This is a genomic window from Brevundimonas diminuta 3F5N, assembly GCF_900163625.1.
Taxonomy (GTDB): Bacteria; Pseudomonadota; Alphaproteobacteria; order Caulobacterales; family Caulobacteraceae; genus Brevundimonas; species Brevundimonas diminuta_A.
Genome location: NZ_FUIE01000010.1, coordinates 1 through 54,975, shown reverse-complemented (window position 1 = coordinate 54,975; position 54,975 = coordinate 1). Strand labels below are relative to the sequence as shown.

At 65.6% G+C, this 54,975-nt stretch carries 58 protein-coding genes and 4 tRNA genes (1 of these 62 only partly in view); 29 read left to right on the top strand and 33 right to left on the bottom strand.

Features of this window, described 5'->3' with window-relative positions; translation table 11 throughout:
* The 3 genes from FM111_RS01185 to FM111_RS01175 form a co-directional block, all read left to right on the top strand.
* A protein-coding gene (locus FM111_RS01185) for an endo-1,4-beta-xylanase (RefSeq protein WP_087138908.1) crosses the window boundary here: on the top strand, positions 1-689 show its 3' portion. It extends 442 nt beyond the left edge of the window; only the last 689 of its 1,131 coding nucleotides appear in the window; its start codon lies beyond the left edge, outside the window; its stop codon occupies positions 687-689.
* A 93-nt stretch (positions 690-782) separates the two neighbouring features.
* Positions 783-2,288 carry an HWE histidine kinase domain-containing protein gene (locus tag FM111_RS01180; RefSeq protein WP_256968039.1) on the top strand — a complete coding sequence of 502 codons (1,506 nt, stop codon included), beginning with the start codon at positions 783-785 and terminating at the stop codon, positions 2,286-2,288.
* Positions 2,285-2,662: a response regulator gene (locus FM111_RS01175; protein ID WP_087138906.1), complete on the top strand. Its 378-nt coding sequence runs from the start codon at positions 2,285-2,287 to the stop codon at positions 2,660-2,662. The genes FM111_RS01180 and FM111_RS01175 overlap by 4 nt, the downstream gene beginning before the upstream one ends.
* Before the next feature lie 21 nt (positions 2,663-2,683).
* Here the strand turns inward: FM111_RS01175 and FM111_RS01170 are convergent, their stop codons facing one another.
* From FM111_RS01170 to kdsA, 4 genes are read right to left on the bottom strand one after another with little or no spacing between them, the layout of a single operon-like run.
* Positions 2,684-3,793 (bottom strand): DUF3089 domain-containing protein, encoded by a 1,110-nt coding sequence (locus FM111_RS01170; RefSeq protein ID WP_087138905.1) that lies wholly within the window; start codon positions 3,791-3,793, stop codon positions 2,684-2,686.
* A complete protein-coding gene (gene rfaD / locus FM111_RS01165; protein ID WP_256968038.1) occupies positions 3,793-4,794 on the bottom strand; it encodes an ADP-glyceromanno-heptose 6-epimerase in 1,002 nt (333 codons plus the stop codon). Before rfaD ends, FM111_RS01170 begins: the two co-directional genes overlap by 1 nt.
* Entirely contained in the window at positions 4,791-6,251 is a 1,461-nt protein-coding gene (gene rfaE2, locus FM111_RS01160) for a D-glycero-beta-D-manno-heptose 1-phosphate adenylyltransferase (protein ID WP_087138903.1), read from the bottom strand. Before rfaE2 ends, rfaD begins: the two co-directional genes overlap by 4 nt.
* 18 nt (positions 6,252-6,269) lie before the next feature.
* Complete coding sequence (gene kdsA / locus FM111_RS01155; protein WP_373407948.1) at positions 6,270-7,172, bottom strand: 3-deoxy-8-phosphooctulonate synthase; 903 nt, start codon at positions 7,170-7,172, stop codon at positions 6,270-6,272.
* A gap of 141 nt (positions 7,173-7,313) precedes the next feature.
* Here kdsA and sseA point away from each other — a divergent pair, with 141 nt between their 5' ends.
* The gene (gene sseA, locus FM111_RS01150) at positions 7,314-8,156 is read left to right on the top strand and encodes a 3-mercaptopyruvate sulfurtransferase (protein ID WP_087138902.1); all 843 of its coding nucleotides are present in this window, start codon (positions 7,314-7,316) and stop codon (positions 8,154-8,156) included.
* Here sseA and FM111_RS01145 read toward each other — a convergent pair whose 3' ends face one another.
* The gene (locus FM111_RS01145) at positions 8,157-9,041 is read right to left on the bottom strand and encodes a DMT family transporter (RefSeq protein WP_087138901.1); all 885 of its coding nucleotides are present in this window, start codon (positions 9,039-9,041) and stop codon (positions 8,157-8,159) included.
* A gap of 191 nt (positions 9,042-9,232) precedes the next feature.
* Between FM111_RS01145 and FM111_RS01140 the strand changes: the two genes are divergently transcribed.
* Genes FM111_RS01140 through FM111_RS01130 form a run of 3 tightly spaced genes read left to right on the top strand, consistent with a single transcriptional unit; the run spans position 9,233 to position 10,617 of the window.
* On the top strand, positions 9,233-9,649 hold the full coding sequence (locus FM111_RS01140) for a YbaY family lipoprotein (protein WP_087138900.1): 417 nt from the start codon (positions 9,233-9,235) through the stop codon (positions 9,647-9,649).
* 3 nt (positions 9,650-9,652) lie between these two features.
* Positions 9,653-9,895 carry a ribbon-helix-helix domain-containing protein gene (locus FM111_RS01135; protein ID WP_087138899.1) on the top strand — a complete coding sequence of 81 codons (243 nt, stop codon included), beginning with the start codon at positions 9,653-9,655 and terminating at the stop codon, positions 9,893-9,895.
* Positions 9,892-10,617 carry an SIMPL domain-containing protein gene (locus FM111_RS01130; protein WP_087138898.1) on the top strand — a complete coding sequence of 242 codons (726 nt, stop codon included), beginning with the start codon at positions 9,892-9,894 and terminating at the stop codon, positions 10,615-10,617. Before FM111_RS01135 ends, FM111_RS01130 begins: the two co-directional genes overlap by 4 nt.
* 47 nt (positions 10,618-10,664) lie before the next feature.
* On the opposite strand, the gene FM111_RS01125 is transcribed toward FM111_RS01130, so the two are convergent.
* Together FM111_RS01125 and FM111_RS01120 are read right to left on the bottom strand one after the other, a co-directional pair.
* Positions 10,665-11,012: a DUF488 domain-containing protein gene (locus FM111_RS01125; RefSeq protein ID WP_179204976.1), complete on the bottom strand. Its 348-nt coding sequence runs from the start codon at positions 11,010-11,012 to the stop codon at positions 10,665-10,667.
* A 4-nt stretch (positions 11,013-11,016) separates the two neighbouring features.
* Positions 11,017-11,271 carry a hypothetical protein gene (locus FM111_RS01120; protein ID WP_087138896.1) on the bottom strand — a complete coding sequence of 85 codons (255 nt, stop codon included), beginning with the start codon at positions 11,269-11,271 and terminating at the stop codon, positions 11,017-11,019.
* 175 nt (positions 11,272-11,446) lie between these two features.
* On the opposite strand from FM111_RS01120, the gene FM111_RS01115 reads away from it, so the two are divergent.
* Entirely contained in the window at positions 11,447-13,786 is a 2,340-nt protein-coding gene (locus FM111_RS01115) for an ATP-dependent helicase (RefSeq protein ID WP_087138895.1), read from the top strand.
* Here the strand turns inward: FM111_RS01115 and FM111_RS01110 are convergent.
* Positions 13,783-14,943, bottom strand: a complete 1,161-nt coding sequence (locus FM111_RS01110) for a low temperature requirement protein A (RefSeq protein ID WP_218779150.1) — start codon at positions 14,941-14,943, stop codon at positions 13,783-13,785. The genes FM111_RS01115 and FM111_RS01110 overlap by 4 nt on opposite strands.
* On the opposite strand from FM111_RS01110, the gene FM111_RS01105 reads away from it, so the two are divergent.
* Both FM111_RS01105 and FM111_RS01100 read left to right on the top strand, forming a co-directional pair.
* A complete protein-coding gene (locus FM111_RS01105) occupies positions 14,942-16,228 on the top strand; it encodes an O-antigen ligase family protein (RefSeq protein WP_087138894.1) in 1,287 nt (428 codons plus the stop codon). The two genes, FM111_RS01110 and FM111_RS01105, sit on opposite strands and share 2 nt — an antisense overlap.
* Before the next feature lie 68 nt (positions 16,229-16,296).
* Positions 16,297-18,393: a DNA topoisomerase IV subunit B gene (locus tag FM111_RS01100; RefSeq protein ID WP_087138893.1), complete on the top strand. Its 2,097-nt coding sequence runs from the start codon at positions 16,297-16,299 to the stop codon at positions 18,391-18,393.
* Between the two features lie 62 nt (positions 18,394-18,455).
* On the opposite strand, the gene FM111_RS01095 is transcribed toward FM111_RS01100, so the two are convergent.
* The 5 genes from FM111_RS01095 to tig all read right to left on the bottom strand — a co-directional run bounded on the left by FM111_RS01095 (position 18,456) and on the right by tig (position 23,288).
* The gene (locus tag FM111_RS01095; RefSeq protein ID WP_256968037.1) at positions 18,456-18,992 is read right to left on the bottom strand and encodes a cytochrome b; all 537 of its coding nucleotides are present in this window, start codon (positions 18,990-18,992) and stop codon (positions 18,456-18,458) included.
* A gap of 111 nt (positions 18,993-19,103) precedes the next feature.
* Entirely contained in the window at positions 19,104-19,745 is a 642-nt protein-coding gene (locus tag FM111_RS01090) for an ATP-dependent Clp protease proteolytic subunit (protein WP_003165321.1), read from the bottom strand.
* A 104-nt stretch (positions 19,746-19,849) separates the two neighbouring features.
* On the bottom strand, positions 19,850-20,809 hold the full coding sequence (locus FM111_RS01085) for a hypothetical protein (RefSeq protein WP_087138891.1): 960 nt from the start codon (positions 20,807-20,809) through the stop codon (positions 19,850-19,852).
* Positions 20,810-20,936: 127 nt separating this feature from the next.
* Entirely contained in the window at positions 20,937-21,842 is a 906-nt protein-coding gene (locus tag FM111_RS01080) for a hypothetical protein (protein WP_087138890.1), read from the bottom strand.
* Between the two features lie 102 nt (positions 21,843-21,944).
* Positions 21,945-23,288: a trigger factor gene (tig, locus tag FM111_RS01075; RefSeq protein WP_087138889.1), complete on the bottom strand. Its 1,344-nt coding sequence runs from the start codon at positions 23,286-23,288 to the stop codon at positions 21,945-21,947.
* Positions 23,289-23,460: 172 nt separating this feature from the next.
* Here tig and FM111_RS01070 point away from each other — a divergent pair, with 172 nt between their 5' ends.
* Positions 23,461-24,162 carry an MBL fold metallo-hydrolase gene (locus tag FM111_RS01070; protein ID WP_087138888.1) on the top strand — a complete coding sequence of 234 codons (702 nt, stop codon included), beginning with the start codon at positions 23,461-23,463 and terminating at the stop codon, positions 24,160-24,162.
* Between the two features lie 61 nt (positions 24,163-24,223).
* On the opposite strand, the gene FM111_RS01065 is transcribed toward FM111_RS01070, so the two are convergent.
* The gene (locus FM111_RS01065) at positions 24,224-24,520 is read right to left on the bottom strand and encodes a hypothetical protein (RefSeq protein ID WP_087138887.1); all 297 of its coding nucleotides are present in this window, start codon (positions 24,518-24,520) and stop codon (positions 24,224-24,226) included.
* A 185-nt stretch (positions 24,521-24,705) separates the two neighbouring features.
* Here FM111_RS01065 and FM111_RS01060 point away from each other — a divergent pair, with 185 nt between their 5' ends.
* Complete coding sequence (locus tag FM111_RS01060; RefSeq protein ID WP_087138886.1) at positions 24,706-24,939, top strand: general stress protein; 234 nt, start codon at positions 24,706-24,708, stop codon at positions 24,937-24,939.
* Between the two features lie 80 nt (positions 24,940-25,019).
* Here the strand turns inward: FM111_RS01060 and egtB are convergent, their stop codons facing one another.
* Positions 25,020-27,185 (bottom strand): ergothioneine biosynthesis protein EgtB, encoded by a 2,166-nt coding sequence (gene egtB, locus FM111_RS01055; protein ID WP_087138885.1) that lies wholly within the window; start codon positions 27,183-27,185, stop codon positions 25,020-25,022.
* Positions 27,186-27,382: 197 nt separating this feature from the next.
* Here egtB and FM111_RS01050 point away from each other — a divergent pair, with 197 nt between their 5' ends.
* On the top strand, positions 27,383-27,994 hold the full coding sequence (locus FM111_RS01050; RefSeq protein ID WP_256968036.1) for a sigma-70 family RNA polymerase sigma factor: 612 nt from the start codon (positions 27,383-27,385) through the stop codon (positions 27,992-27,994).
* Between the two features lie 59 nt (positions 27,995-28,053).
* Complete coding sequence (locus tag FM111_RS01045) at positions 28,054-28,254, top strand: hypothetical protein (RefSeq protein ID WP_087138884.1); 201 nt, start codon at positions 28,054-28,056, stop codon at positions 28,252-28,254.
* Positions 28,255-28,267: 13 nt separating this feature from the next.
* Here FM111_RS01045 and FM111_RS01040 read toward each other — a convergent pair whose 3' ends face one another.
* Together FM111_RS01040 and FM111_RS01035 are read right to left on the bottom strand one after the other, a co-directional pair.
* The gene (locus FM111_RS01040) at positions 28,268-29,470 is read right to left on the bottom strand and encodes an acyl-CoA dehydrogenase family protein (protein ID WP_087138883.1); all 1,203 of its coding nucleotides are present in this window, start codon (positions 29,468-29,470) and stop codon (positions 28,268-28,270) included.
* Between the two features lie 75 nt (positions 29,471-29,545).
* On the bottom strand, positions 29,546-29,851 hold the full coding sequence (locus tag FM111_RS01035; RefSeq protein ID WP_024354161.1) for an SCP2 sterol-binding domain-containing protein: 306 nt from the start codon (positions 29,849-29,851) through the stop codon (positions 29,546-29,548).
* 200 nt (positions 29,852-30,051) lie between these two features.
* Here FM111_RS01035 and FM111_RS01030 point away from each other — a divergent pair, with 200 nt between their 5' ends.
* From FM111_RS01030 to FM111_RS01000, 7 genes are all read left to right on the top strand, one after another.
* A complete protein-coding gene (locus FM111_RS01030; RefSeq protein ID WP_087138882.1) occupies positions 30,052-30,234 on the top strand; it encodes a hypothetical protein in 183 nt (60 codons plus the stop codon).
* Positions 30,235-30,438: 204 nt separating this feature from the next.
* Positions 30,439-31,641: a tyrosine-type recombinase/integrase gene (locus FM111_RS01025; RefSeq protein ID WP_256968034.1), complete on the top strand. Its 1,203-nt coding sequence runs from the start codon at positions 30,439-30,441 to the stop codon at positions 31,639-31,641.
* A 148-nt stretch (positions 31,642-31,789) separates the two neighbouring features.
* Positions 31,790-32,539, top strand: a complete 750-nt coding sequence (locus tag FM111_RS16100; protein ID WP_143276015.1) for a hypothetical protein — start codon at positions 31,790-31,792, stop codon at positions 32,537-32,539.
* Positions 32,540-32,607: 68 nt separating this feature from the next.
* Positions 32,608-32,799, top strand: a complete 192-nt coding sequence (locus FM111_RS01015; protein WP_087138879.1) for a helix-turn-helix domain-containing protein — start codon at positions 32,608-32,610, stop codon at positions 32,797-32,799.
* A 2-nt stretch (positions 32,800-32,801) separates the two neighbouring features.
* Positions 32,802-33,182: a winged helix domain-containing protein gene (locus FM111_RS01010; RefSeq protein WP_087138878.1), complete on the top strand. Its 381-nt coding sequence runs from the start codon at positions 32,802-32,804 to the stop codon at positions 33,180-33,182.
* Entirely contained in the window at positions 33,179-34,153 is a 975-nt protein-coding gene (locus FM111_RS01005) for a DUF7146 domain-containing protein (protein WP_087138877.1), read from the top strand. The genes FM111_RS01010 and FM111_RS01005 overlap by 4 nt, the downstream gene beginning before the upstream one ends.
* Positions 34,150-35,667, top strand: coding sequence for a DUF3987 domain-containing protein (locus FM111_RS01000; protein ID WP_087138876.1), 1,518 nt, complete (start codon positions 34,150-34,152; stop codon positions 35,665-35,667). The genes FM111_RS01005 and FM111_RS01000 overlap by 4 nt, the downstream gene beginning before the upstream one ends.
* 60 nt (positions 35,668-35,727) lie before the next feature.
* Here FM111_RS01000 and FM111_RS16095 read toward each other — a convergent pair whose 3' ends face one another.
* Together FM111_RS16095 and FM111_RS00995 are read right to left on the bottom strand one after the other, a co-directional pair.
* Positions 35,728-36,273: a hypothetical protein gene (locus FM111_RS16095; RefSeq protein WP_143276014.1), complete on the bottom strand. Its 546-nt coding sequence runs from the start codon at positions 36,271-36,273 to the stop codon at positions 35,728-35,730.
* Positions 36,274-37,044: 771 nt separating this feature from the next.
* Positions 37,045-37,136 (bottom strand) — tRNA-Ser (locus tag FM111_RS00995).
* 132 nt (positions 37,137-37,268) lie between these two features.
* Between FM111_RS00995 and FM111_RS00990 the strand changes: the two genes are divergently transcribed.
* From FM111_RS00990 to FM111_RS00975, 4 genes are read left to right on the top strand one after another with little or no spacing between them, the layout of a single operon-like run.
* The gene (locus FM111_RS00990) at positions 37,269-38,828 is read left to right on the top strand and encodes an exopolysaccharide biosynthesis polyprenyl glycosylphosphotransferase (RefSeq protein ID WP_256968033.1); all 1,560 of its coding nucleotides are present in this window, start codon (positions 37,269-37,271) and stop codon (positions 38,826-38,828) included.
* Positions 38,828-40,279, top strand: coding sequence for a lipopolysaccharide biosynthesis protein (locus FM111_RS00985; RefSeq protein ID WP_087138874.1), 1,452 nt, complete (start codon positions 38,828-38,830; stop codon positions 40,277-40,279). The genes FM111_RS00990 and FM111_RS00985 overlap by 1 nt, the downstream gene beginning before the upstream one ends.
* Entirely contained in the window at positions 40,276-41,211 is a 936-nt protein-coding gene (locus FM111_RS00980; protein ID WP_087138873.1) for a glycosyltransferase family 2 protein, read from the top strand. Before FM111_RS00985 ends, FM111_RS00980 begins: the two co-directional genes overlap by 4 nt.
* Positions 41,208-42,161 carry a glycosyltransferase family 2 protein gene (locus tag FM111_RS00975; RefSeq protein ID WP_087138872.1) on the top strand — a complete coding sequence of 318 codons (954 nt, stop codon included), beginning with the start codon at positions 41,208-41,210 and terminating at the stop codon, positions 42,159-42,161. Before FM111_RS00980 ends, FM111_RS00975 begins: the two co-directional genes overlap by 4 nt.
* On the opposite strand, the gene FM111_RS00970 is transcribed toward FM111_RS00975, so the two are convergent.
* Positions 42,158-42,859: a hfsB gene (locus FM111_RS00970; protein WP_087138871.1), complete on the bottom strand. Its 702-nt coding sequence runs from the start codon at positions 42,857-42,859 to the stop codon at positions 42,158-42,160. The genes FM111_RS00975 and FM111_RS00970 overlap by 4 nt on opposite strands.
* Before the next feature lie 47 nt (positions 42,860-42,906).
* Positions 42,907-44,349 carry a GumC family protein gene (locus tag FM111_RS00965; RefSeq protein WP_087138870.1) on the bottom strand — a complete coding sequence of 481 codons (1,443 nt, stop codon included), beginning with the start codon at positions 44,347-44,349 and terminating at the stop codon, positions 42,907-42,909.
* 126 nt (positions 44,350-44,475) lie between these two features.
* On the opposite strand from FM111_RS00965, the gene FM111_RS00960 reads away from it, so the two are divergent.
* Both FM111_RS00960 and FM111_RS00955 read left to right on the top strand, forming a co-directional pair.
* A complete protein-coding gene (locus tag FM111_RS00960) occupies positions 44,476-45,198 on the top strand; it encodes a polysaccharide biosynthesis/export family protein (RefSeq protein ID WP_087138869.1) in 723 nt (240 codons plus the stop codon).
* A gap of 44 nt (positions 45,199-45,242) precedes the next feature.
* Entirely contained in the window at positions 45,243-45,461 is a 219-nt protein-coding gene (locus FM111_RS00955) for a hypothetical protein (RefSeq protein ID WP_087138868.1), read from the top strand.
* 87 nt (positions 45,462-45,548) lie between these two features.
* On the opposite strand, the gene FM111_RS00950 is transcribed toward FM111_RS00955, so the two are convergent.
* From FM111_RS00950 to FM111_RS00920, 7 genes are all read right to left on the bottom strand, one after another.
* Positions 45,549-45,625, bottom strand: a tRNA-Pro gene (locus FM111_RS00950).
* Between the two features lie 67 nt (positions 45,626-45,692).
* Positions 45,693-46,169, bottom strand: coding sequence for a DUF192 domain-containing protein (locus tag FM111_RS00945; protein ID WP_087138867.1), 477 nt, complete (start codon positions 46,167-46,169; stop codon positions 45,693-45,695).
* 26 nt (positions 46,170-46,195) lie between these two features.
* Entirely contained in the window at positions 46,196-46,717 is a 522-nt protein-coding gene (locus tag FM111_RS00940) for a cold-shock protein (RefSeq protein ID WP_087138866.1), read from the bottom strand.
* Positions 46,718-46,919: 202 nt separating this feature from the next.
* Positions 46,920-46,994 (bottom strand) — tRNA-Glu (locus tag FM111_RS00935).
* 181 nt (positions 46,995-47,175) lie between these two features.
* Positions 47,176-47,250: transfer RNA gene (locus FM111_RS00930), tRNA-Glu, on the bottom strand.
* A gap of 115 nt (positions 47,251-47,365) precedes the next feature.
* Positions 47,366-49,168, bottom strand: a complete 1,803-nt coding sequence (gene recJ / locus FM111_RS00925) for a single-stranded-DNA-specific exonuclease RecJ (RefSeq protein WP_087138865.1) — start codon at positions 49,166-49,168, stop codon at positions 47,366-47,368.
* 180 nt (positions 49,169-49,348) lie between these two features.
* Positions 49,349-49,810, bottom strand: a complete 462-nt coding sequence (locus FM111_RS00920; protein ID WP_256968032.1) for a hypothetical protein — start codon at positions 49,808-49,810, stop codon at positions 49,349-49,351.
* 76 nt (positions 49,811-49,886) lie between these two features.
* Here FM111_RS00920 and phaC point away from each other — a divergent pair, with 76 nt between their 5' ends.
* Positions 49,887-51,866 (top strand): class I poly(R)-hydroxyalkanoic acid synthase, encoded by a 1,980-nt coding sequence (gene phaC / locus FM111_RS00915; RefSeq protein ID WP_087138863.1) that lies wholly within the window; start codon positions 49,887-49,889, stop codon positions 51,864-51,866.
* The gene (locus FM111_RS00910) at positions 51,863-52,240 is read left to right on the top strand and encodes a hypothetical protein (protein ID WP_087138862.1); all 378 of its coding nucleotides are present in this window, start codon (positions 51,863-51,865) and stop codon (positions 52,238-52,240) included. The genes phaC and FM111_RS00910 overlap by 4 nt, the downstream gene beginning before the upstream one ends.
* Before the next feature lie 19 nt (positions 52,241-52,259).
* Here the strand turns inward: FM111_RS00910 and argC are convergent, their stop codons facing one another.
* The 5 genes from argC to FM111_RS16440 form a co-directional block, all read right to left on the bottom strand.
* Positions 52,260-53,195 (bottom strand): N-acetyl-gamma-glutamyl-phosphate reductase, encoded by a 936-nt coding sequence (gene argC, locus FM111_RS00905; protein ID WP_087138924.1) that lies wholly within the window; start codon positions 53,193-53,195, stop codon positions 52,260-52,262.
* A 121-nt stretch (positions 53,196-53,316) separates the two neighbouring features.
* Complete coding sequence (locus FM111_RS16090) at positions 53,317-53,598, bottom strand: hypothetical protein (RefSeq protein WP_143276013.1); 282 nt, start codon at positions 53,596-53,598, stop codon at positions 53,317-53,319.
* A 73-nt stretch (positions 53,599-53,671) separates the two neighbouring features.
* Positions 53,672-54,160 carry a 30S ribosomal protein S9 gene (gene rpsI, locus FM111_RS00900; protein ID WP_087138861.1) on the bottom strand — a complete coding sequence of 163 codons (489 nt, stop codon included), beginning with the start codon at positions 54,158-54,160 and terminating at the stop codon, positions 53,672-53,674.
* Positions 54,161-54,162: 2 nt separating this feature from the next.
* A complete protein-coding gene (gene rplM, locus FM111_RS00895) occupies positions 54,163-54,636 on the bottom strand; it encodes a 50S ribosomal protein L13 (protein WP_172575532.1) in 474 nt (157 codons plus the stop codon).
* 156 nt (positions 54,637-54,792) lie between these two features.
* A partial coding sequence (locus FM111_RS16440) for a hypothetical protein (RefSeq protein WP_218779149.1) occupies positions 54,793-54,975 on the bottom strand: 183 nt, incomplete at its 5' end.

The window sequence follows — 54,975 nt, the reverse complement described above, 5'->3', positions numbered from 1 at the left end:
CCGGCCATCTGGAGCGGGTGCTCAAGCGATATGGCGACCGCATCGCCGACTGGGACGTCATCAACGAACCGATCGACACCCAGGGCGGCGCCGGCGGCCTGAAACGCAACGTCTTCCATCGCGCCTTCGGCCCGACCTACATCGAGCGCGTGCTGGAAGAGGCGCGCGCTCTCGCACCCAAGGCCCATCTGGTCGTCAACGACTACGGCTTTGAATACGACAACCCCGTGGACCAGGCCCGGCGCAAGGCCATCGTCGCCCTGGCGCGACGGCTGCGGGCCTCGGGCACGCCGCTGGACGGCATCGGCGTTCAGGCGCACCTGGACCTGTCCAAGGGCCCCCTGGCGGCCGAGGGTCTGCGCGACATGACGCAGCAGTTGGTGGATCTGGGGCTGGAGATCACCGTGACTGAACTGGACGTCAAGGAATCCAGCTTCCACGGCACGGCGGCCGCGCGCGATCAGAAGGTGGCCGATGAGACGCGTCGCTATCTAGAGACCATGCTGGCCTTCCCCCAGGTGCGCGGCGTCGTCACCTGGGGCCTGAGCGACCGCCACTCCTGGCTGTCCGAGCCGCCGCAACGTCAGTATGCGGACGCTCCGCCCAACCGCGGCCTGCCTTATGACGTCGATTACCGGCCCAAGCCGATGTACCACGCCCTATCTGATGCGCTGCGCCTGAGCGCCTAGCCCTCAACCTTTACTTTTGCTGCATTTTCAGGCCAGGAAACAGGCACCCTTTCCGCTCATCCTGCGTTAGGGACGCAGTAAGAGGGGTTGGATTTGCGGAAGCTCGCCAAAACAATCGATCTGGTGGCGGCGTTCGACTCCTCTCCCAATCCCTATATGCTGCTGGATCGCGACCTGCGCTTCGCCGGCATGAACCAGGCCTACCTCGACGTCACCCATCGCCAGCGCGAGGCGTTGATCGGCCATCACGTCATGGAAATGTTCGCGCCGGGCGACGCCCCCGACAGCGAAGAGGAAGGCCGTCGCCTCCGCGCTTCCTTCGAAAAGGTGCTGGCCACGGGCGAGCCAGATCATCTGGCGGTCCTGCACTACCCCGTTCTGACGCCTGGCCCCGACGGAGAGCCCGTCTTCGATGATCGGTTCTGGAGCTGCACCCATACACCGATCAAGAATGAGAACGGCCAGGTCACCCACATCCTTCAGCACACCAGCGATGTGACCGACCTATTGCGTCTGCGCCAAAAGACCATCGGCCAGACGGGCCAGTCGTCCGCTCTGGACGCCATGGTGGGCGGCGAAGTGTTCCGACGGGCCGTAAAGATCGAGGCCAACAACCAGCGCCTCGAGGCCGAACGCAAGCAGCTCACCGACATGCTGATGAATGCGCCGGGCTTTGTCGCCGTGCTGAACGGCCCCGACCACATGATCCAGTTCTGCAATGACGCCTGCTATCGCCTGGTCAGCCATCGCGACATTCTGGGTCAGCCGGTGCGCGACGCCCTGCCCGAACTGAGCGACCAGGGCCACCTGGACTTCCTGAACGATGTCTATGAGACGGGCGAACCGGTCTATGGCCGCCAGCGCGCCTTCGCCTTGCGACACGCGCAGGATGGTCCGCTGGACCACCGTTACATCGACTTCGCCTATCAACCCATTCGCGACGATGTAGGCCAGATCGTCGGCATCTTCGTCCAAGGGCATGACGTGACCGACGTGGTGCTGGCCGCAGAGCGCCAGAAGCTGATGATCGACGAGCTGAACCACCGGGTGAAGAACACCCTGGCCACGGTCCAGTCGATCGCCATGCAGACTGCGCGCACGCACCAGGATCCCGGCTCCTTCGCCGCCGCCTTCCAGTCGCGCATCCTGGCCCTGTCGCATACCCACGACCTGCTGACCCGCAGCCACTGGGAAGGCGCCGACCTGCGCGCCGTGCTGGAGCATGAGACCCAGGCCCACGGCATCGGGCGATTGACGATGAACGGGCCGCACGTCGCCCTGTCGCCGGCGCGCGCGGTGTCCCTGGGCATGGTTTTCCACGAACTGGCCACCAACGCCGCCAAATACGGCGCCCTGGCCAGCGGCGACGGCCGCGTCATGGTCGACTGGCGCCTGATCGATCAGAAGTCGCCCTATCTCGAGATCACCTGGCGCGAGGCGGGCGGCGAGCCTATCCCCGAGCCGGAACGGCGTGGCTTCGGCACCCGCCTGATCGAGCGCAATGTGCGCCACGATCTGCACGGGACGGTGCAGCTCTCCTACCCGCCCGAAGGCTTCTGCGCCGAGATCAGCCTGCCCCTGGAAACGGAAACCCTATGACCGACGTGCTTGCAGGCCGCCGCGTGCTGATCGTGGAGGACGAGTCCCTGGTCGCGATGCTGCTGGAGACCATTCTCAGCGACATGGGATGCACCGTCATCGGCCCGGAATCGAACGTCGGCGATGGCCTGCGCGTCGTGACCAGCGAGACGGATCTCGACGCCGCCCTGCTGGACGTCAATGTGGCGGGCCAGGAGGTGTTTCCCATCGCCGAAGCTCTGAAGGCGCGGGGCGTCCCCTTCGTCTTCTCGACCGGTTACGGCGAAAGCGGCCTGCCCGAGCACTGGCGCGGCAATCCCACGGTGCAGAAGCCTTTCACCGACGCCGCCATTCGCGACGCCCTGATGGTCGCGCTGAACGTGAGCATGGTCTGACGGCGGCCGCCTGCTGTTCCCTCAGGCGGCTGCGGCCGGCCGCGCCTCTTCCCAGGCCTTGAGGCGGCGCAGAACGTCCGCCTCAATGTCGGCGTAGAAGAGGTTGTAGGCGGGAATCCGGCGCTGATCGGCCCAGGACACCGGCGTCCGGAAGGACTCCGAACTCAGGCGCGAGCGCCACAGGATGCCTTCGCGGCACTCGGCCGCGACCAGGCGACGCTGAAGCGCGGGTCGCGCGCCCCATTCCAGATTGGTGGCGTTGGTGGCGCCTCGGCTCTCGCGCGCTTCGGACACGGGTGCAGCGACCGATCCCGTCACCGGGTTGACGCAGGCGATAGGCGCGCCCTCCGCCTCTATCAGAGCCCCGCGATTGTCCCAGGTCAGGGCGCGGCGGATGACGCGCTTGGCCTCGCCCTCGCCATTCTCCTCGACCGCCCGCCAGGACAGGGCGCAGCCGACTTCATCGTCCGCGCGGCACAGGGGCGTGTGGGTGAAGCGGCTGACCGGCGTCACGCCTTCGACCAGATAGGCGGCGACCAGACGCGCCTTGAGCGAAGCGTCCCTGGCCACGCGGTCATGCAGCAGGCGGTCGACCAGATCAGCGCCCTGCTCCACGCCGACCAGGACGATCGGGCCGTCTGGACGCTGCGCCAGCCAATGATCAAAGGCGGTCTCGATGTCGCCATAGGCGAAGGCCCGCGCCTCTCGCGCGTCCTCGCGCAGCGTCAGGCGGCTGTAGAGGCTGGCCTGGCGATACAAGGGCGCGCTGACGTCGCCGGCCGAGGCGAACGGCCCGGCGTAGTTGGGCAGGACGACGGTCCGCAGCTTGGTCAAGGCCCGGCGGTCGTCAATGGCCCCGTTCCAGTCGCTGCCGCCGTCATAGGTGGTGGAGTGGACGAAGAAGACATGGGCCGGCCCAGCGCCCGGCGCGCGGGCGTTCAGCAGCGCCCAGGCGCTCTGGGCCCCGTAGTCGGGCGCCGCCGGGGGCTTGTAGGTTTGGAACGGGATCTGCGGGTCCAGGCCAGCGCGCAGGATGTCCCCGCGCCAGACGGCGACCGCCGCCGTCAGCACAAGAACGAGCGCAAAGCCCGTGTAGCCGACCCACTGGCGAAAGGTCAGCTGCGGCCGCATCAGCGGTACGGGTCCGACTGGGCCAGGAAGTCCTGGACGTAGCGGCGCACGCCTTCTTCCAGCGGCGTCGATTGACCGCCGTAGCCGAGCGCGCGGATGCGATCCATGCTGGCCTCGGTGAAGTACTGATAGCGGTCGCGGATCGCCTCAGGCATGTTGATATAGGCGATGGACGGCTCCTTGCCCGCCGCCGCGAAGGTGGCGCGCGCCAGGTCGGCGAAGGAACGCGCCTGGCCCGATCCCGCGTTGAACACGCCCGAGATATCCTCGCGCTCCAGCAACCACAGGATGATGTTCACCACGTCGTCGACGAAGACGAAGTCGCGCAACTGGCCGCCGTCGGGATAGTTCGGGTTGTGCGAGCGGAACAGGCTGACCGTCTCGCCTGCCTGCACCTTGGGCCAGATCTGGGCGACGACCGACTTCATGCCGCCCTTGTGGCCCTCGTTCGGGCCATAGACGTTGAAGAACTTCAGCCCAGCCCACTGAGGCGGCGCCTCGTCACGATCAGCCTGGCGCACGGCATACTGGTCGAACAGATATTTTGAGAAGCCATAGGCGTTTAGCGGACGCAATGCATTCAGGCTCTCAGGATCGTCGCGATCCTCGAACCCGGCCTCGCCGTCGCCATAGGTGGCGGCCGAGGAGGCGTAGATCATCCGCACATTGCGCACCGCGCACCAGTCCCAGATGTCGCGCGACAGGCTGAAGTTGGTGCGCAGGATCAGGTCGGCGTCCGGCTCAGTCGTCGAGGAGATGGCGCCCATGTGGATCACCGTCTCGATGCGATCGGCGTGGCGTTCCAGCTGATCGAAAAGTTCTTCGGGCGCCCACAGGTCAGCGATGGGGTGTTTGGCGATGTTTTTCCACTTGGCGAGGTCGGCCGTCTCCAGCCGGTCGCAGACGACCACGTCCCAGGCGCCGCTCTCGCACAGGCGGGCGACGATGTTGGAGCCGATGAAGCCCGCGCCGCCCGTGACGACGATCATTCGCGGGGTCATGCTTTGTCTCCAGTCATCTTCTCGATGGTTTTCGTCGTGGAATAGCCGTTGGCGAAGTCGGCCAGACGGACTTCACCGCCCCAGCTTTCGACCTCGGCGGCGCCGACGACCTTGTCCTTGGTGTAGTCCGAGCCCTTGATCAGCACGTCGGGCTTCAGCCGCTCGATCAGGGCGATGGGCGTCGGGTCGTCGAAGGCCGTCACACGATCCACGCTGGCCAGACCGCCGATGACGGCGGCGCGGCTGTCCAGATCATTGACCGGGCGGCCTTCGCCCTTCAGGCGCCGCACTGAGGCGTCGGTGTTCAGCGCCACCACCAGCCGGTCGCACCAACCGCGCGCCTGGGCCAGATAGGCGACATGACCGCGGTGCAGGATGTCGAAGCAGCCGTTGGTGAAGCCGACCTTCAGGCCCTGACGCTTCCACGCCTCGACCTGATCGGCCAGTTCGTCCAGCGGCGTGACCTTGGACTGGGCCAGGGCCGCGTGCTGGCTCATCTCGGCCTCGATCAGTTCGGCGGGCGTGACGACGGCGGTGCCGCTCTTGCCCACGACCACGCCGGACGCCAGGATGGCGAACTGCACCGCCTGTTCCAGCGTCGCGCCCGCGCCCAGAGCGAGGCCCAGCGCGGCGAGGCAGGTGTCGCCCGCGCCCGAGACGTCGAACACCTCGCGCGCCCGGCCGGGGAAGTGGGTGACGCCGCCGCCCCGTTTCGCCAGCGTCATGCCCTTGCCCGCGCGAGTAACGATGACGGCCTTGGCCGTGGTGGCGGACAACAGGGCGGCCAGCGCTGCCTCGACCTGTTCGTCGGTCTCGGTCGGCAGGCCGGTGGCGCCCGCCAGTTCGCTGGCGTTCGGCTTGATGACGTCGACCGCGCCATAACGAGCGAAGTCGCGGCCCTTGGGGTCGACGATGACCGGCGCGCCGTATTCGGCCCCGGCCCACAGCGCCGCCTGGATGGCGCCGTCGTCCACCACGCCCTTGGCGTAGTCGGACAGCAGGATGGCGCCCGCGCCCTGAAACACCGCCTTGTCCGCATAGCCGGAATGGAATGCGGCCTCGTCGTCCAGACGCAGCAGTTGCTGGCCGGCGGCGACGAAGCGCGTCTTGACGATGGTGGCGGCGCCTTCGGGACGGATTAGGGCGTCCTCGATCCGATCCTCGGCGACGATCAGCTCGGCCAGTTCGGCGCCCGCCGCATCATCGCCCGCCACGGCGCCCAGACGGGCCTGACCGCCCAGGGCCGCGACGTTGCGGGCGACGTTGCCCACGCCGCCGGGCATGGCCACGGTGCGGCGCGCGCGCAGGACGGGGATCGGCGCCTCGGGCGAGATGCGACTGACCTCGCCATAGACATAGCGATCCAGCATCAGATCGCCGACGCAGGCGACCTTCAGGTCGCGCACGCGCTCCAGCAGGGACTGCAGGGCGCCGAGATCAAGAGAACGTTCAGCCATAACGCCGAACTAGCGGATTCACGCCGTCTTCGCCATCGGCCCCTTGTGGCCGAGCTTGATGGCCAGGTCGTCGAAGGCGATCAGTTCGGCGGCCAGGGCTTCGAACTGGCTCAGCGGCACCATGTTCGGGCCGTCCGACGGGGCGTTGTCCGGATCTTCGTGCGTCTCCATGAAGACGGCGTCGACGCCGACCGAGACAGCCGCGCGGGCCAGCACAGGCACAAACTCGCGCTGGCCGCCCGAGGACGTGCCCTGCCCGCCCGGCTGCTGGACGCTGTGGGTCGCGTCGAACACGACCGGGCAGCCGATCTCGCGCAGCACCGGCAGGGCGCGCATGTCGCTGACCAGGGTGTTGTAGCCAAAGCTGGCGCCCCGTTCGCAGGCCATGACGTTAGGATTGCCCGCGCCCGTGACCTTGGCGATGACGTTCCTCATGTCCCAGGGAGCCAAGAACTGACCCTTCTTGATGTTTATCGCCTTGCCCGTGGCGGCGGCGGCCAGCAGCAAGTCGGTCTGGCGCGACAGGAAGGCCGGGATCTGCAGCACGTCCACGACCTCGCCGACCGGGCCGCACTGGGCCTCGGAGTGGACGTCGGTCAGGGTCGGCAGGCCGGTGACTTCACGGATTTCAGCAAAGATCGGCAGGGCGTCCTTCAGGCCGATGCCGCGCGCGGCGCTGGCGCTGGTGCGGTTCGCCTTGTCGAAGCTGGTCTTGTAGATGATGCCGAGGTTCAGCCGCTCGCCGATCTCCTTCAGTTGATGGGCCGTCTCCAGCGCATGCTGGCGGCTTTCCATCTGACACGGGCCAGCGATGAAGACGATGCGGGCGCCGCCGCCGATGACGACGGGGGTCTTGAGGCCTTCGGACAGGGTGATGACGGCGTTCGGAGAGGTCACGGCGGCGCTTTCGACTTGTTTCAACGGCGGTTCGCGAGCCTATGCCGCGACTTTGAGTCGGACAGGTGGCGTCGAACCCTCGGCTTCGCAACCTACAAGGCGACTCAGCGCCTGACCACAGGGGCTACAGGCCCTGATATTCGCGCATTGTGGTAGCATGATCATATGACCGCTTATCCCCCGCTGATCTCTACTGCTGACCTCGAATCCCGGCTCGAGGATCCGAAGCTGCGCATCGTGGACGGCAGTTGGCATCTCGACGGACGGGACGGACGGCCTGATTTCGAAGCCCAGCGCCTGCCGGGAGCAGTCTTCTTCGATCTGGAAGCCAGTTCTGAGCAGAACTCTCATCTTCCCCACATGATGCCCTCTGCCGAGGCGTTCGCCGCCCGAATGGCCGCCTTGGGACTGAGCGAGACCAACCACATCGTGGTCTACGACACCGTAGGAATCCGTTCTGCACCAAGGGTGTGGTGGATGCTGCGGACAATGGGCGCGCATCAGGTCCAGGTCCTCGATGGAGGGCTGCCCAAATGGCGTTCCGAAGGGCGTCACCTGGTTCAGACCCCCTCCACGGCGCTTGCACCTGTCTGCTTCCTGCCCCGTCCCGACGTCGCAGCGACTGCGGACCTGGATCAGGTGCGGGCCGCCCTGAGCGGGAGCTCGCAGATCCTCGACGCGCGCGCCGCTGCGCGTTTTCGCGGAGAAGCGCCCGAACCGCGCGCCGGCCTGCGCTCCGGCCACATGCCGGGCGCGCTCAACCTTCCCTTCCCCAACCTGCTGAACGCGGATGGGACGCTGAAGCAGGGCGCGGCGCTGGAAGAGGCCTTCCACGCGGCGGGCGTGGATCTGGACCAGCCCGTTATCACCAGTTGCGGTTCGGGCGTGACGGCGGCGATCCTGACCCTTGGTCTGGCCGTTCTGGGGCGGCCGTCTCGGCTCTATGACGGTTCATGGGCCGAATGGGGCGCGCGGGCCGATACGCCGGTCGTGACCGGCGCCGCCTGATCAGGCGGCCGAGCGTTTCGGCGCGCGGATCAGGAACAACTGCCCGGCCAGCACCAGGGCCAGGCCGGCCAGGGCCAGGACGCCGAAGCGCGCGCCCTCGAACATCACAGACACCAGCATGGCGATCGGCGGCGTCAGGGCCGAGATATAGCTGGCGGTCGCATATCCCCTCGCGCGGGCGATGGTGAAATACAGGCCGAAGGCGATGACCGAGCCGAACACCGCCAGATACAGCAAGGAAATGACATAGGCCGGGCTCCACGCCACCGACCAGGACACGCCCGTGATCAAGGCGTACAGTGTCAGCGTCCCCGTGCCGTAGGCCATGGCCCAGGCGGTCGACGGCAGCACCTGCGAGCCGGCCTGCTGTCCGCGCCAGGCGAACCAGTTGCCGAAGGCCGAGGCGACGACGGCGATCACGGCGAAGCTGACGCCCGCGACCGCATGGGCGCCCAGGCCTGCGCCCATCACCTCGCCCGCAGACAGGACGCCGACCCCGACCACGCCCAGCCCTGCGCCCAGCCAGGCGGCGCCGGCGGCTTTCTGACCCGAGGCGACGCGGAACAGGATCAGGTTCAGGAAGGCCAGGGCGGCGAAGATCACCGCCACAACGGCCGAGGCGATCTTTTCCTCCGAGGCATAGACGAAGGCGTAGCTGACGGCGAAGGAGAACAGCCCTTGCCCCAGCGCCGCCAGATGCTGGCTGCGCGTCAGGGCCAGCCGCCCGCCTGTCGCCTTGACGATCAGCGCCAGCAGGGCCGAGGCGATGCCGAACCGCATCACCACAGAAATCACCGGATCGACGGCGCCGAGCTGGAAGGTGATGGCGTACCAGGTCGTGCCCCAGATCAGGGCGCAGATTCCGACCCCGCCGAAGGCCAGCATGGCAGGCGACGAAAACCGTGACGACGCGGTTTCGGAGTGAGGAGATTCAGACTGTGACACGCCGGCGACTCGGTCGAAACGAAACAGGAACTTTCGATAGCACCGCTTTATGCCCGGCGTCTCTCAACTGTTGCAGCCTTATGTGACGTTGGCGCGTTCTGCTAAGCTAGCCGCTCATGAAGGATACGCTGATGCGCCTGCTCCTCGCTCCCCTCGTTCTGGCCCCGGCCCTGATGGCCGCCGCCTGCTCCACCCTGCCGGAGGCTTCCGACAACATGACTGAAGTTCAGGTCAGCGCCCTGTATCGCGAGCGCATCATGCTGCCGCCGGGCCACGTTCTGACCGTCCGGGTCGAAGACGTCAGCCGCATGGACGCCCCTGCCCGCGTCGTCGCCGAGACCACTCAACGCCTGGACGGTCGCGGCCCGCCCTACGCCGTCACCCTGTCAGTGCCGAACAACAAGATCGACAGCCGCATGGAATACGCCGCCCGAGCCGAAATCCGCGATCCGTCCGGCGCCCTGCGCTTCACCACGGACACGCGCCATTCGGTACTGACGCGCGGCGCGCCGAACAGCGTCGAGATCGTCATGGTAGGCGTGCGCTAAGCCTTGAGCGGCCTCGCCAAGCGATCGGTGCTGCTGTCCGGCCACGCCACCTCGGTGGCGCTGGAGCCTGAGTTCTGGGCCGTGCTGGACGCCATCGCTGCCGAACTGGCGCTCAGCCGGTCCGGCCTGCTGATCCGCATCGACGACTGGCGGGGCCGTCGTCCCCTGGCCTCCGCCTGCCGCATCCTGGCCCTGCAATGGACTGGCGGCGACCGCAGCTTCGCAGAAGAAGAGACGACGTCATGAGCGATACGAACGCCAACCGCCTGATCCCCGCCGCCGTCTTCGGCGGACTGGTGGCCGTGGGCCTGATCGGCGGCGGCGCCCTGATCGGTCAGGGCGTGGTCAACGCCCGCGCGGGCGACCGCTCCGTCACCGTGCGCGGCCTAGCGGAAAAGGACGTGAAGGCCGATCTGGCCGTCCTGCCGGTCCGCTTCACCGCCTCGGGCGACGTGCTGTCGGAGGTGCAGGCGCGCATCGACGGCGATCTGGCCATCGTGCGCCAGTTCCTGAAGGCCCAGGGCTATCCAGACGACGCAGTGGACCTGGGCCAGTTGGGCGTGGCCGACACGCGCTCTCGCGAATACGCCAGCCAGACCGGCGGGCCGCGCTTCATCCTGACCCAGACCGTGATCGTGCGCACCACGGACGTGGATCGGGTGCAGACCACGACCCGCAACCTGAACGATCTGGTGCGGCAGGGCGTGGTGCTGCAGGACTTCAACGGCCCATCCTACATCTTCACCAAGCTGAACGACGTGCGCCCCGCCATGATCGCCGAGGCCACCGCCGCCGCCCGCAGCGGCGCCGAACAGTTCGCCAAGGACTCCGGCGCGCCTCTGGGGCCGATCAAGACGGCGGGTCAGGGTTCGTTCGAGATCCTGTCGCGCGACGGCACGGGCGATGAAGCCAGCAGCCCGAACAAGAAGGTGCGGGTCGTCACGACGATCAGCTATCGGCTGAAGTAATCACACCCCGCTCATCCCGGCGAAGGCCGGGATGAGCGGTTAAAGGGTCAAGATGCGGACAGATAGGCCGCCAGCACGACGGCGTCGTTATGCGCCTCATCCCTGGCGCCATAGACCAGGGTCGCCGGGCCGCTGACGAGCGCAGCCCTCAACTCGGACACAGCCGCCTCGTTGACCTCCAGCTCCGCCCGATACCGCCGCTGGAACTCATCCCATTTCGCTGGATCGTGGGCGAACCACTGCCGCAACGCCGTCGTCGGCGCGATCTCCTTCAACCACAGATCGACGCGGGCCCTGTCCTTGCTCAGTCCGCGCGGCCACAGGCGATCCACCAGGACGCGCGTCCCGTCCGTATCCGACGGCGGCTCATAGACCCGCTTCAAGGCGACCTTCACGACCTCATGCCTTGGGCTCGGGCGCGGCCACCTGCGGCGGTTCGGTCGGGCTGGGCAGTTTGGGCGGCGCGGGACGGTCCGGCGCCTCGGGCAGACGCGGCGCCGGTACATTGATGTCCACGTTCAGGTTGGGCGTTTCCGGGCGCATCGGCCCGCCTCGCCCGAGCAGAAACCACGCCAGAACAGCGACAACCACCACCAAGGCGCCCACGATGAAGGCGAGGCCGACGTTCGCGCCGCCGCTGGAACTGTTCGCCATCAGACGCTCCTCCCTTGCTTGCCCTGTCAGCCGCAAAACGGCGCTCGCTGTTCACGGTTCCAACCACAGATCGTGCGAATGGGACTGACTTTGGCCGCTGTGCTGCTTATGTTCTCCCTTTGAGATTCCGGCGGCTCGCCCGCCCGTCCCCGTCGCCGCCCGAGTATCCGCCCCTGTGACCGACCTGCCCGCTCCCCGCATTTCCGACCTCGCCCGCGCTCAGGCACCGCAAGGTGCGGCGCCCGACTATCTGTCGGGCCTGAACCCCGAACAGCGCGAGGCGGTGGAGACGACCGAGGGGCCGGTGCTGGTGCTCGCCGGCGCGGGCACGGGCAAGACGCGCGTCCTGACCACCCGTCTGGCGCATATTCTGGCGACCGGACGGGCCAAGCCGTGGGAACTGCTGGTCGTCACCTTCACCAACAAGGCCGCGCGCGAGATGCGCGAGCGCATAGGGCACCTGATCGGTCCCTCGTCCGAGGGGCTGCGCTGGCTGGGCACTTTCCACTCGGTCGCGGCGCAGATCCTGCGGCGCCATGCGGAGCTGGTCGGGCTGAAGTCCAGCTTCACCATTCTGGACACCGACGATCAGGAGCGGCTGCTGAAGCAGCTTCTAGAAGCCGCCAATATCGACACCAAGCGGTTCACGCCCAAGTCGCTGGCCCATATGATCGACCACTGGAAGAACCGCGGCTGGACGCCCGACAAGCTGCCGCCTGGCGAGGATTTCGCCAACGGAAAAGGCCCGGCGCTGTACGCCGCCTATCAGGCGCGGCTGGCGACGCTGAACGCCTGCGACTTCGGCGACCTTCTGCTGCATAACATCACCATTCTGTCGAAACATGCTGATCTGGCGGAGGAATATCGCCGCCGGTTCCGCTATATTCTGGTGGACGAGTATCAGGACACCAACGTCGCCCAGTATCTGTGGCTGCGGCTGCTGACGTCCTCGACCGGCAATGTCTGCTGCGTCGGCGACGACGATCAGTCGATCTACGGCTGGCGCGGCGCCGAGGTGGACAACATCCTGCGCTTCGAGCGCGACTTCCCCGGCGCCAAGGTCATCCGGCTGGAGCGCAACTACCGCTCGACCAAGCACATTCTCGGCGCCGCCTCGGCCCTGATCGCGGCCAATCAGGACCGGCTGGGCAAGACCCTGTGGACCGAGGACGACAGCGGCGACAAGGTGCGCGTGCGCGGCGTCTGGGACGGCGAGGCCGAGGCCCGCCTGATCGCCGACGAGATCGAGACTGCGCGCAAGCAGGACATGAATTACAAGGACATGGCCGTTCTTGTTCGCGCGTCATTCCAGATGCGTGCGTTTGAAGAACGCTTCCTGATGCTGGCCATTCCCTATGTCGTCATCGGCGGGCCGCGCTTCTTCGAGCGGGCGGAAATCCGCGACGCCCACGCCTATCTGCGGCTGATCCAGTCCGAGGACGACGATCTGGCCTTCGAGCGCATTGTCAACGTCCCCAAGCGCGGCATCGGCGACACCTCGGTCCAGAAGATCCTTCACATCGCGCGCGAGAATGGCGTCTCGGCCATGCAGGCGGTGCGCCATCTGATCACCACGGACGAGCTTCAGGCCCGCACCCGCACGCCGCTAGCCAACTTCGTGCGTGATCTGGACCGCTGGCGCGACCTGATGGCCATGGGCACGCCGCACTGGCAGGTGACGGAGACCCTGCTGGACGAGAGCGGCTACACCGCCATGCAGAAGGCCGACCGCACCAGCGGCCAGACGCGGTTGGACAACCTCAAGGAGCTGACCCAGTCGATGCAGTCGTTCGAGACGCTGCAGGCGTATCTGGAGCACGTTTCGCTGGTCATGGATCTGGAGCGCCGCGACGAAAACGCCGACGGTTCAGGCTCGGTGCAGATCATGACCCTGCACGGCGCCAAGGGGCTGGAGTTCCCGCTGGTCTTCCTGCCGGGCTGGGAGGAAGGCGTCTTCCCCAGCCAGCGCAGCATCGACGAGAAGGGGGTGAAGGGCCTGGAGGAGGAGCGCCGCCTGGCCTACGTCGGCGTCACCCGCGCCAAGCAGGATGCGCGCATCAGCTTCGCCGCCAACCGCATGGTTTATGGCCGCTGGACCTCTCAGCTGCCCAGCCGCTTCGTCGATGAACTGCCGATCGCCCACGTCGAGCCGCAGTCGGACACCGGCTATTACGGCGCCTCGACCGGCATGAAGGAGGCCAAGAGCCGCTGGGACGAGGCCCCCTCCTTCGGCAGCGGCTATTCCAGCCCCGGCTGGAAGCGCGCCCAGACCTATACTGCCGCCCAGACGCCCAAGCCCGCCTACGCCCGCCGCGCCGTGATCGAGGGCGAAGGCCGCCTGATCGCCACGGCCGATCCCAAGGCAGCGTCCGGCTGGGCGCGCGGCGATCGGGTGTTCCACCAGAAATTCGGCTATGGCTCCGTTCGTGCGGTGGAGGGCAACAAGCTGGTGGTCAGCTTCGACAAGGCGGGCGAGAAGAAGGTCATCGACACCTTCGTAGAGAAGGCGCCCTAGGCGCGCTGTCCTCGCGGGGCGAAGGACTCCCACAGCCCCGTCGCCACCAGAACAATGGTCGACGCCATCGTCAGCGCCAGCGGCGACCACTGTCGCCCGATCAGGAAAACGACTCCCAGAACCGCCCCTCCAAACACACGCGGCCACGCCACCTTGCCCCAAATGCTGAAGACCGACAGGGCCGTGCCCAACAGGAACAGCAGAGGACCGCCGATCAGCACGGCCGCACTCGCCGCGCCCGCCACGCCCAACGGATGCGCCAGGGCCAGCTCATCGCCGACCGCCGTCACCACGATCCCCGCCACCACGATGATCGGGCAATAGGTATAGGTTCTTCGGGCGATGGCGCCGGGGTCAGCGGCGTGGCTGATGGTTTCCGATCCCGCCTCGTGCGCCTCGCTGAAGAACAGCCACCACATGGCGATGGTGGTGGCGAAGGCGGACACGAAGGCCGCAACCACCGGCGCTGTCCACGTCAGTTCCGCGAACGTCGCTCCGGTGATGATGATCGACTCGCCCAGGCAGATGATGACGAACAGGCCGACTCGCTCGGCCAGGTGCGCGCCCTCGACGTCCCAGTCCGTCGTGCTAGATCGTCCCAGGCCCGGCACGAAGAAGGCCAGAGCCGGACCTGTGAACTCCAGCGCCAGGGCGATCAGCCAGATCAGCAGCCGCGTCTGCCCCTCCGCCAGGCCGCCGCTGATCCAGAATACGGCGCCCAGCAGGGCCCATAGCGATATCCTCTGGAAGTTCGCCCTCTGCGCTGGCGAACTGCGCACCGCCCACAGGGTGAACAGACTGCGTCCCACCTGAATGGCGGCGAAGGCGCAAGCGAACGTCAGTCCCCTGTCGCCGAACGCCGTGGGCAGGGACATCGACATGACCAGGCCCGCCGCCATCAGGGCGAACATCATCAGCCGTACGGGACCGCGCTCGGGATCCAACCAGTTGGTGATCCAGCTGGTGTCGATCCACACCCACCAGACCGCCGCCAACAGGACGGCCGCCTCCAGCGCACCCAGCGGCGTCAGGTGCGCCAGCAGCAGATGGCTGACCTGGGTGATGGCGAAGACGAAGACGAGATCGAAGAATAGCTCGACAAAGCTGACCCGTGCATGCTCTCCGGGCCGTCGAACGCGCATCAGACTGGCGGCCATGCCCCACCCTTCCTTAACCCTGTTCCGCGAAGGTGCGCCCGTGCGCGCCGTTCGTCCAGAACCCCAGACATCCTCAGTCGCGCCGCGCCTTTGGGAACAGGTCGCGGCGGCCTTCATCCTATTCCTTCTGACCGGGGCGCTGATCGGACCGATCTTTGCACCTCAGCAGCAAGAACTTCCGGCGCTTCGACTGATCTGGCCGCCGGTCTATCTGATCATACTGGGACTTATGGCGTTTCGGGCGCGCCAGATGGCGGCGGCCTGGCCCGCCTTCATCCTGCTCGCGCTGATGGTGATCCTGGCCTTGGCGTCCGGCCTATGGTCGCAAGCGCCGGACGTAACCCAACGACGGGTTCTGGCCCTGGCCCTGACCGGCGGCTTCTCCATCTATCTCGGCGTCGCATTCCAGGGCGCGGAACTGCCGCGCCTGCTGACCTGGACCTTCCTTGCCCTCGGCGTCGGCAGCCTGATCGCCGTCTTCCTCTTTCCGAGTCTGGGCGTCCATCACAGCGCCAACGCCGGGTTGTGGCGCGGCCTATGGTACGAAAAGAACCACATGGGAATGATCATGGCGGTCGGCCTGATCGCCGCCTCGGCCCTGCTGGCGGCGGGCGCACCGCAGGATCGACGCATCGCCGTGGCGGCCATCGGCGTCTGCGCGCTGGCCCTGCTGGGCTCGCAGTCCAAGACCGCCCTGATCATGGCCATGCTGGGCGGCGGGCTGATCGCCATGTGCCGCCTGATCGCCCGCATGGGGCCGGTGTTCGGGGTCGTCATCGTATGGAGCCTGGGGCTGACCGCCGTCATCAGCCTGTGGGTCTGGAGTCAGTACTCCGTCGAAATTCTGGCCTTGTTCGGCAAGGATCCGACGCTGACCGGCCGCACCGAGATCTGGGCCGCGATCGAGCGCATGGCGGCGCAGAGACCCTGGCTCGGCTATGGTTACGGCGCCTTCTGGGTGCTGGATACCGAACCGATGGAGTGGATTCGCCACGAGACCGGCTGGCGCGTGCCCTCGGCGCACCACGGTTGGTTGGACCTGCGCGTTCAACTGGGCTGGACGGGGACGTGGCTGGTGGGTGCGGTCATAGCTCTGACGGCGACTGCGATACTGTTCCGCCTGAATAGCCTGGGGCGACGTGAAGGTTACTTGAGCCTGGCCTATCTGGCCGCCTTCCTGTTGCTCAGCGTGTCGGAAAGCGTCTTGATGAGCCACCAGGATCTGCCCTGGACCCTGTTCGTCGCGGTTTTGGCGCGCAACCTGGCTTCCGATCGAACAGCCTGAAGCGGGCCTTGCCCCCGCCGTGTTCGAAGCCTACCAGACCCTGCCCCGAATCGCCGCAAAATGCCCTGATGGACGACCTGTTTTCCAACCTCGACGACGCCGAACCGGCTAAGCCCGCCGCCCCCGCGCCCGCACCCGCTGCGGCGACGCCTCCGGCTGCGGCCCAGCCTGCGCCACCCGTGCATCAGCCCAAGGTCGAGCTGACGTCCCACGCCAGCGCCGCGACGGCGGCCGCCACCGGCTATTCCGCCTCTTCGATCGAGGTGCTGGAGGGGCTGGAGCCTGTCCGCAAGCGCCCCGGCATGTACATCGGCGGCACCGACGAACGCGCCCTGCACCATCTGTTCGCCGAAGTGCTCGACAACGCGATGGACGAGGCCGTCGCCAAGCACGCCAAGCTGATCACTGTCGATCTGGACGCCGAAGGCTATCTGTCGGTACGCGACGATGGGCGCGGCATTCCGGTCGACCCGCATCCCAAGCACCCCGGCAAGTCGGCGCTGGAAGTCGTCATGACGGTGCTGCACTCGGGCGGCAAATTCTCTGGCAAGGCCTATGAGACCTCAGGCGGCCTGCACGGCGTCGGCGTCTCGGTCGTCAACGCCCTGTCGGAAAGCCTGGACGTCACCGTCTGGCGCGACGGGTTCGAATGGCGTCAGTCCTTCAGCCGCGGCCATGTGCAGGCGCCGATCCAGCAGGTCGGGCCGTCGAAAAAGAAGGGCACCCTGATCCGGTTCAAGCCGGACGATCAGATTTTCGGCGCCGGCGCGACCTTCAAGCCCGCTCGCCTGTTCCGCATGACGCGGGCCAAGGCCTATCTGTTCCGCGGCGTCGAAATCCGCTGGACCTGCGCGCCGGAACGCATCACGGACGCCACCCCTGCCCAGGCGACCCTGCACTTCCCCGGCGGTCTGGCCGACGCCCTGGCCGAGCGCGTGGGCGAGCTGGAAACCGTTACCCCCGTTTTCGCCGGTCGCGTCGAGCGCAAGGGCGAGGCGGGCGCGCTGGAATGGGCCGTCACCTGGTCTCCGATCGGCTTCGGCGACGCCGACAGCTTCGTCGCCTCCTACTGCAACACCGTCTCGACGCCCGACGGCGGCACGCACGAGGCGGGCTTCCGCGCCGCACTGGTCAAGGGCCTGAAGGCCTATGGCGAGCTGATCAACGAGAAGCGCGCCGCCCAGATCACAGCCGAGGACGTCATCGCCAATGCGGGCGCCCTGATCTCGGTCTTCATCCGCAACCCGGAATTCCAGGGCCAGACCAAGGACCGCCTGTCCTCGCCCGAGGGCCAGCGCCTGACGGAACAGTTGCTGCGCGACCCGTTCGACCACTGGCTGACCGAAAGCCCGAAACAGGCCAACGCCCTGCTCGGCTTCGTCGTCGACCGCGCCGAGGACCGCCTGCGCCGCCGCAAGGACAAGGAAGTCCAGCGCGCCGCCGCCACCCGCAAGCTGCGCCTGCCCGGCAAGCTGTCGGACTGCAGCCGCCAGGCCGCCGAAGGCACCGAACTGTTCATCGTCGAGGGCGACTCGGCCGGCGGCTCGGCCAAGCAGGCGCGCGACCGCACCACCCAGGCCATCCTGCCCCTGCGCGGCAAGATCCTGAACGTCGCCTCGGCCACGGCGGACAAGCTACGCGCCAACGTCGAACTGTCCGATCTGGCGCTGGCGCTGGGCGTTCAGCCGGGCAACCGGTTCAACATCGAAGACCTGCGCTATGAGCGTATCGTCATCATGACCGACGCCGACGTGGACGGCGCTCACATCGCGGCGCTGTTGATCACCTTCTTCTACCGCTCCATGCCCGAGACGATCCGTCAGGGCCGTCTGTTCATGGCGCTGCCGCCGCTCTATCGCATCAGCGCAGGCCCGCTGTCGGAATACGCCCGCGACGACGCCCACCGCGACGAGCTGCTGGCCACCGTGTTCAAGGGCAAGAAGGTGGAGATCGGCCGGTTCAAGGGCCTGGGCGAGATGATGGCTTCCCAGCTGAAGGAGACCACCATGGATCCGAAGAAGCGGACCCTGGCGCGCGTCTCCCTGCCCGACAGCGAGGAAGAGATCGAGGACCTGGTCGAGCGCCTGATGGGCCGCAAGGCCGAGGCCCGCTATCAGTTCATTCAGGAAAACGCCCGCTTCGCCCAGGCTGACCTGGACGTCTGATTGCGCCTTCCGCTGTCACCCTGGCCGCCGTCACTCTGGCGATGACGGCGGGCTGAACAAGGCTAGCCGATCATCCGGCTGACCGTGCCGTCCTTCCAGATGAAGCGGTGGACCAGCACCATCAGGATGTGACCCGCGATGGCCGCCAGCAGCACCCAGGCCAGTAGGCCGTGGACTGCGTTGGCCGGTGCGGTCATCCACGGAACTTCGGCCCAGCCGCCGTCGATCAGGCGCACGCCGAACACATCCAGCGGCTTGCCTGATCCATACTGGCGCAGCAGAGCCAGCGCCGGGACGATCAGCATCAGGGCGTAGAGCGCCAGATGCCAGACCTTGGCGGCCAGGCCCCAGAAGCCCCCGCCGTGCGCCGGACGCGTCTTCATGTTGTAGAGGCCCCACAGGGCGCGCAATACGATCAGGGTCAGCAGGATGACGCCGATCCCTTTGTGCGTGCCGACCCAGAAGGCGGTGATCGGCGCCTTGCCGACGATGATCTTCACCGCCATGCCCGTGAACTGCCACGCCAGCAGCAGAGCCATCGCCCAGTGCAGCACGCGCGTGACGACGCCATACCGGAAGCCGTCGTCTCTCCACTGCATCGCCATTGAAGCGCCCTCTCCGCTGATAACCAGTCTCAAACACGATTCGAGGCGGAATCCGTCGCCGGATCCCGCCTCGCAAATTGTCGCAGCCGAAGCGGTGCCTAAGGCTTAGGGAGCCTTCACGCCGTCGTCGTCGGCCTGGGTGCGCTTGTCATAGACGTGATCGACGATGCCCCAGGCCTTGGCTTCTTCCGCCGTCATGAAGTGGTCGCGGTCCAGTGTGCGCTCGACCTCTTCATAGGTGCGGCCGGTGTGCTGGACGTAGATTTCGTTCAGGCGGCGCTTGGTGGCGATGATGTCCTCGGCATGACGCTCGATGTCCGAGGCCGTGCCGCGGAAGCCGCCCGAGGGCTGGTGCACCATCACCCGCGCATTCGGTAGAGCGATGCGCTGGCCCGCTTCACCGGCCGTCAGGATCAGCGAACCGGCCGAGGCGGCCATGCCCATGACCACGGTCGAGACCGGCGACTTGATGTATTGCATGGTGTCATAGATCGCGAGCGCCGAGGTCACCTGACCGCCGGGGCTGTTGATGTACATGCTGATTTCCTTCTTCGGGTTTTCCGATTCCAGGAACAGCAGCTGGGCGCAGATCAGCGAGGCCATACCGTCCTCGAACGGGCCGGTCAGGAAGATGATCCGCTCGCGCAGCAGACGCGAAAAGATGTCGAACGACCGTTCGCCGCGGCTGGATTGCTCCACCACCATCGGCACCAGGTTGTTGGAGATGTAGTCGATCGGATCGCGCATGAAGGCCTTCTCGAATGATGCGGTCGCGATTCAAATCGCGCCCTTCATGCTAGCATATCGCGTTCACCGCTCCGCGACGCAAGGTGGAGACCTCCAACAATACATCAAGGCTGCGGGGAACCGTCAGACGGCGTTGCATGCCTGCGGTCCTGTTCATCCTCGGCGAGCCGCTGGCGAACCAGAGCTCGCGTCACAGCCGCCTCTTGGCTCCTATTGTCGAAGCGATTTGGAGACGCACTATAGAGGGCGACCAAATAATCCTTATCCCAGGATGTGAGACCCCGCATGGTCCCGCCCGTTCTGAAAAGATTCATAATAGTCTGTTGACCGGTGAGGTCGGCCGCCGGATCAATCTGCGCCAACGAAACCATTGAAACATAGTCTGCCAGCACGCCGAGCGTCACGCCATCGGTCCGGCTCATGTCGATGATGACGATGGTCCACGCCATATCGTGACGAATATTCGAACGAATACGCGAGCCGTCCCTTACGACGACCATCCTAGGCTTGCCTGATCCATCCGGATCGAGAAAATCGCCATGTAATCGGGCGGCAATCTCTCCTGATGAGGCTTCAACCGGCATGGACACGTTCCACCAGCGGACCGGTTCCCGTGAATTCTGAAACTCTCTTAGCGCCGCGCGGGATCGGTTGGTGTGTTGTATTGCGGGTCGAAAACCCAAGCCGAACTCGCTGACCAATCTTTGAGCCAACGCCGAGCCGTCGATAGTGGCAAGAACGATAACATTGGGTCGGCATCCTGGTCCGGCGACGTCAGCGCCGGCGTCTAGGGCGTTGATGGCGATACGATCGATCACAAACTGGGCGAAGTGGGACTGCATATTGCTTACGCTTATGCAGATCGGCTCGTTCCAGCGCGCCAGCCGCGCTCCACGCGGCGGCTCCGACACTTGCTCTACATAGGAGCGCGCCACCTCTTCCAGCCTTCGCCCCTCCACGATCACGGCTTCGACTTCCGTCAGGTCGTCGGAACGAGGCTGAGGCGCGGCCTGCGGCGCTCCCGCAAGCAACAGAACAGACGCCAGGATTGCAGAAACGCTCATCACCTATCCCCTCGACGACGGTCTATCTAGGCACGCTCGCATACAGCTGCCCGCACAACCCTAGCCCGTTTTATCTCAAATAGGATATCAACGTTCCATCACAATCATGAGCACACGTCGACCAAGTTCAGTGATGCTCCCGCTGACGAATGACTTGACTGGCGATCCCACGTGTTTGAGCGTGAATGTTCGGACGGTTAGGTACGACGCTGTATAGAGCAGCAAGATAATCCCTGTCCCACTGGGTCATCGCCGCATATTCCGTCGGTCGCTCGAACAAGTTCAAGATCGTGTCCTGACCATCTAAATCACCTTCTGGATTTACCTGGGCCAAAGCGACGAAAGCTATGTAATCGACCAAGGCGCTACTCTGAACCTGACTTGTCTGAGTGAAATCCACGATAACCGTCACCCGCGCCAGATCATCGCGTACATTGCTGCGCAGTCGGGAGGCGTCACGCACCGTATTCGTCGGATAATCCTCTCCATCCAAGCGCACCGCCAGTTCTCCGGTATCGACGTTGACCGGTAGGCTGACGTGCCACCAACGTACGGGAGCATCCCCTTCCTGGAAGCGCCGCAAAGCCCTGCCGCCGCGGTCGGTGGAACCACGCGAAGGACGGTACCCGCGTGGATCATCTTTAACCAACTCCTTGGCGGTGCGCGGCCCGTCGTCCGTGCCTACAATCATGATATCGACCTTGCACCCCGGCTCGGCCACGTCGCCGCCGGCCTCGATGATCCGTGCAGCCACCCGATCAATCACCGCCTGTGCATATTGAGGATTCAAATAGGCGGTGGCCACGCAGACAGGCTTGTTCCAACGCGCCAGCGGGCGTCCATGCGGCGGCGCCATATTGCTTTCGATAAATGCGTTCACTCGCTCCCGCACCTGCGTGGCGCGCATTCGAGCCACCACCTCCACATCATCGACCTGAGCCGCCTGAGGGTCCACGCCAGCCTGAAGCTCGACTTGGCCTGGTTCCGCCGAAACCAGGCCTGCCGCCAACGCCATCATCTTCAGAAAGGCCATCAGCCCCGCTCCATGACAAAAAAAAGGCCCGCCGAAGCGGACCCTTTTCATTTGCCTGAATGGCTACCGGATCGACAGTTACCGATCCGTAAGACGACGAGATCAGGCCTCGTCTTCTTCCTTCAGCAGCTCTTCCTTGGAGATGGCTTCGTCCTTCACCTCGGCGACCGAGACGATCAGGTCGACGACCTTCTCTTCATAGATCGGCGCGCGCAGCTGGGCGGCGGCGTTCGGGTTCTGGCGATAGAAGTCCAGCACCATCTTTTCCTGACCCGGATAGTTGCGGGCCTCGGCCATGATGGCGTTCGACAGTTCCTGATCCGTCACGCCGACGTTGTTGGCGCGACCGATCTCGGCCAGGACCAGACCCAGGCGCACGCGGCGCTCGGCGATCTTGCGATACTCGGCCTTCAGTTCGTCTTCCGACTTCTTGGCGTCTTCTTCCGGCAGTTGGCCGGCGTCCTTGTCGGCCGAAACCTGGGCCCAGATGCCTTCAAACTCGGCGTCGACCATCTTCGGCGGCAGGGCGAAGTCGTGGCCTTCGTCCAGCACGTCCAGCAGGGCGCGCTTCAGCTTGAAGCGGGTGGCGCCGGCGTATTGCTGGTTCAGGTTGGACTTCAGCAGTTCCTTCAGCTGGTCCAGCGACTCCAGGCCGATGCGCTTGGCGAACTCGTCGTCGATCGTGGATTCGACCTCGGCCTTGATGGCCTTGACGGTGACGTCGAAGGTCGCGGCCTTACCGGCCAGGTGCTTGGCCTGGTACTCTTCCGGGAAGGTGACTTCGATGGTCTTCTCTTCGCCGACCTTCGCGCCCTTCAGCTGCTCTTCGAAGCCGGGGATGAAGCGGCCCGAGCCGATCACCAGGTCCGCGTCGGTGGCGGCGCCGCCGTCGAAGGCCTCGCCGTCGATCTTGCCCAGGAAGTCGATGGTCAGTTGGTCGCCGTCGGCGGCCTTGACCGTCTTGCCCTTCTTGTCCTCGTAGGACTTGGCTTGCGAAGCCAGTTCCTTCAGCGCCTCGTCCAGGTCCTCTTCCGAGGCCTCATAGGTCGGGCGGGTCAGCTTCAGGGTCTTGGGGTCGACCGGGGTGAATTCCGGCATGACTTCCAGCGACATTTCATAGGCCAGGTCTTCCTGACCGGCGATGACCTTGTCCATGTCGGAGGTCAGGTTCATCTCGGCCGGAGCGGCCGGACGCAGCTTCAGCTCGTCCAGAGCGCCCTGGCTGGTCTCGTTCAGCGAGGCGTTGATGATTTCGCCCATGAAGTCACGGCCGAAGGTCTTCTTGACGTACGAGGCCGGCACCTTGCCCGGACGGAAGCCTTTCAGCTTCATCTGGGGAGCCACTTCCTTGATGCGGGCTTCGAGCTTCTCATTCAGCTCAGCGACTGGAATGGTCACCGCGATCACGCGGCTGAGGCCTTCGTTCGACTTTTCGACGACTTGCATGGTCGGATATCTGACGCTCTGTGGCGACGCCGCAAAGGCGCGCGGTGGATAAAGCAACAGGGCCGCCCCTTTCGGGAGCGGCGCCTCGGAGCCCGCCCTTATGTCGAGAAGGGGCCGAAACGTCAACGCAACGCGGTTCCTTTGTGGGCATCGGGCCGCTATCTCATGACGCATGAGCCAACCTTCAGCCCCCATCGGCGTCTTCGTCACGCCCGTCACCCCGCTTCAGCAGAACTGCACAACGGTCTGGTGCACGCAGACGAAGAAGGCCGCCGTCATCGACCCCGGCGGCTCGGTCGACGCCATTCTGGGCGAGGTCGCGCGGCGCGGCCTGACGCTGGACGCCATCTGGATCACCCACGGCCACCTGGACCATGCCGGAGCCGCCGCCGAGATGCAGGAGAAGACCGGCCTCGACATCGTCGGCCCGCATCCTGAGGACCAGTTCTGGATCGACCTGATTCCCACCCAGGGCCAGAAGTACGGCCTGCCCGAAGCGCGCAGCTTCACCCCCACGCGGTGGCTGGACGACGGCGACGTTCTGACGCTGGGCGAGACGAGGTGGGAGGTCTTCCACTGCCCCGGCCACACGCCCGGCCATGTGATCTTCTTCAACCTAGAGGCGCGCTTCGCCCAGGTCGGGGACGTGCTGTTCCAGGGCTCGGTCGGCCGCACAGATTTTCCGCGCAGCGACCATCAGGCGCTGCTGACGGCGATCACCACCAAGCTGTGGCCGCTGGGCGACGACGTGACCTTCGTGCCGGGCCACGGGCCGCATTCGACCTTTGGGGCCGAACGCCGCAGCAACCCCTTCGTCTCGGATCAGGCGATGCAGGCGGCGCCGATCGCGCGCCCGGCTTCCGGCCCGGCCTGACGTCTTTGATGACGGGCGATTGATCTGAGTTCGGATTGAATCAATCCGAACCGATAAGGGTCTAGCGCGCGGCCAGCAGGCCGATCAGAACGCCGATCCCGAGCGCATAGAGCGTCATGCGGATCGGCTCATCGCGAATCGCCTCGCAGGCCTGAGAGCCGCGATGACGCGCCCAGTCGCGCACTTCGGCTGCATCCTCTCGCACGGCCCGACGCAAGGGACGCGGACGCGCGCCTCTCGCCAGAATCTCATCGGCGGCCCCTTCAAGGCGGTTGCTGCGCGTCGAGCGGCCCTCGGTAATGTCCTCAGGCGAAGGGGCGCCGTCGGCGCGTGGGGTCGGATCGTTGGAAGCCGGCATGGGCTGAACTCCTGAATTCTGCACTCAGAGCCTCGATGAACCCGCCGGAATCGTCGCGGTTCCGCCGCCGAACGACCCGCGCGGCCCCGGTTTGACGAACAGGGTTTTAATCCTTTCTCGGAACCTCCGCGCCGGCGCCGGGTTCTTTTGCGCAAGCGCCACCGTCTACGAAAGGAACATCTGAAATGGCCGAAGGTCAGCCCACCCGCGGCTCCGGTGTTTCCAAGCGAGGCTTCGCCTCCATGGACCCGGAACGTCAGCGCGAAATCGCCCGCAAGGGCGGCGCGAGCGTGCCCAGCGAGAAGCGCAGCTTCTCTCAGGATCGCTCCCTCGCAGCCCAGGCCGGACGCAAGGGCGGCGAAGCCTCCCACGGCGCCCGGAACAAGACCGGGCAGGACCCGGCGCCGCCGAAGCGCTGATCCCCGCGATCGATTTCAGAACTTTTCGACGGCGCGGGAAACCTCGCCGTTTTTCTTTGCCTGACGAGCGGACCGTGCGTTCAGCAGGCCAGAAGGGCCAGAGCCACCCGCGGGGTCTCGCTGACCTCGAACGCTTCGACGCGCCAGCCGGCGGCTTCGGCCAAGGCGCGCACGCGGGCCCCGTCGAACTTGCGCGAGTTCTCGGTATGGATCGTCTCGCCCTCGGCCAGGCGGAAGACCAGCTTGCCCAGCCGCACCGTCATGGGGCGCAGGGCCTGCAGATGCATCTCCATCCGCGCCTCGGCCGCGTTCCAGACCGCGCGATGAGCAAAGGCGTCCAGATCGAAGTCCGCGCCCAGGTCGCGGTTGGCGCGCGCCAGGACATTCAGATTGAAGCGGGCCGTCACACCCTCGGCGTCGTCATAGGCCGCGATCAGGGTCGAGGGCTCCTTGATCAGATCGACGCCCAGAATGAACAGGGCGTCCGGTCCCAGCATGTCGCGCATGCCGCGCAACAGCGTCTCGGCCGTCTCCGGCGCCAGATTACCGATGGTCGAACCAGGGAAGAAACCGATGCGACGTCCCTGCCCTGCCTCAGGCGGCAGAACGCCCAGGTGTTCGAAATCGCCGACGATGGGCAGCACTTTCAGGTCGGGATAGGCCTGCCTCAGCCGCGCGGCCGCCTCATCCAGCGCCGAGGGACTGATGTCGATGGGAACATAGGCCGCCAGGTCCGGCGCGGCGTCCAGCACGATCCGCGTCTTCTCGCTGGCGCCTGATCCCAGCTCAACCAGAACGGCGTCGGGGCCGAAGCGGTCGGCCCAGTGCGGAGCGACCCGGCGCAACAGGGCCGCCTCCTGCCGGGTCGGATAATATTCCGGCAAGCGGGTGATGGCCTCGAACAACGCCGATCCGCGCGCGTCATAGAACCATTTGGGCGGCAGGCTCTTGGGCGACGACGCCAGACCCGCGACCAGATCGCGGCGGAAGGCCTCGTGCTCGTCGTCGGTCTCGTCACGGTGAGCGTCGTCGCCAGGGGCGGCGGCGAGGCGGACGCCCGCGAAGGCCCAGCGCTGATCCGGGTAGAAGAAGTTGCGATAGGTCGGCCGCGCGTGGCCCGGCGCTGTGGCGAAGGCGCCGCCGCGCAGCACCATCTGATTGGCCATGAACTTGCCGTTGTACTCGGTCGCCGCGCCCTCGGTCGGGCGAAAGCCGGGATAGGGGCCATAGGCGCTGGCCGTCCACTGCCAAACCTCGCCATCCAGGTTGGAGAAGGCGTCGGGACGACTGCGCGCCGCGTGCTCCCACTCCGCCTCTGTCGGCAGACGACGGCCCGACCACCGCGCGAAGGCGTCGGCCTCGTAAAAGCTGACGTGGCGCACCGGCGCGGCCGGGTCGACCGGCCGTCGTCCCGCCAGGGTCAGGACCGTCCAGCCCTCCCCTTCCTCTCGACGCCAATAGAGGGGCGCAGTCCAGCCGCGCGCCTGAACCGTCGTCCAGCCGTCGCTCAGCCACAGTTCGGGCCTCGCGTAGCCGCCGTCATCCATGAAGGCCAGCCAGTCGCCGTTGGTCGTCAGGTCGGCGGCCAGGGCGAAGGGCTCCAACCAGACGCGATGCGCGGGCCGCTCATTGTCGAAGGCGAAGCCCTCAAGCGGAGCGCCCGTCTCGGCAAGGCCGCCCTCGAACGTCTGCCAGCCGCCGCGCGCCGGTTGCAGCGACGCCGCGCGCGGTTCGACCTCATAGGCCGCCGGGTCCAGCGGCGAACGCGACATCAGATGCAGCAGGTCCATCAGGAACAGCTCCTGATGCTGCTGTTCGTGGTTCAGGCCCAGTTCGAACAGATAGCGCTCATGTCCTTGCAGCGGCGCCGAGGCGTCAGCCAGGCGCGCCTCCATCCTCCGGTCGACCTCGGCGCGATAGGCCATGACCTCGGCCAGCGACGGACGAGTCATCAGGCCGCGTTCCGCCCGGCCGATGCGTTCGCCCAGAGCTTCATAATAAGAATTCAGGACCAGCTTCAGCCGAGGGTCGATCGGCTCATAGTCCGGCCCGCTCAGCAGCATGATTTCGAAGAACCAGCTGACATGCCCCAGATGCCATTTGCCGGGACTGGCCTCGGCCATCGACTGCGCCTGTAGGTCTTCGGCGGACAAGGATGCCGCCAGGGCCGGCATCACCGCGCGCACGCGACGATATCGCTCCAAATCCCCGGCGGCGCGCGCCGGTCTGCGCTGCGTTCCGGCCATGATCCCGCCTGCCCCTGGGTGAGTGTTCGCTGTGGTCACCCTGTAGAAATGCGGCCTGAGACGAGGCGGTTCCGCAAGAGGCGAACCCGTCAGCGCGCGCCTTCACGGTCCTGTTTCAGAGGAACAGTCGCAGCCAGACGGCGTTCTGATTCGGTCCAGTCGCCGAAACGGCGCAGGTTTTTTCAGGATCCCGCCGCATGCCCGAAGTTCGCATGCCAGAGGGGCCGAACGCCATCGAGCCCCCGCCATCGCCGCCCCCGCCTGACCGGGCGCCGGACCTGGCCGATCCGGCCAACTGGCGCGCCATGCTGGCGTGCCAGATACCGGCGTTGCGGGCCTTCGCCTTTTCACTGGCGCGCAACCGGGCGGATGCGGACGACCTGGTTCAGGAAACCCTGGTCAAGGCCTGGGCGCACCGGGCGCGGTTCGAGACCGGGACCAATCTGCGGGCCTGGCTGTTCACCATCCTGCGGAACAGCTGGTACACCGGCGCCGCCCGCCGTCGCCGCGAAGTGGCCGACGAAGAGGGCCGCCACGCCGCCAGCCTGACCTCCGAGGCCAGCCAGGAATGGACCGCCGAGTTGACGGCGCTGCAACAGGCGCTGAACACCCTGCCGCCCGAACACCGCGAGGCCATCATCATGGTCGGCGCCGCCGGGCTTTCCTATCAGGAGGCGGCCGACATCGCCGGCTGCGCCGTGGGCACAGTCAAGAGCCGGGTCAATCGCGCGCGGCGTCGCCTGGCCCTTCTACTGGCCCGCGACCTTTCCTTATGCGGCGATGAAAATAATGAGGACGACGACAGCTAGGCTGAGGGAACAGAGGAAACGGCGAAGGGGTTCAATTCCCGATCTCAGGAGAGCCGGTCATGAAGACTCCGCAACGCCCCCCCGCTCCCGAAGCTCCGCGCACGGGCAAGCGCGGCTTCATGGACTGGCTGTTCGGTCGCACGCCGCCGCCGCCCAGCAAGGCCAGTTCCAACCTCTATCTGGGCGACATCGTCGACGGCGACTTCAGTTCGCCCTCGGTCCACCATCATCACAAGCGTCCCCCCAGCGACGAATTATGAGCCCCGCGACAGCCTAGCGCCCCACCCGCGCGGCGTATTCCAGCCGGGCGATGGTGCGGTTGTGCACCTCGTCCGGGCCGTCGGCGATCCGCAGGGTCCGCACCATGGCGTAAATCTCGGCCAGCGGCGTATCGCCCGACACCCCGGCGCCGCCGAACGCCTGAATGGCGTCGTCAATGACCTTCAGGGCCATGCGCGGCGCGGCGACCTTGATCTGGGCGATTTCGGACTTGGCGCCCTTGGCCCCGACCTCGTCCATCATCCAGGCGGCCTTCAGCACCAGCAGACGGCACATCTCGATATTGGTGCGCGCCTCGGCCACCCGCTGTTCCCACACCGAATGCTCGGCGATGGTCTTGCGGAAGGCGGTGCGGCTGAGCAGGCGGTCGACCATCAGCTCCAGCGCCTTTTCGGCCGCGCCGATGGTCCGCATGCAGTGATGGATGCGGCCCGGCCCCAGACGGCCCTGGGCGATCTCGAAGCCGCGTCCCTCGCCCGCGATCAGGTTCGAGGCCGGGACGCGGACGTTCTCCAGCACCACCTCGGCGTGGCCGATCGGCGCCTCGTCATAGCCGAACACAGACAGCATCCGCTCGACGCGGAAGCCGGGCGTGTCGACCGGAACGATGATCTGGCTCTGCTGCTGGTGAACGGCGGCGTCGGGATCCGTCTTGCCCATGACGATGGTCACGGCGACGTTCGGGTGCGCCATATTGGTCGACCACCATTTACGGCCGTTGACGACATAGTGGTCGCCGTCCCGCTCGATCCGGGTCTGGATGTTGGTGGCGTCGGATGACGCAACCTCAGGCTCAGTCATCAGGAAGGCCGAACGAATTTCGCCCGCCATAAGCGGCTTGAGCCACCGCTCCTGCTGAGCGGCGTCGCCGTACATGTGCAGGACTTCCATATTGCCGGTGTCGGGCGCGTTGCAGTTGAACGCCTCGGCCGACCACAGCGCCCGCCCCATCAACTCGGCGATGGGCGCGTATTCCAGGTTCGACAGCCCCGCCCCATGCTCGCCCGGCAGGAACATGTTCCACAGGCCCTCGGCCTTCGCCTTGGCCTTCAGCGCCTCCATCACGGGCGGCTGACGCTTGGGATCGGCGCGGACCTCGGCGCGATACTCCGCCTCGCGCGGCAGAACCTCCGCCTCCATGAATCGACGCACCCGCTCGCGCCAGTGCTCGCCCCGCTCGCTCAGCCGGAAATCCATCTACGCCTCTCCCTACATGAAAACGGCGCGACCCCGTCGGAGCCGCGCCGTTGAACATCAAGCCTCAGCCCGCCGTCAGCCCTTGAGCAGCGGAGCCAGCTTCTGAGCGATCATCATGTCGCCCGCGATCTTCAGCTTGCCCTGCATGAAGGCCATCATCGGGTCCAGGCGACCCTCGGCCAGTGCGACGAAGTCGTCCCACTTGATCGAGACGGTGGCGTCCGCCGGCTTATCGTCGTTGCTGACGGTGTTCGGAGCCGAGGCGCCGTCGATGAAGATCTTGCCGTCATCGCCGAAGTCCAGCTTCACGGTCTTGCCCAGACCCGAGTTTTCGCCGACGGCGGCGCGGATCTTGTCGGTGGCGAGGGCCAGATCGGCCATGTGCGTCTCTCCCGTTGAGAAGGTTGAACCACACGCCTAACCCGCGCGCCGGGCGGCGCCAAGATCACGCAAGGGAAGGCGCGCACCGGAAACCCCCTATCGCGCCGGTTCCATCACATATGGCTCAGCTTACATGAGTTTGCGTTCGGCCGTGACGAGATGGCCTAGAAGTTGCGCGTTTGCGTAACAAGGACTCGCCAATGACCCGCCTGCTCACTCCGGAGGAAGTTCGCCTGGACCAGTTGTGGCGCGAGCACTTCGGCCAGCCCCTGCCCATGATCGGCGCACCTGAGGTCGCCCGGCGCATCCTGCGTCAACACGGCGTCGCCGTGCGCCGCCCCAGCGAAGCCAAGGCCAGCGGCCCTTCGGAGGGCCGCGACTGACTTCTGATTTTCGGAAAGAATTCTGGCGGAGACGGAGTCCGATAAACCCCAGTTTCTCCCCGTCCCACGGCGTTTAAAAAACTAGCCTGAAATCAATGCCTATATGGCCTTACCGTCTGGCGTTGTCCCAGAATGTCCCGCATATTCCCCGAACGAAGTAGGGACTGAAGTAGGGACTGGTAGGGACTGGATATGGCGCGAGAGATGAACCGACTACCGCCACGGGCTGCGGCGACCATTACCGAACCGGGGCGCTATGCAGATGGCGGGGGCCTGTATCTGGTTGTCGGCCAAGGCCAGTCCCGCAAATGGGTGTTCCGCTTCAAGTGGCATGGGCGGCTTGTCGACATGGGCCTGGGCGCGGCGTCGTCGGTGACATTGGCGAAGGCTCGCGAGCGGGCCGGTGACGCCCGCAAGCTGCTGGTCGACGGCATTAACCCGCTGGAGGCCAAGCGCGCCGACCAAACGGTTCCGACGTTCGGAGAGATGGCCGACCGGCTGGTTGCCGACCTGGGGCCGCAATGGCGCAATGAGAAGCATCGGGCGCAATGGAAGACGACGCTGGAGAAGGACGCCGCCAAGCTGCGGCCGATCCCCGTTGATAAGGTCGAGACAGCCGACGTTCTGGCGGTCCTGAAAACCATATGGGCGACCAAGCCCGAAACGGCGTCCCGCCTTCGCGGCCGGATTGAGCGGGTTCTGGACGCGGCCAAGGCCAAGGGGTTCCGATCCGGTGAGAACCCGGCCCGCTGGCGGGGCCATCTGGATCATCTGCTGCCCAAGCGCCAGAAACTGACGCGGGGACATCATGCGGCGCTGCCCTTTGAAAAGGTGCCGGGGTTCGTCGCTGAACTGCGGGCGCGCGAGGCCGTGGCCGGTATGGCGCTGGAGCTTGCAATCTACACCGCCGCTCGATCCGGCGAGGTCCGGGGCGCGACCTGGGGGGAGATTGATCTGGCGGCAAAGGTCTGGACCGTTCCGGCTGACCGGATGAAGGCGGGGCGAGAACACCGGGTTCCCCTGTCGGCGCGCGCCGTCGAGATACTGGAGAAGGCCCGCGACCTGTCGTCCGGCGAACCGTCGGCGGTGGTGTTCCCCGGCCTCAAGCCTGGGGCCATCCTGTCGGATGCGGCCTTTGACGCCCTGTTGAAGCGCATGGGGTTCAAGAGCGGCGAACTGACCCCGCACGGCTTCAGGTCGAGTTTCCGAGACTGGGCGGGCGAGGCGTCAACCTTCCCGCGTGAACTGGCGGAGGCCGCGCTAGCGCACGTCGTCGGGGATGCGACCGAACGGGCCTATCGGCGCGGCGACGCCTTGGAGAAGCGCCGCAAGATGATGGACGCCTGGGCGCGGTTCTGTGAACCGAAAGCCGCTGGGGCTAATGTTACGCCGATGCGCCGCGTCTAAGTGACGCTAAGCCGTCAGCGCGAGGCATGGCGATGAAGTGTTCGGTAAAGCGCGCTTGGCGCGGCTTGGAGCTTTACTGGTGAGGTAAAAGTCATTGATATGACGGCCCCAGTGTCATTAATGCCGAAACTGTCGTTAGGGGATGGAGATGAATAAATTTCTGCCGGAGATGATTTTTTCAGACTCGTCACACAACATGGCGCGTCTTTATCTTTCAATTATGGCGTATCCTGGAGTTCATGACGGATTGGAGGGAAGTCATGGAAGCAGTTTTTGCGAAAGTATTCATAACGCACTTGTATTCTCGCATAAAAAGAACTTCAAAAATAAGTCTTCAACATTAGAAAATTTTGGATACCTTGCCGACAAAAGGTCATTTTTTAATAAAATTGAGTTAGGCAGGAAACGTATAAAAAGAAGAATGGAGATTCTTAGAATATTTAATAGTTCTATGCTCGTCGCGCTTGCTCGTGGCGGGGGTAGAGATTTATCTAGCTATGTTAATGCTATTCCATCTATTTCTCAGTATGCGAATAATAATATAGACTACTGGATAGATAGTTGTCGTATTAATAGGTCTATGGAATTTTTAAATAGAGACGTCGAGGAAAAGAAGAAGGACTTCTTAATTAGAGTTATCGGTCCTGGAAGGCATGTTCTTCCACTTTCCTACGGACTTTACTTTTCGATGAAAGATTTCAGGTCGAAAATTCAGAATTTTGATAAAGTCCCTCTTATTTTGAACCTTTATTATAATGCTGATTTGTGGGTTTTCGATGCGTTGCGCCGCGCTGAGAGGTTTTACGATGCTGCGGCCATTCCCGGGTTCTATGGAAAGCTGACCCAGGACAAGCTGATCAGGGTTCGCCTTGAAAACCTGCAAGATAATGCCCCCTGACGCGCTGCCGCGTGTCGGGCAGTCCTAAGCGGTGCGGAACTATCCGCATGGCTTAAGGACGAATATTCATGCCACGGGCAGATTTTCCTGTCGCGCTCAACATGCGCAACGCGGTCGCCTATAGCGGCCTTTCTCGATCACGCCTCTACGAGATGATGCGATCCGGCGACCTGCCGTCGCTGCGCGTAGGTGGTCGCCGCATGATCCAGCGCGCCGCCATTGACACCTTTTTCGCCAAACTCGCCCAGGGTGAGGGCTGAACATGGCGCGCAATAAGATGAACCCAGCCGCCGCTGCAACGGCGAACGGGGTCCGGGATGCTTGGCAGGCCGCGAAGCGTCCTCAACATACCGCTGTAAAGGACGCGAAAGCCAGCATTACCGTGCACTGGGATGGCGTTCAGCGGACCTTTTGCGGGCGCAAGGCGAAGACCCTTGCCCTGCTGATCGAGAAAGGCCCTCGCGGATTCACCTCCGGGGAGGCCTCGCCCTTGGGCTGGGCCAGGCGCACATCGCATTACATCTACACGCTGCGTGCTTCCGGCCTCGCAATCGAGACTGTTGGCGAGAAGGCCGGAGATGCTCGGATCGGCCGATATGTCTTGATCCAGCCCGTAACGGTGGTGGGGAGGTGTGCGGTATGAATGGCCTTCATCTTTCCTCTGGGCAGGTGGCCGAACTGGCGGCCCAACTGTTTGGTCCGCCCAATGCGCGGTTGTCATCGGATCGGGAACTGCGCTTTGGCAGGCGAGGTTCGCTATCCGTTGTCCCGGAACGCGGCGTATTCTGTGACCATGAAAGCGGCGATTCCGGCGGCCTGTTGGACATGGTGGTTCATGCTGGCGTGGCGGGTTCGACCGCCGATGCCGCGCGTTGGCTTGAGCAAGGCGGAAACGCCCCATTCAAGCCGAAAAATGAACGAAGAGCCGATGCGGAGCGGTTCATCCGCACCGCCCGCGCTCGGGTTTCCCGCGAGGTCGCCGCGATTGATCTTTGGCGCTCCCGTGCGCCACTGATCGGTACGGCCGGGGAAACCTATCTGCGACAGGCCCGTGCTGTTGAAGCGCCCCTAGACGCCGCAGACCTGGGCTTCCTGGCTCGCGCGCCTCTCTATCCGTATCAGCCGCATCGGGCGCATCGCCCGGCGCTCATCGCCGCCGTCCGCAATGGCAAAGGAGAAGTTAGGGGCTGCCATCTGACCTATCTGCGGCCGGACGGATTGGGCAAAGCGAACCTTCCGAACCCCCGCAAGATGGTCGGGACTATTGGCGGTGGTCACGTCCGGCTTGCCCCTGGGCCTCGCCTGGTGGTCGCCGAGGGTCTGGAGAGCACCCTGTCGGCCTGGGAGGCGGCCTGTCGCTGCCCTCAATCCGAGGGGGAGCAACTGGGGGCTTGTGCGGGGCTTTCGGCGGGCGGGATGGAGCGTATCGACTGGCCCCAGGGAACCGTAGGCCTGGTCATTGCGCCAGACTGCGACGCGGGGGGAACGGGCGCGCGGGCTGCGGTCTCATTGGCGCGGCGCGCCGCCGCCAACGGTCTGTCTGTGGCCTTCCTGCCTCCACCGGAAGGTTGCAGCGACTGGAATGACGCCAGCCGGAAAGGAGGCTTCGCATGAACGTCGCTCTGATCCCCTATGATCCGGCTTCTGATTGGCCGGAGGTGGACCTGTCCATCCTGACCGGTCCGCAAATCGAGGCCCCTGCCTTTCCGGTTGGAGTTCTTCGCGATTGGTGGGGCGACTGGTGCCAAGCGGCCGCAAAAGGCGCTTCGGCCCCCGTGGATTATACGGCGGCGGGCCTTCTGACAGTCGCGGGGAGCCTTATCGGGAATGCGCGAGTGGTTGCGCCCCGGCCCGATTGGCATGAGCCGCCGATTCTTTGGACTGTGCTGCTGGGCGCGCCATCCGCCGGTAAATCTCCGGCTCTCGATCCGATGTCGCGTATTCTGGATGACTTCGAGGCCGCTGCGGCGGCGGATCATGGCGCGACCGTCAGGGCGCATACTACCGAAACGGAAGCTGCAAAGGCGCGTCGGGATGCATGGCTGAAGGGTGTGAAGGCAGCGGCGAAAAGCGGCTCTGAGCCGCCCCTCATGCCGCACGATGCAGAGGAACCGCCAGCACCCGCTCGGCCTCGTGTTCGCCTCTCTGACACCACACTTGAAGCCGCCGCCGAGCTTTCGGCATGGAATCCCAATGGGCTTTTACTATTCCGCGACGAATTGGCCGGGTGGTGGCGAGGGTTCGACCGCTACAATGGCGGTGACGGCGAGCGGCAGTTCTGGCTACAGGCCTATGGAGCGCGGTCCTACGTCGTTGACCGGAAAACGGCGGCAAACCCCGTCACCATCGAGCGGCTGGCTATCAGCGTCCTGGGTGGGGTTCAGCCGGACGTTATGTCGCAAATGCTCTCGGGCGAGGCGGACGGATTCGCGGCGCGGTTCCTTTACGCCTATCCCGAGCCGGTAAAGGGATTCAGCCTGGTTGCGCCCAGTGCTGACCGCGAAGCCGCAAAGGTGTTTTTGTCGCGGCTCAAGGCCCTGGTTCCTTTGGCTGAACACGCTGGTGCGTCATCCGGTCCTCTAGTCTGCCCATTGGATACTGACGCCGCCATTGCGTTTGAATCCTGGTGGCGAGACCGTAGAAGTGAAGCCAGCGAAACCACCGGCCTGTGGGGAGGTTGGCTGGGCAAGCAAGGCGGTCACGCGCTGCGGATGGCCCTGATCCTGGAGCATTTGTGGTGGTGCGCGGCGGGGGATATGGATGCCCCTCAAAGCGTCGGCTTCGAAGCCATGAATGCAGCTATCGGCCTCATAGATGGCTGGGCTGGGCCAATGGCTAAGCGCGCGTTTGGCGCGTCAGCCATATCGCTTGAAGAAGCTGACGCGACTACGCTGGCGCGTTGGCTCAGGCGTAGCTGTCTGCCGGTCTTCAACTCCAGAGAGGCGAGGCGAAGCGGAGACGGGCCGGGCGGTCGTTTGTCTAAGCCTGCTGCGATGAACGCCGCCTGTAAGCAGTTGGAGCAAGCGGGCCTTATCCGGGCTATCGGTGGTCGCGCAAGTGAAACGGCAGGCCGCCAGCGCAATGACTACGCGGTAAGTCCCACGCTTCTTAAAGCGGGGGAGAGCTAACGGCGCTATATTTCCTATCGGCACCCTAGCTGTGTGAAATAGGTAAGGTGCCGAAAGGGGTTAGGAGGGGCGATAATCTTGACACTCAAGAGTGCGGGTTCTCGCCCATTCTAGTCCTTCGAAATCAAATACAGCTTTTTCCTCAGCTCTTCCTCGCAGTATGGCGGGATATTCGAAGCTTGTTAAAGTTATTTCATAAGAAGATTGATCGACTGAATCTCCATCAAAGCTTCCATTGTTTGATTTTGTGTAAAACCTATCTCCTATAAGTCTGTATTCAATTTCAACTTTTCCATAATGCGCTGTTCTCCAGTTGTAAGAGTAAATTGGACGTCCACTAAAGCCGTGCCGTTGGACGTGAATTTCTAGAAACGGAGTTCCTCGAAATAATCCAGTTCCAACGCCGACGGGAATTGGGTGAGGTCTATCTCGAGCGGATTTTACCGCTTTGCATATTGTGCCATTTTGAGATTCTGACTGCCAAATCCGCCATCCATTATTCTGGTCGATAACTTTCATATATAGGCCTTCATCGACTTCTCGCTCTCTGCCTAAGGGCCAGTCTGATGTTTGAAGAGCTATCGCAATGATAGTTGCGGCAATCATGGCTTCTTCTTTCTTTCACTAAGTACTATATTAGAATATCAAACAATTTCGGAAAATAGTGGATCATGTCAAGTGGTCGGCGGCGATGGGTAAATTTAGGAGATATTGATTCGGTGCGAGTCCTAGACATTCGTGTCTTGCGCCGTAGGGGTCTGATCCGTGCCGGATTGATCGCGCGAACCGTCTGGGCGTGGAAGCGTGGCGATAACGATTACGGTTCCGTCGGCTTGGTCGCCTGTGCGGCCGATCCGCAGAATGCCGTCTTGACGGTTGCCTATGAGGCGGACGGCGTGAACCACAAGGAGTCCATCAGCCTAGAGGCCGCGTCGTGTCGCTATGGGGGCCACAGATTCTATTTCCGCTGCCCCGCGTCTGGTCGGCGTTGTGAGGTTCTGGCTTGGGTCGGCGGCTATTTTGCCTGCCGTCAACACCACCGCCTGGCGTATGCTTCTCAGTCCGAAGCGCCGCTAGACCGCTTGGGTAGGCGCGCTAGAAAGGCTGAAGCTCGAGCTTTCGGATGTGGCGGCTATTCCAATCCGCGCGGTGCGAGGCGTAAGCGGCTGGTCAAGAAATGGATCGAGCTTTCTTCCGTCTGGGACGAAGCTGTTCATGCCGAGGGTATTAGGCGCTTCGGATCTTTCGTCCTGTAGATGAGCGGGAAATGTCCCGTCTTATCCTATCCCATCTCGGCACAAAGTAGGGACTGGAGTAGGGACTGGGCGGACGCATTGAAAAATAATCAATGCAAATCAAAGCCCTGCGAGCAGGGTCTGGCGGAGACGGAGGGATTCGAACCCTCGGTACCCCTTACAGGGTACGACGATTTAGCAAACCGTTGCCTTCAGCCACTCGGCCACGTCTCCGGCAGGCCGCGTGGATAGCGAGTCGCGCGACGCTTCGCAATGCGGAACTGACGCCCTTTGTGTTAACCCGGCATAAGAGTGGCATGTGACACGGGGTTCGCACCTCATTTTGCTCGATATCGGGAAAAAGACTTGGCCATCACCCCTGCTGACACTCTGGGCTCCGCGACCGAAGGCGCACGCGCGAATCGCGCAGCGCTGGTCGAATCGCGCGCCTCGGCGGCGGAGACAGGGCGTACGGGCCGGGCTCGACGCGGCCCCTTGCGGCCGGACGTGTGGCTGAACACCCGGCAGCGGGCGGCGGCGCGGCGGCGCGTCTTCTACTTCCGCGGCGTCGACATCGTCGCATCGAGCTTCCTGTGCCTTGTGGCTATCGGCCGCATGAACGCCGGCGGGCTGGCGCAGGTCACCCTGTTCGAAGCCATGCCCATTCTGATCGGCGCGCTGATGACCCTGGGTCTGATGCGATCGCTGGGTCTGTATCGTTTTGACAATAGCCGGGCGCCTGTGCGCCATCTGGCCGGGGTCGCCGCCGTGGCGAGCCTGGGCGGCGCCTTCGCCTGCCTGCTGGCCCTGGCCCTGCCCAATGGCGAGACGCCGCTCGCCGAGTACGGCTGGTGGGCGATCGCTTCGGCAGTGCTGCTGACGGGACTGCACACCATCTGGCGCATGCTGGTGGCCCAATGGCGCAGCCGGGGCGACCTGACGCCCAACGTCGTCGTGGTCGGCGCCACCCGTCACGCAGAATCCCTGATCCGCGAGGCGCTGGACCGGCGCGACCTGAACATTCTGGGCGTCTTCGACGACCGCCTGGCCCGCACGCCCGACGCCCTGGCCGGCGTGCCGGTTCTGGGCGGCACCGACGCTCTGCTGGAACACAGGCTGACGCCCTATATCGACCGGGTCATCCTGGCCATCGATCCCAAGGCCGAGGCGCGCGTCCGCGCCCTAACGCATCGCCTTGAGGTTCTGCCCATTCCCCTGACCCTGCTGGTCGACCCCAAGGGCGCGGCCCAGCGGAACGAGGCGCTGGAGAAGCTGGCCTCCTCCTCCCTGCCCCTGCTGGGCGGCGCCGTGGACGGCGAACGGCGGGCGTTCAACAAGCGCATCCTGGACATCATCCTGTCGGCGCTGGCGCTGGTCGTGCTCAGCCCTGTGCTGTTCCTGATCGGCCTGGCCGTGCGGATAGACAGCAAGGGTCCGGCCCTGTTCCGCCAGCGCCGCCACGGCTTCAATCAGGAAGAGATCGTAGTGTGGAAGTTCCGCACCATGCGTCAGGAAGCCTCTGACGCCACCGCCAGCCGCCAGGTGACCGCCGGCGACGACCGGGTGACGAAGCTCGGCAAGTTCCTGCGCGCCACCAGTTTGGACGAACTGCCGCAGCTGGTGAACGTACTGCGCGGCGAGATGTCGCTGGTCGGGCCGCGCCCGCACGCCATCGGCATGAAGACCGGAGACGCCGAGTCAGCGCGTCTGGTCGCCGAATACGCCCACCGTCACCGCATCAAGCCCGGCATGACCGGCTGGGCCGCCATCAAGGGCTCGCGCGGGCCGCTGCATACGGCGGATGAAGTGCGTCGCCGGGTTCAGCTCGACATCGAATATATTGAGCGCCAGTCCTTCTGGCTCGATCTGTGGATCATCGCCGTGACCGTTCCTGTTCTGCTGGGCGACCGGATGGCCGTGCGCTGATGTTCTGGAGGGGGGTGTTCGGCTACCTGCCAGCCAATATCGTGCAGGGCGTGGTCGGGTTTCTGACCATCATCATCTTTACGCGTCTGCTGTCGCCCGAGGACTTCGGGCGCTATGCGCTGGCCTATGCGGTGCTGACGCTGGCCCATGTGGCGACGTTCAGCTGGCTGGAAGCCTCGATGGCCCGCTTCTGGGCGGCCCAGTCCGACGAAACGCAGATGGCCGGGCATTTCGCCAGCCTGTATCGCGCGGCCTTCCTGATCACCGCCGTTTTCGTGCCGGTGGCCGGGCTTCTGGTGTGGCTGTGGCCCATGCCGGACAGCTTCCGTCTGCCGCTGGCCGTGGCGCTGGCGGGGATTCCCGTGCGCTGCTTCCTGAAGCTGGCGCAGGAGCGGTTCCGCGCGGCGGGCGAGGTCGGCCCCGCCGCCGCCATCGACATCTGGAGCGCGGTCGCGGGCCTGGCCTTCGGCGTGGGTCTGGCCCTGCTGGGAATGGGCGCGGAAGCGCCGCTGGCGGGGATGTTGCTGGCGCCGCTGGTCGCCCTGCCCTTCGTCCTGCCCGCCGAACTACGCGAGGCGAAACGCGGACGGCTGGATCGTCAGCGACTGAAGTCCTACGCCGTCTACGGCTATCCGATCGCCGTGGGCCTGGGGCTGACCGTGGTGCTGGCCTCGACGGACCGCTTCCTGCTGGCCTTGTTCATGAACGAGGCGGCGGTCGGCGCCTATCACGCGGCCTACAGCATCGCCAACCGGACGCTGGACGTCATGTTCGTCTGGCTGGGGGCGGCCGGGGCGCCGGCGCTGGTCATGGCGCTGGAGCGCGGCGGACGCGAGGATCTTCAAGTGGCTGCCCGCGAACAGGCCTCGACCCTGGTGCTGATCGGCCTGCCCGCCGCCGTGGGCGTGGCCCTGGTCGCGCGGCCGCTGGCCGAGTTCATGATCGGCGAAGACCTGCGCACCGTCGCCGCCTCGGTCACGCCGTGGGTGGCGCTGGGCGCCTTCCTGTCGGGCATGACGACCTATTATTTCGGGCAGGCGTTCACGCTGGGTCGCCGCACCGGCTGGCTGCTGCTGGCCATGAGCATTCCGGCGGGCAGCAACATCATCCTGAATATCCTGCTGATCCCGCGCTTCGGCGTCATGGGCGCGGCCTGGGCGACGGCGATCAGCTTTGCGCTGGGCCTGATGGCCTCGATGCTGATCGGTCGGCGCATCCTGCCCCTGCCCGTGCCGTGGAACGCCCTGGTGCGCTGCGGCGCCGCCGCCGCCGTCATGGCGGGCGTCGTGATGATGCTGCCGCCGATCGGAGGCTTCCTTGAACTGATGCTGGACGCGGGCGTGGGCATGATCGTCTACGGCGTCGTGGCCTATGGCCTGAACGCCGCCGGGGTGCGCGACCTGAGCGTGCGGCTGAAAGCCTTCCTGCGCGCGCGGAGGCAGGCGGCATGAGTCACGCAATTCATCACGACAGCTCAGCATGGGCCGAAGCACGATCGATCCTGTCAGTGCTGATCCCCTTCCTGCGCGATGATCCGACCGACCTGTTGCAGCGCCTGGACGCCGAGGCGCAGGCCCTGGCCGGACAGGCCGAACTGATCGTGCTGGACGACGGCACCAATGACGCCGAACTGACCGCGCGCCTGAACGCCCTGATCGACCGCATGGCCCTGCCGGTTCGCCTGTTCAGCCTCAGCGCCAATCAGGGCCGTTCGGAAGGCCGCAACCGCCTGGCCCAGGCCGCGCGCGGTCAAACCTTCCTGTTCCTCGACAGCGACATGAGGCCCGACCATCCCGGCTTCCTGAAGACGTGGGTCGATCTGGCCCGCGACGCGCACCCGGCCGTGGCCTTCGGCGGCTTTTCCCTGTTGCAGGCCCCGCAGGACGCGCGCTTCGCCGTCCATCGCCATATGGCGGCCCGATCCGACTGCATCCCCGCCGCGCAACGCGCCGAACAGCCCGAGAAATACGTCTTCACCTCCAACCTGCTGGTCCGCCGTGACGTCTTCGATACGGAGACCTTCGATTCCGGCTTCAGCGGCTGGGGCTGGGAGGACGTCGAGTGGGCCATGCGCGTCTCGCGCCGGTTCGAGGTCGTCCATCTGGACAACCCCGCCACCCACATGGGTCTGGACACAGTCGAGGCCCTGGCCGCGAAATACGAACAGTCGGCGCCGAACTTCGCCCGCGTCGTGGCCCGCCATCCCGACTTCGTCTCGGCCTACCCCAGCTATCGCGTCGCCAAGGCGTTGAAGGCCGTGCCGGGACTGAAGGCGCTGCGCCCCCTGATCAAAGCCGCCGCCCGCGCGCCGATCCTGCCGACCGGCCTGCGAGCCTTCGCCCTGCGTCTGTATCGCGCGGCCCTCTATGCGGAGGCGATATGAGCGCGCCCGACGTCGCCGTCGTCATCCCCACCATGCGCCGTCTGGACAGCCTGACGCGCGCCCTGCGCTCGGTTTTCGCTCAGGAAAGCGTGGCGACGCGCCTGCGCGAGATCGTCGTCGTCGACAACGACCCCGAGGCCAGTTCGCGCGAAACGGTCGAGGCTCTGCGGCCCGAAGCACCTGTGCCGCTGATCTGGACCCATGCGCCACGCCCCGGCGTCGCCACCGCACGCAACACCGGACTGGCCGCCACCTCCGCGCCCCTGATCGCCTTCCTTGACGATGACGAGGCCGCATCAACCGGCTGGCTGGCCGCCCTGTTGAGCGCCCAGGCGACGACCGGCGCCGACGCCGTCTTCGGCCCCATTCGCGGGCGCGTGCCCGAGGGGACCGGCTGGACCACGCCCTATCTGGAGCGGTTCTTCGGTCGTGAGGGACCGGATCGGGACGGCGTGCTGGATCACGCCCACGGCTGCGGAAACTCTCTTCTGGTGCGGGCCACGGCCCTACCCGGCGACCAGCCTTTCCACGTCGGATCGGATCAGATCGGCGGCGAGGACGATGTGCTGTTCGCGGCCCTTCAGATGCGTGGGGGGCGTTTCGCCTGGGCCGCCGACGCCTGGGTGGACGAGTTCGCCCCGCCCCACCGCGCCACCCTGCGCTACGCCCTGACGCGCGCCTTCGCCTATGGCCAAGGGCCGAGCCAGACCGCCGCCGAAGCGAAGAACTGGCCCAGCGTCGCACGCTGGATGGCCGTCGGCGCGGCGCAGACGGCGGTCTGGGGCGCGGCGACGCTGGCCTTCAGCCTGATCCGTAACGCCAGACGCGCCGAGATGGCCGACCGCACGGCGCGGGGGCTGGGCAAGATCCTCTGGATGAAGGGCTTCGAGCCGCAGTTCTACGGCCAGCGCGAACTCGATCGACTGCAACGCGCAGCGGAGCGGACCTAGCCGATAAACCGCTTGAGCAAGGCGGGCGGCTTCCACTTGGCCCGGTTCATCACCACGCCGGCGATGCGTCCGCCCTGGGCGTCGATCTCGTCACGCAGGGCGACAGGTCCGGCCGCGTCGGTCGTCTCCGCCGCGACCACCAGGACAGTAGCGTCGGCCAGCGACGCCAGGGTCAGGATCATGTCGCTGCGATCCGCCGCCGGAGCGTCGATGACGACCGTGTCGGCGTGGGCGCGCAGGCGGGTCCAGTAGCGGGCGTCGTTGATCGCCTCGGCCCGTTGGCCGGCGCGCAGGATTTCATTGTGGAAACGCGTGACGTAAAGGCGCCCGCCCAGGCAGGTCTTGGCCGTCATCAGCCGTCCCGGCGCCACCGGCCGTCCTTCACGATCCCGCATCGACGGCGTCACGGCATAGAAGGCCGATCCATCCGGCGAAGCCTGAACCACCGGCCCCAGTCGCCCGAAGCGGTCCGGCTGCGCCGCCACCTGCTCCATCTGCGCCTGTTGCGTCAGGTCGCCATCGACCAGCCACGCCGGGCGACGGCCGCGCACGGCCGCCATGCGGGCGAACTCACGCGCGACGGTCGAGACGCCCTCGCCCGTCTGAGCGGCGGCGAACAGAATCACGCGGCCGCGATGAGCCGGCGCTGGTCCCAGCGCCGCCCACAGTCCGGCCATTTCCGTCGTTAGATCGACCATGCGAATCGTTACGTGCGCCCTTTGACCCAGCCTAGCACGAGCAAGGCTCAGGCGCTCTTGGCGGGGGCCACGGCCAGGACCGGAGCCTGAAGCGTGCGGCTGAGGGTCGTCGGCATGACGAAGCCGCGCTGCAGGAAGACCCGCAGCAGACCGACGCACAGGGCCGTGAAGCCGGCGAAGGCCAGAACCGCGACCATCAGGGGGAAGCGCAGGCTCTTGCCCTTCGACGGCGGCTGGGCGCGTTCGATGACGGTGACGTTGTCGGCGCCCGCCTTGACCAGTTCGTTGTCGGCGCGGCTCTGGGTCTCGCGTTGCTGGAACTCACGGATCGAGGCGGTCAGCACCTCGCGATTGCCGGCCAGCGTCGAATTGCGCGACTCCAGCTCGGTCAAGCGCGTCTGGCGCGAGCGCAGGTCGCCCAGCTGACGATCCAGCACCGCCAAACGGGCGCCCAGGGCGTCGCGTTCAGCCTGGGCGTTGATGCGGGTGGTCTCCAGCTCAACCCAGACCGGGTTCGGGCCGGTGCGGACTTCCTTGGCGCCGACGGCCGTGCCGGAACCGACATAGGCCTGAAGCTGGGCGATCTTGGAATCGATTTCACGTACCGGCTGGGCGTCGGGTTGATAGCGGGCCAGCAGGCTCTCGCGCTCGGTGCGCAACTGCAGGATCAGGTCCTGGGCCGAGACGTTCAGATCCTGATACAGGGCCACCTCGGCCGGAGTGCGCGCCAGCTGGGCCACCAGGGTCGTCAACCGCTGCGAGGCTTGCTGCAACTGGGCCTGGACGCCCATCCGCTCGGTGAAGACGGACTGATAGGTGTTGGCGACCGTGGACTTGGCCGTGGTGAAATCGCCGATGGCGTTGGTGCGCAGGAACTCTTCATAGGCGCGGTCGGCGTCGGCCAGTTCCTGCTCGAACGTCTGGCGCTGGGTGCGAATGGCCGAGGTCGCGCGGTCCTGGAACACCTCGCGCCGATAGGTCAGATACTGATCAATCACCGTGTTCAACACGCGCGCCGACAGGGCCGGATCGCCGCTCTTGTAGCTCAGACCCACGACCGGGCTGAGCGGCGTGACTTCGACGCCCAGGCCCGACGCCACCGAGCGGATGGCGGCCGCTTCCTGACGCGCCGGGCTTTCGGTCGAGGGCACGCCGCCCTGGAAGCTCTCGACGCCCAGGGCGCGCACCACGCGGCGCTTGACCTCAAGGCTGTTCAGGATCGCGGCCTCGGACTGAGCCACCTCGCTGGCCGAGGGCGGCATGGCGCGTTCGCCCATGCCCACGCGCGGTTGATAGACGTATTCCTGACCCACGCCCACGAACAGGCTGGCGCCCGCCGTGTAGGTCTTCTTCATCGTCATGACGACGGCCGCGCCGATGGCGGCGATCACCAGGAAGATCACGATCATCAGCAGCAGTTCGCGGAACAGCAGGGCCACGACGTCGACGACGCCGTAACGGGGACGAGCTGCTGCGAGGGAGGAACGCATGAAGATCGAATTTCTCGGTCAATGACTGTTGTGCGCCACACTGAGGGTCACGCGTTAACCACGCGTTACCTATAAGCCGTCAGCTTTGCCGAAGACGAAATTTCTCCGCCTGGACCGTCCCCGACCATGGAATTTGATCGCCGCCTCATCCTCATGGCGCTGGCCGCCGGACTGGCCGGATGCGCCAGCGGCGCCCCTGCGGGCGGCGCCCGGCCGCGCCCGACCGTGGTCGACGACTTCCCGCCTGGCCTGCCTTTCGCCGACTGGACCGAGGTCGAGCCGGAGTATCGGCTCTATCCCGGCGACGACATCGAGGTCGCCCTGCCGACCGCGTCGGAGCTGACGCGCCAGTTGAAGATCGCGCCGGACGGCCGGGTGTCGCTGCCGCTGCTGGGCCACGTCATGGCGGCGGACCGCAGCCTGTCCGAACTGGAGGCCGACATCTCCCACGGCTACGCCCCTCACCTGCTGCGACCCGAGGTCGAGGTGACGCTGCGCCAGGCCGGCCCGCTGAAGGTCTGGATCGACGGCGAAGTGCGTAATCCCGGCATGTTCGACATGCCCGGCGACATCGACGCCTATCAGGCCGTCATCATGGCCGGCGGCGTGCTGCCGTCCGCCAGATCCTCGCGCTGCGCCCTGATTCGGCGCGGCCCCGGCGACGTCCGCATGATGAAGGTGATCGACCTGAGCGCGCCCCGCGCCGAAATCACGCCGATGCGGCGCGGCGACATCATTTTTGTGCCGCGCTCGACGCTGGGTGAACTGGCCGCCTTCTTCACCCAGTTCCGCGCCGCCCTGCCGATCGGCTTCTCCTACGCCATCAACGGCGGCTACGCCTCGACCTGACGGTCGTTGGAGCGCTTGCCATTCTAACGAGCGTCGAGCCCGATATGTCCACCCTGCCGACCTTGACGACCGATCAAGCCTATCAGGCGATGAGAGCTTTTCTTGAAGCCTATTGGGAGCGCGGCGGACGTCCCGACAGTCAGCTCACCGACCTCTTGTCTGGGATGCAAGGCGGAGCCGGCGAGACCGCCGATCCAGCCATGTGGGCCGACTGGCTCGACGCCATCGGCGCTGTAACGGGTTTTCGACTGCCGGATTTATGAGGCAAGAGCTACAGCTCTCTCGAGCAGTCGCATGCTGACGGTCATATCCATGCGATACGACGCCTCCGCCTGAAGGAGGCTAAACCGTGGTCGGGGCGAGAGGATTCGAACCTCCGACCCTCTGGTCCCAAACCAGATGCGCTACCAGGCTGCGCCACACCCCGGACCGACGGAGCGCTCTCATGACACGAGCCGACGGCCTCCGCAACGGATGAGGCGGCCTATTATCGCTCAAGGGCGAAAGAAGGGGTGTTTAACCTGGTCGCCGGGCTGAGCGCCGATCTCATCCGCCCGTCCGGCCCGCAATTCGAGCACGCCATTGGCCGCGCCGTTCGAGGGAATCGGCGCATCAGAGTTGGGGGTCGCGTGCTTGGCGATCGAAATGATTCGCCCACGCGGGTCGATGTAGATGATGTCCAGCGAGTTGGGCGTGTTGCGCATCCAGAAGCTCTGTTCGCCCGCCACGGGGAACTGGAACAGCATCCCCCGGTCGTCAGGAAGCGGCGGGCGGTACATCAGGCCGCGCTGCCGCCTTTCATCGTCGTCGGCGATCTCGACCATGAACCTGTGCTCGCCCGAGGCCGTGACGATCGCCAACGGCTCCAGCGGGCGGCCGGTCGCATCCAGCGGCCCCTTCTGCGCGCAGGCCGCCGTTGCAGCGGCCGCGGAAAGGGCCAGGATCAAAAGGATGCGCCGGCTGTAATCCATGTCTTCGTCCTTCTATCGGACGAAGATCACCCGCCCGGTCTGATATCGGCCACGACCAGCCCCTTGGGGCCTTCCGCGAAACGCACGTTCACCGGGTCGCCCGGCAGCAGGTCGTCCAGACCGCAGCGACGCAATGTCTCGACGTGGACGAAGATATCGCCCGCCTGACCGTCGCGCACGACGAATCCATAACCCTTGGTGCGATTGAACCATTTGACGACGGCGGCTTCCAGCGGCCCCTCGGGCGCGCCTTCCGTCCAGGCATGGGCCGAACTGCGCACCGGCTCACGTCGAACCAACGCGGCGCTGGCTTCCAGCTCGACGATATTGACCACCTGCCAGCCCTTGGCCCGCTTGGCGCACTCGCAAACGATAGATGCGCCCTCGCCCGCCAACTCATGACCTGCGTCGCGCAGGCTGGTGACGTGCAGCAACACGTCCCTCTCTTCGGTCAACTCCGGCTGGTCCGGTACGATGAAGCCGTACCCCTTGCCGGCATCGAACCATTTGACCCTTCCGACGACCTTTACGGTCTCAATCGGCTCCATCACGTCACTACTCGCCACCTTGAACCCCCGCCCGCAACACTACGGGTCAGCTACACTAACACGGTTCTTTTAACTCGGACAGACAAGTTGCCCTTTTTGCGCCATATTGTCGACAAGCAAATGTCGCGCACGCGAAAAGGCCGCGCGAAGGCGGTCGACGAAGAAAACAACGATGGCGGGGGAAAGGGTTATTCGCTCCGCGTGGCAGTCCCTAGGGGAATCGAACCCCTCTTTTCAGGTTGAAAACCTGACGTCCTAACCGATAGACGAAGGGACCGCTGCGCGGAGGAGCGGCCTGATAGCCGTCCCTTTTCGGCGATGCAAGAGGGCGTCGCGCGCTTTTGCAAAAAAACGACAGACGCGCCGTTTCGATGCTGGATCCTGGGCGCCGCAGCCATACAGGCGCGCGAAATCGCCAAGGGAAACGCATTCGAATGTCGGGAGAGATAAACTCCGCGTGGCAGTCCCTAGGGGAGTCGAACCCCTCTTTTCAGGTTGAAAACCTGACGTCCTAACCGATAGACGAAGGGACCGCTGCGCGGAGGACCGTGTAGATAGCCGCCGATTCCGCTTATGGCAAGCGCGCCGAGACGGATTTGTGCGACTTTTTCAAAGACCTGCGTCGTTTCACGGCCAAGGCTGACGGTTTCAGGCCATGCGCGGGTCGGCGACGTCCTCAATCTCGAACTGGACCCCGCGGCGACCGTTCCAATCGTCGGCCCTGAGCCGCCCGACCACATTCAATCCGCCCTGCCCCGCCAGCAGCGCCTTGCCCGTCGGCAGGTCGGCGCAACGCCAGGCGATGGCCCGCACCGAGGCGCCGTCCGGACCGACCAGGCGACACCGCACATGGCCGCCGTTCATGGCGGCCGGCTCGCGCGCCTGAACGCCCTCCAGCGCGAACAGAGGCTCCGGGTTGGCCGGACCATAGGGGGCCAGTTGCTCGAACGCCTCGAACAGGTCACGGGTGGCGGCGCGCGGATCAATCAGGGCGTCGACCTCGACCCAGTCCTGGGCCACGGCTTCGACGCGCTCGGCCGACAGGCGTTCGTTGAGGAAGGCGCGCAACTCGTCGATGCGATCGGCCGCCACCGTCAGCCCCGCCGCCATGGCGTGGCCGCCGCCCGCGATCAGCAGGCCCTCGTTCCATGCGGCCTGCACCGCCCGACCCAGGTTCATGCCAGGCTGCGACCGGCCCGACCCCTTGCCTACGCCGTTGATGGCGTCGACGCCGATGACGATGACCGGCTTTCTCCAGCGTTCGCGCAGGCGTCCGGCGACGATGCCGACGACGCCGGGGTGCCAGTCCTCGCCGCTGACGACCACGACGGCGCTGTCGTCAGAGTGGGCGCCGGTCGCCTCGACGCGGCGGACGGCCTGTTCCGTGACCTCGGCCTCGACCTCGCGCCGGGCGATGTTCAAGGCGTCCAGTTCTTGAGCCAACACCCGCGCCTCGTCAGGGTCGTCGGTGGACAGCAGGCGCGCGCCAAGGTCCGACTTGCCGATGCGGCCGCCTGCATTGATGCGTGGTCCCAGGATGAAGCCCGCGTGATTGGTCTTGGCCGGCCCCGGTTCGGCGCCCGCCGCCGCCAGCAGGGCGCGCAAGCCCGGATTGCGCCAGTGCGACATGACCCCCAGCCCCAGGCTGGTCAGGGCGCGGTTGAAGCCGGTCAGGCCCGTCACGTCGCAGATGGCCCCCATGGCGGCCAGGTCCAGCCACTGGCGGATGTCCGGCTCGGCCTTGCCCTCGAACAGGCCGCGACCGCGCGCCTCGCGGTTCAGGGCGGCCAGCAGGACGAAGACCACGCCCGCCGCCGCCAGATTGCCCTGTCCCGAGCCGCAGCCGGGCCGGTTCGGATTGACCACGGCCAGACAGGCCGGCGGCTCTTCGCGCATCATGTGATGGTCGATGACCACGACCTTCAGACCGATGGCCGCCGCATGGGCCACCGCCTCATTGGCCGCCGCCCCGCAATCGACAGTGATGACCAGATCGGCGCCCCGCGCCTTCAGCGTGTCGAAGGCCCGCGCGCTGGGGCCGTAACCCTCGGTCAGGCGGTCAGGGACATAGATGGGCAGGTCCGCGCCCAGGGTGCGGAACCAACGCACCAGCAGGGCCGCGCTGGACGCCCCGTCCACGTCGTAGTCGGCGAAGACGTGGATGCTGGCCTGGGCCTGAAGCGCATCGACGATGGCGGCGGCGGCGGCGTCCATATCCATGAAGCTGGACGGATTGGGAAACAGCGCCTTCAGCGTCGGCTTCAGGAAGTCGGCGCCCTGCTCGCCCGCCACGCCGCGTGACGCCAGCGCCCGCGCCAGCGGCTCGTCCAGACCCAGCGCCTGCATATGGGCGCGGGTCGTCGCCGTCTCGGCCGGACGCTGTCGCCAGGCTCGCCCGGACAGGGAGCGGCTGACGCCGAGGAAGGCCGGCGAAGCGGCGCCGTCCGCCATCAGGAGGCTCGGCCGGTGATGGAAAAGGCGGCTGGAATGATGCGGGCCATGACGGACCTTCGGGACAAGAGCGGACGACGGCCTTTCGGCGCCCTGAGGATCGCGGGATTCGAGCCGGGACGCGACGTTCGCCCGCCTCACGACCTTAAGGCCGGGCTGCGCCTGTTGCGGTCACAGACCTCAGCGACGCGGGCGGTCGATCGGCGGCGGGGCCTTGGCGCGACGACGCAGTTCCTCGGCGTAGGCCTCGACCTGTTCAGCGGTGCGCAGGGTCTGGGGCGACATCTGGCTGGCGTCCACGCGACGGTTGACCTGCGCGACGAAGGCGGCCGGATCGGTGTTCAGCGTCCAGTCGATGCGCGCCGTCTCGGCGGTCAGGGCGGCGTTGCGGCTTTCCAGACGACCGACATTGGCGGCGATCTCGGCCGGAGCGGGCAAGGGCGAGCTGCTGCGCGGAAAATCGGCCCAGCGCGGATACTGGCGATTCTCATCGACCAACTGCTGCACCCTGGGCGCCAGAGGCGATGTAGGGTCGGTCTTAGGCTCGAAGGCGCTGACGCAGCCGCCCAAAACCAAGGCCGAGCCCAGGGCCATGCCCCAAGCCGCCGTCCATCCCGTCTTTTTCAGCACAATCGCGTTCATTTCGGTCACTGACATATGCCATCATCGCGTCGGGAGGAAGGCGCGCAAATTTGCTCGTCCCCATCGGAGGTTCGCCATGGCCAAGCGCCCGACCAAGGCTTCGTCCCCAGATGCGCCCGACGGCGCGCCCGAAAAGACAGCCGCCCCGCGCAAGGCCGGACGCCCGACCTCGGCCAAGCCGCGCGTGAGAAAAGCCGCCGCCCCGGTTGAAAAGCCCGAACCAGCGCCCGCCGCGCCCCCAGCGCCCGAGGCCGAAGCCGCCTCTCCCGCGCCCGACTTCATGGCCTTCAGCGCCGAACAGCGTCAGCAGCTGGAGACGCTGTCCCTGAACCTGGCCAAGGCGGCGATGATGGCCCAGACGGCGGTGGCCGAAGCGGCCCTGTCACAGGCCGACCGCCCCGCCGCCCTATCGCCCGACCCGTTCAATGTCGGCCCGGCCATGTCCTCGGTCATGGCCAGCCTGGCCGCCCGCCCCGAAAAGCTGTTCCAGGCCCAGGCCGACCTGTTCGGCCGCTATATGGAGTTGTGGTCGACCACGACCCGCCGGGCGATGGGCGAGACGGTCGACAACCCCGCCCCGTCCGACAAGCGGTTCCGCGACCCGGCCTGGTCCGAAAACCCCATGTTCGACATGATGCGCCAGTCCTATCTGGCCACCTCGGACTGGATGAACAGCCTGGTCTCCAGCGTCGAGGACGTGGACCCGCGCGTGAAGCGCCGGGCCGAGTTCTTCACCCGCCTGCTGACCGACGCCTTCTCGCCCGCCAACTTCCTGGCGTCGAACCCCGTGGCGCTGAAGGCCCTGGCAGAGACGAGCGGCGAATCCCTGGTGCGCGGGATGCAGAACTTCGCCGCCGATCTGGAGCGCGGCGCCGGGTCGCTGAAGATCAGTCAGGCCGACTATGGCCGCTTCGTCCTGGGCGAGAACGTCGCCACGGCGCCGGGCCAGGTCGTCTGGCGCGACGAACTGTTCGAGCTGATCCAGTACGACGCCGCGACCGATCAGCAGCACGCCATTCCGTTGCTGATCTTCCCGCCGTGGATCAACAAATTCTACATCATGGACCTGCAGCCGGCGAACTCCCTGATCCGCTGGCTGAGCGCGCAGGGCTTCACCGTCTTCGTCTGCTCATGGGTCAACCCGGACCGCGACAAGGCGGAGTTCGGCCTCGACGATTACATGAAGAAGGGCGTCTATCGCGCCGTCGAGAAGACGCTGGAGCAGACCGGCCAGGCGCATGTGAACACCGTCGGCTACTGCATCGGCGGCACCATGCTGGGCGCCAGCCTGGCGCACATGGCGGCCAAGGGGGATGACCGTGTCGCCTCGGCCACCTTCTTCGCCGCCCAGCACGACTTCGCCGAGGCAGGCGACCTGCTGCTGTTCACCGACGAGCACTGGCTGGCCGAGATCGAGCGCATGATGGACGAGGCGGGCGGCGTCCTGCCCGGCACGGCGATGGCCGATACCTTCAACGCCCTGAGGGCCAACGACCTGATCTGGTCCTTCTTCGTGTCCAACTATCTGATGGGCAAGGCGCCGCCCGCCTTCGATCTGCTGTCGTGGAACGCCGACCAGACGCGGATGCCCAAGCGGCTGCACCTGCAATACCTGCGCCTGATGTACGGCCAGAACGCCCTGTCGAAGGGCGAGCTGGAGATCGACGGCGAGCGCATCGACCTGTCGAAGGTCCGCATCCCCCTCTATTTCCAGGCCAGCCGCGAGGACCACATCGCGCCGATGAACTCGGTCTATCGCTCGGCCCGGCTATTCGGCGGGCCGGTCACCTATACCCTGGCGGGATCAGGCCATATCGCCGGGGTCATCAACCCGCCGTCGGCCAACAAGTATCAGCACTGGGTCAACGCCGCCCTTCCCGAAACGCTTCAGGAATGGCAAGCGGAGGCGGAACAGCATCCCGGAAGCTGGTGGTCGCACTGGGCCGACTGGCTGGGCGCGAAGTCCGGCGAGAAGATCGTCGCGCGCGATCCCAAGACCGGGACATTGAAGCCCATCGAACCGGCGCCCGGCGCCTATGTGAAAGTGAAGTCTTGAAGCGTATCGAGCCCAACCTGCTGCTGGCGATCGCCACAGCCATTCCGCTGATCCTGCTGATCGCCACGGCCACCTTGTTCGGCATGCCGGGGCAGTTGGTGAAGTATGTGATGATCGCGCTGATCGTGCCTGCGGCTTTCGTGCCGCTGAACGGCTTGATGGCGAAGCGAATGGGCATGCGCCGCCCGCCGATGATCCACCCCGACGCCGCCTCGACCGCCGTCTGGGCCAGCCTGTTTCCGGCGCTGATCATCCTGGCGGCGGGCGTGCCGCTGATCTTCCCCGGCCACGACTACGGCCTGCTGCTCATCATCGCCGCCGTCTTCTTCGGCGGAACGGTGGAGTCGGCCGTCAAGGCCGCGCGGGCGCGCTGATCGCGCGCCCTGACCGGCTTCACTTGAGGCCGGTCGTCTCGTCCAGTCCCAGCATGATGTTGAGGTTCTGGACCGCCGCGCCCGAGGCGCCCTTGCCCAGGTTGTCCAGCAGAGCGACCAGACGCGCCTGCTCCCCGCCGCGATCGCCAAAGACGTGCAGACGCATCCGATTGGTGCCGTTCAGGCCCTCGGGCTCGATGCCGGTCATGGCTTCGGTTTCGTCGATCTCGGCCACCTCGACGAAACGCTGGCTTTCATAGGCTTCGACCAGGGCGCCATGCAGCCGCTCGACCGACGGCGTCTCCGGCAGGGCCGACAGGTGCAACGGGACCTCGACCAGCATCCCCTGGCGATAGTTCCCCACGGCCGGCGAGAACAGCACCGAACGCGACAGCCCCGCGTGCTTCGTCATTTCCGGCACATGCTTGTGCTTCAACGTCAGGCCGTAGGAGCGGAAGGCGGTCGAAGCGCCCTCGGCTTCAAACTCGGCGATCATGGCCTTGCCGCCGCCGGAATAGCCGGACACCGCATTGATCGTGACGGGCCAGTCGGCCGGGACCAGTCCCGCCCTCACCAGCGGCCGCATCAGGCCGATGAAGCCGGTCGGATAGCAACCGGGGTTCGACACCCGCGTCGAGGCGGTGATGGCCGCGCGCTGGGCCGCGTCCATCTCGGCGAAGCCATAGGTCCAGCCGTCCGCTGTGCGATAGGCGGTCGAGGCGTCGATGACCCGCACCGCCGGATTCTCGATCATCGACACGGCTTCAATGGCCGCGTCGTCAGGCAGGCACAGGATGACCGCATCGGCGCTGTTCAACGCCTCGCGCCGCGCCCCGACATCGCGACGACGGTCGCCCAGCAGCATCAGCTCCAGATCGCCGCGCGCCTCCAGACGCTCGCGGATCTCCAGCCCCGTGGTCCCGGCCTCGCCGTCGATGAAGATGGTGTGGGTCATGCGCATCTCCTACCCTTCTCCCCTTGTGGGAGAAGGTGGCCCTTCAGGGCCGAATGAGGGGTCGCACGGACCCCGAGAATTCAGCAGATTTGAGACGCTAGCTCAAATCGTTGGGTCGAGATCAGACGGCGCTTCTCTCCCGCGCCACTTGTCGCGCCTCAGTCAAAAGATCGCGTATCCGACGCTCGCCATCGGCATTCACAGGCAAGTCGATGTTCGCTGCGGCAACACGGATCGCTTCAAGTGCAGGATCTGCAATATCCACCGAAATGAAGTCGTCCCAATCATAAGGGCCGCCACGATTTTCGAGAAAGTTCGACAAGCAGGAGACAACGTCTTCCGGCGTCCGCTGCACTTTCCCAAAAAAAACACGCGCCATCTTTTTCATCCAAGAAATCTGCATTGCGCGCCTCAAAAGAAAAAGGCGCCTCGGGTTTCCCCGAAGCGCCCTTTGTATTCCCAGTCGCGGTTGCGACTTAGCGCTTCGAGAACTGGAAGCTGCGGCGAGCCTTGGCGCGGCCGTACTTCTTACGCTCAACGACGCGGCTGTCGCGGGTCAGGAAGCCGTGCGGCTTCAGAACCTTGCGCAGTTCCGGCTCGTAGTGGGTCAGGGCGTGCGACAGGCCGTGGCGGATGGCGCCGGCCTGGCCCGACAGGCCCGAACCTTCAACGGTGCAGATCACGTCGTATTGCGTGGCGCGGTCCGAGACGTTCAGCGGCTGGGCGACCATCATCTGCAGCACGGGACGGGCGAAATAGGCAGCCACGTCCTTGCCGTTGACGGTGATCTTGCCGGTGCCGCGCTTCACCCACACGCGGGCGATGGCGTTCTTGCGCTTGCCGGTCGAGTACGAACGGCCCAGGGCGTCGATCTTCGGCTCGCGGACGATTTCCTCGGCAGCAGCGGTGCCCAGGCCCTTCAGGGCGTCAAAGCCGGCGGCGGTGTCTTGAGTCACGTCGGTCATGCTCAGGCGCTCCGGGTGTTCTTGGACGACATCGACTTGAAGTCGATGGTCGTGGGCTGTTGGGCTTCGTGTTCGTGAGCCGCGCCGGCGAACAGGCGCAGGTGGGTCATCTGCTTGCGAGCCAGCGGCGACTCCTTGGGCAGCATGCGCTCAACGGCCTTCTCGAGCACGCGCTCGGGGAAACGACCGCCCAGAACCTTCTCCGGGGTGGTTTCCTTGATGCCGCCGGGGTGGCCGGTGTGGCGATAGTAGACCTTGTCGGTGGTCTTCTTGCCGGTGAACACCACCTTGTCGACGTTGGTGACGACGACGTAGTCGCCGCAGTCAACGTGCGGGGTGTAGGTCGGCAGGTGCTTGCCGCGCAGGCGGTTGGCGATGAAGGTCGCGAGGCGGCCCACGACGACGCCTTCGGCGTCGATGTGGATCCACTTCTTCTCGACCTCGGCCGGCTTCAGCGAAGCCGTGGTGCTCTTCAGCATGATGAGGGTCCTGGAAGACGAAAAACGCGGCCCGAACCAGATGGATCGGGCGAAGGCCGGGGTGATAGAGGCTCGCGCGCCGAAGGTCAATGTCGGTTATGGTAACGATTTTGATCTATATAATTGATTTTATTAGATATTTTAAATGCGGTATTAAAATACCCGCCCCCTCTTCCTTCTCCCCTTGAGGGAGAAGGTGGCTGCCGGAGGCAGACGGATGAGGGGTGTGAGCGCCTCGTCTGCCGAAGAATCTAGCGGAGGGAAATCGCTGTATGTCGCGTCAACACCCCTCATCCGGCCCTGACGGTCCACCTTCTCCCTCAAGGGGAGAAGGAA

Bases quoted from the DNA above. Each gene is read 5' to 3' on its own strand.
- FM111_RS01105 (WP_087138894.1), top strand. From the start codon at position 14,942: ATGCCCCACCCTTCCTTAACCCTGTTCCGCGAAGGTGCGCCCGTGCGC.
- FM111_RS01095 (WP_256968037.1), bottom strand. From the start codon at position 18,992: ATGCAGTGGAGAGACGACGGCTTCCGGTATGGCGTCGTCACGCGCGTG.
- FM111_RS01175 (WP_087138906.1), top strand. From the start codon at position 2,285: ATGACCGACGTGCTTGCAGGCCGCCGCGTGCTGATCGTGGAGGACGAG.
- FM111_RS01035 (WP_024354161.1), bottom strand. From the start codon at position 29,851: ATGGCCGATCTGGCCCTCGCCACCGACAAGATCCGCGCCGCCGTCGGC.
- FM111_RS01100 (WP_087138893.1), top strand. From the start codon at position 16,297: ATGGACGACCTGTTTTCCAACCTCGACGACGCCGAACCGGCTAAGCCC.
- FM111_RS01040 (WP_087138883.1), bottom strand. From the start codon at position 29,470: ATGGATTTCCGGCTGAGCGAGCGGGGCGAGCACTGGCGCGAGCGGGTG.
- FM111_RS00920 (WP_256968032.1), bottom strand. From the start codon at position 49,810: ATGAACGCGATTGTGCTGAAAAAGACGGGATGGACGGCGGCTTGGGGC.
- FM111_RS01065 (WP_087138887.1), bottom strand. From the start codon at position 24,520: ATGCCGGCTTCCAACGATCCGACCCCACGCGCCGACGGCGCCCCTTCG.
- FM111_RS00970 (WP_087138871.1), bottom strand. From the start codon at position 42,859: ATGGTCGATCTAACGACGGAAATGGCCGGACTGTGGGCGGCGCTGGGA.
- FM111_RS00985 (WP_087138874.1), top strand. From the start codon at position 38,828: ATGTTCTGGAGGGGGGTGTTCGGCTACCTGCCAGCCAATATCGTGCAG.
- FM111_RS16100 (WP_143276015.1), top strand. From the start codon at position 31,790: ATGAATAAATTTCTGCCGGAGATGATTTTTTCAGACTCGTCACACAAC.
- egtB (WP_087138885.1), bottom strand. From the start codon at position 27,185: ATGGCCGGAACGCAGCGCAGACCGGCGCGCGCCGCCGGGGATTTGGAG.
- tig (WP_087138889.1), bottom strand. From the start codon at position 23,288: ATGCAAGTCGTCGAAAAGTCGAACGAAGGCCTCAGCCGCGTGATCGCG.
- FM111_RS01145 (WP_087138901.1), bottom strand. From the start codon at position 9,041: ATGCTGGCCTTCGGCGGGGTCGGAATCTGCGCCCTGATCTGGGGCACG.
- rfaD (WP_256968038.1), bottom strand. From the start codon at position 4,794: ATGACCCCGCGAATGATCGTCGTCACGGGCGGCGCGGGCTTCATCGGC.
- FM111_RS00945 (WP_087138867.1), bottom strand. From the start codon at position 46,169: ATGGATTACAGCCGGCGCATCCTTTTGATCCTGGCCCTTTCCGCGGCC.
- rpsI (WP_087138861.1), bottom strand. From the start codon at position 54,160: ATGACCGACGTGACTCAAGACACCGCCGCCGGCTTTGACGCCCTGAAG.
- FM111_RS01110 (WP_218779150.1), bottom strand. From the start codon at position 14,943: ATGGCCGCCAGTCTGATGCGCGTTCGACGGCCCGGAGAGCATGCACGG.
- FM111_RS01025 (WP_256968034.1), top strand. From the start codon at position 30,439: ATGAACCGACTACCGCCACGGGCTGCGGCGACCATTACCGAACCGGGG.
- recJ (WP_087138865.1), bottom strand. From the start codon at position 49,168: ATGGCGGACGGCGCCGCTTCGCCGGCCTTCCTCGGCGTCAGCCGCTCC.
- FM111_RS01015 (WP_087138879.1), top strand. From the start codon at position 32,608: ATGCCACGGGCAGATTTTCCTGTCGCGCTCAACATGCGCAACGCGGTC.
- FM111_RS01080 (WP_087138890.1), bottom strand. From the start codon at position 21,842: ATGGCCTTTCTGAAGATGATGGCGTTGGCGGCAGGCCTGGTTTCGGCG.
- FM111_RS01005 (WP_087138877.1), top strand. From the start codon at position 33,179: ATGAATGGCCTTCATCTTTCCTCTGGGCAGGTGGCCGAACTGGCGGCC.
- FM111_RS01060 (WP_087138886.1), top strand. From the start codon at position 24,706: ATGGCCGAAGGTCAGCCCACCCGCGGCTCCGGTGTTTCCAAGCGAGGC.
- FM111_RS01050 (WP_256968036.1), top strand. From the start codon at position 27,383: ATGCCCGAAGTTCGCATGCCAGAGGGGCCGAACGCCATCGAGCCCCCG.
- FM111_RS00965 (WP_087138870.1), bottom strand. From the start codon at position 44,349: ATGCGTTCCTCCCTCGCAGCAGCTCGTCCCCGTTACGGCGTCGTCGAC.
- FM111_RS01085 (WP_087138891.1), bottom strand. From the start codon at position 20,809: ATGAGCGTTTCTGCAATCCTGGCGTCTGTTCTGTTGCTTGCGGGAGCG.
- FM111_RS01070 (WP_087138888.1), top strand. From the start codon at position 23,461: ATGAGCCAACCTTCAGCCCCCATCGGCGTCTTCGTCACGCCCGTCACC.
- FM111_RS01010 (WP_087138878.1), top strand. From the start codon at position 32,802: ATGGCGCGCAATAAGATGAACCCAGCCGCCGCTGCAACGGCGAACGGG.
- rfaE2 (WP_087138903.1), bottom strand. From the start codon at position 6,251: ATGGCTGAACGTTCTCTTGATCTCGGCGCCCTGCAGTCCCTGCTGGAG.
- FM111_RS00940 (WP_087138866.1), bottom strand. From the start codon at position 46,717: ATGGAGCCGATTGAGACCGTAAAGGTCGTCGGAAGGGTCAAATGGTTC.
- FM111_RS01130 (WP_087138898.1), top strand. From the start codon at position 9,892: ATGAGCGATACGAACGCCAACCGCCTGATCCCCGCCGCCGTCTTCGGC.
- FM111_RS01000 (WP_087138876.1), top strand. From the start codon at position 34,150: ATGAACGTCGCTCTGATCCCCTATGATCCGGCTTCTGATTGGCCGGAG.
- FM111_RS01120 (WP_087138896.1), bottom strand. From the start codon at position 11,271: ATGGCGAACAGTTCCAGCGGCGGCGCGAACGTCGGCCTCGCCTTCATC.
- phaC (WP_087138863.1), top strand. From the start codon at position 49,887: ATGGCCAAGCGCCCGACCAAGGCTTCGTCCCCAGATGCGCCCGACGGC.
- argC (WP_087138924.1), bottom strand. From the start codon at position 53,195: ATGACCCACACCATCTTCATCGACGGCGAGGCCGGGACCACGGGGCTG.
- FM111_RS01170 (WP_087138905.1), bottom strand. From the start codon at position 3,793: ATGCGGCCGCAGCTGACCTTTCGCCAGTGGGTCGGCTACACGGGCTTT.
- sseA (WP_087138902.1), top strand. From the start codon at position 7,314: ATGACCGCTTATCCCCCGCTGATCTCTACTGCTGACCTCGAATCCCGG.
- FM111_RS01030 (WP_087138882.1), top strand. From the start codon at position 30,052: ATGACCCGCCTGCTCACTCCGGAGGAAGTTCGCCTGGACCAGTTGTGG.
- FM111_RS00960 (WP_087138869.1), top strand. From the start codon at position 44,476: ATGGAATTTGATCGCCGCCTCATCCTCATGGCGCTGGCCGCCGGACTG.
- FM111_RS00975 (WP_087138872.1), top strand. From the start codon at position 41,208: ATGAGCGCGCCCGACGTCGCCGTCGTCATCCCCACCATGCGCCGTCTG.
- FM111_RS16095 (WP_143276014.1), bottom strand. From the start codon at position 36,273: ATGATTGCCGCAACTATCATTGCGATAGCTCTTCAAACATCAGACTGG.
- FM111_RS16090 (WP_143276013.1), bottom strand. From the start codon at position 53,598: ATGCAGATTTCTTGGATGAAAAAGATGGCGCGTGTTTTTTTTGGGAAA.
- FM111_RS01045 (WP_087138884.1), top strand. From the start codon at position 28,054: ATGAAGACTCCGCAACGCCCCCCCGCTCCCGAAGCTCCGCGCACGGGC.
- FM111_RS01140 (WP_087138900.1), top strand. From the start codon at position 9,233: ATGCGCCTGCTCCTCGCTCCCCTCGTTCTGGCCCCGGCCCTGATGGCC.
- FM111_RS00980 (WP_087138873.1), top strand. From the start codon at position 40,276: ATGAGTCACGCAATTCATCACGACAGCTCAGCATGGGCCGAAGCACGA.
- FM111_RS00955 (WP_087138868.1), top strand. From the start codon at position 45,243: ATGTCCACCCTGCCGACCTTGACGACCGATCAAGCCTATCAGGCGATG.
- FM111_RS01090 (WP_003165321.1), bottom strand. From the start codon at position 19,745: ATGCGCGATCCGATCGACTACATCTCCAACAACCTGGTGCCGATGGTG.